The organism is Marinactinospora rubrisoli, from assembly GCF_042664915.1.
GTDB classification, from domain to species: Bacteria; Actinomycetota; Actinomycetes; order Streptosporangiales; family Streptosporangiaceae; genus Marinitenerispora; species Marinitenerispora rubrisoli.
Genome location: NZ_JBHTBH010000002.1, coordinates 342,468 through 399,976 on the forward strand (window position 1 = coordinate 342,468; position 57,509 = coordinate 399,976).

Below are 57,509 nucleotides of genomic sequence, written 5' to 3' on the forward strand. Positions count from 1 at the left end.
TTGGACCCGCCCCGCGATGGCCGCCGCGCTCGCCACATGTGACATGGCGGCGATCGTCGAGGCGGTCCGGTCGGCACGCGGCTGGTCCCAGGCCGGGCTCGCCCGCAACCTGGGCTACTCCCAGAGCTGGGTCTCGCGCGTGGTCAACGGGCAGCAGTCACTGACCCTCGACCAGGTGCGCGAGATCGCCCGGCGCCTGGACATCCCCGTGCACCGGCTCCGGTTCGCGGGCGGATTCCCCGCCCGCGAACCGCACGCGCCGGCGCGTCCCGCCGCGGTGCCAGCGACGGGCGGCGGGAAGGGGGATCCCACGCGACGCAGGGAGTTCGGCAAGGTCCTCGCGGTGGCCTCGCTGCCGCTGCCGATGGCTCCGGTGTCCAGCGACGTGGACGAGAACACGGCACCGACCTTGCGCGCCATCACCGGGGGGCAGCGCCGGCTGGACGCCTCCTCCCCCGCCCGCGACCTCATCTCCTCGGCGGTGGCGCACCTCGAACTTTCCGGACGGACCCTGGGGCGGGCCCGGCGCACCCCCTTCGCCGCCGACATCGCGGCGGCGGCCAGCGAGGCCGCCGGCTTCGCCGCGTGGCTGCACGCCGACATGGGGGACGTGGGTTCGGCGCGGTCCCACTACCGCGCCGCGGTGGAACGCGCCCGTCAGGCCGGGCACGAGTTGCTCGGGGTGTACATGCTGGGCAGCCTGGCGGCGTTCGAGATCGACGCCGACGAACCCGAACTCGGGCTGGCGCTCGCGGGCGAGGCCGCCCGCCGGCTCGGGGATGACGCCCACCCCACGGCCCGGGCCTGGCTGGCGTGCGTACGCGCCACCGGGCACGCCGCGATCGGCGACGGACCGGCCGCGCACCGGGAACTGGGCTCGGCCGACCGCGCGGTGGCGCACACGGCGAACCGCGAGCCGCCGTGGCCCTGGGTCTTCCCTTTCGACGAGACCAAGCTCGCGGGGTACCGGGCCCTCGTCGCGGTCCGCCTGCGCCGCCCGGGCGACGCGCTGGCCGCCTTCGGCGAGGCGGCCCGCGTCCCGGCGGGGGCCAAACAGCGGGCCGTGCTGCTGGTCGACCTCGCCGACGCGCACGCCGACGCCGGGGACGTCGACGAGGCGTGCCGGCTGGCCTCGGAGGCGCTGCGCATCGGCGCGGCCTTCCAGTCCGACCGCGTCATCAGCCGCGTGCGCCGATTCCGGCGGCGCTACCGCGGCCCGCGGGCGCGCTGCGTGAGCACGCTGGACGAGCAGATCAACTCGGTGCTCGCCGGGCCGCTACGGCTCTGACGGGCCCTGTACTGGGTAGAGAGATATCCACCTCGACGGACAGAGCGGTCAAGCCGGACGGCGGCCGGAGCGCCCGGTCCCGAGCGAACGAGGAGTCGGCATGGTGCGGCGTATCGCGATCACCGGACACCGGGGGCTGTCCCCCGACGTGGAGCGGAAGGTGGCGCACCTGCTGCGCGCGCACCTCGCCGCCGCCGGGCCAGGAATCGTCGGCCTGTCCTGCCTCGCGGACGGCGCCGACACGCTCTTCGCGCACGCCGTCCTGAACCTCGGCGGCACCCTGGAGGCCATCGTCCCGGCGGAGGAGTACCGCGCCGGACTACCGGCCTCCCATCACGTGACCTACGACGATCTCCTGGGCCGGGCCGCCCTCGTGCACCACCTGCCGTTCCTCATCTCGGCGCCGGAGGCGCACCTGGCCGCCGGCGAGTACATGGTTCGGCACTGCGACGAACTGACCGCCGTCTGGGACGGTGCGCCCGCCCGCGGGCCCGGCGGCACCGCCGACGTGGTGGCCTACGCCCGGCGGGAGGGCCGCCCGGTGACGGTGCTGTGGCCGGACGGCGCCCGGCGTTAGGCGCCGGAGGCCCCCACCGGCCCGGAGCCGGTCGTCCGGTCCCGGCCGCGCAGGCGGTCCGTCCGCTCCCGGCCACGGACGGCGATGGTGATCGGCCACGGATGGACCGGCAGCGGCGGCGGAGGAACAGCCGACCGCGGCGCCGCCGGTGTTCCGGTAGGACGGGGTGGGCGTTCACCGCATCTCCGGCCGCGCCAGCGACGTCCTCGGCCTCGGCTACCCCCGCACTCGGTCACGGTGCACTGCACCGTGCCGCTTCCGCGATTCGGGGGCATGCTCCGGCTCACCGACGGCACCACCGGGGTCACCGGGTACTCCCTGGCCGACCTGGTGCACTTCACGGACGGCTGCTCCACCCCGGGCCGCTAGCGGCGACGCGCCATCGGCTCGCCCCGATCACGCTTCGGCGAAGGCGGCGTTGACGTCGGCGGCGCGCAGCACGCCGTAGATGGAGCCGTCGGCCTCCACCAGCAGGTACTCCGGCACCGGATAGCGGCGGAGCGCGTCCAGCAGCTCCTCGCCGGACAGGTCCGCGGGGATCATGATGTCGGGGGTGATGGCGCGCGCCACGCTGGACACCGGAACCCAGGGGCGGCGCGGCTCCGGCACCGCCGAGGCCGCGGAGTCGCTGACGATCGAGGTGGGCGTGCCGGCCGCGTCCACCACGACGATGGCGCCCGCCTGGCCCTCGGCCATCCGGCGCTGGGCTTCGGCGAGCGAGGTGTCCGACGGCACCGCCACCGGCCGCCGGGCCAGCACCCGGCCGCGCAGCCGCGGCAGCCGCTCGCGGAACCGGGACGCCCGCAGCGAGGAACCGGCCCCCATCCAGATGAACGAGCCGAGCAGAACGGCCCACAGCACGGCGAACAGGCTGAGCGAGGTCGCGCCGAGCCACGCCGAGGCGAACGGCAGCGCGATAACGAGCACGGCGAGGCCGCGCCCCACCCAGGCGGCGACCAGGGTGCCGACACCGGGCCGGCGGGTGAGCGCCCAGACCAGCGCGCGCAGCAGCCGTCCGCCGTCGAGCGGCAGGCCGGGCAGCAGGTTGAACACGCCGACCAGCAGGTTGGCCACCCACAGTTGCCAGACGAGCACCCCGGCGATGCTGGCCGGTTCCACGAACTGGTATCCGGCGAAGCCGACGGCGGCCAGCACGAGCGACAGCAGCGGGCCGGCGAAGGCGACCCAGAACTCCCGGCCGGGGGTGGGGGCCTCGCGCTCGATCTCCGAGACCCCGCCGAGCATGTACAGCGTGATGCGGCGGACCGGCAGCCCGTACAGCCGCGCCACCACCGAGTGCGCCAGCTCGTGCACGAGCACCGACGCGTACAGCAGCACCGCGAAGACGAACGCGACGAGGTAGGAGAGCGGACCCAGCGCCAGCGCGCCCTCGACCACGGGCTCGTAGAGCACCGTGATGACCGCCGCGATGAGCAGCCAGGACGGGGAGACGTACACGGGGATCCCGAAGGGCCGCCCCATCAGGAGTCCGGACCGCCGCCCAGGCCGCGTCGAGGAGGTTCCGCTGTCGTGTTGGCTCACACCCGTCAGGCTACGTGGTCACGGACGGCGACCGGACCCGCCGTGCCGCTGGACGGCGCGGGGCTGTGGACGGCGCGATCTCCGCGCCGGACGGCGCGCGTAGGCTGTGGGGCCATGGACTCCCCGCTCCCCCTCGCCCGGGCGCTGTCACCGTCGCGGGCCAGCGACTTCCTCCAGTGCCCGTTGCTCTTCCGGTTCCGTGTCATCGACCGGCTGCCGGAACGCCCGAGTGCGGCCGCCGTCCGCGGCACCCTGGTGCACGCGGTGCTGGAGCGGCTGTTCGAGCTTCCCGCCGAGACCCGGACGGTGCGCTCGGCGCTGGCCCTGCTGGAGCCGCAGTGGCGGCGGCTGCGCGATGACCGCCCCGAGGTGGCCGGGCTGTTCGCCGACGAGGCCGAGGAGACCGGCTGGCTGGAGGCCGCCCGCGCGCTCATCCGGCGCTACTTCGAGATGGAGCGCCCGGCCCTGCTGGAACCGCGCGACCGGGAATTGCGGCTGGAGGTGACTCTGCGGTCCGGGCTGCGGCTGCGCGGCTACGTCGACCGGCTGGACGTCGCCCCCACCGGCCAGATCCGGGTCGTCGACTACAAGACCGGGAAGACGCCCGCCCCGCGGTTCGAGGACAAGGCGCGGTTCCAGATCTTCTGCTACGCCGTCATGATCTGGCGGGAGATGGGCGAGATCCCCACCCGCCTGCAGCTGATGTACCTGGGCGACGGCGGGGTGCGCTGGTACGAGCCCACCGAGCAGGAGCTGCTGGCCGCCGAGGCCGAGATCGACGCCATCTGGCGCGCCATCGAGGACACCGCCCGCTCCGGCGAGTGGCTGCCGCGGCGGAGCAGGCTGTGCGACTGGTGCGACCACCGCACGGTCTGCCCGGAGTTCGGCGGCACTCCCCCGCCGCTGCCGGCCGCGGCCGGGTGACGGGCGGGACGGCGGAGGGCACCCTCCGCCGTCGCGGGCGGGCGGTCATCCCGGCGAAGGAGAGGGGATCACCCCTGAGGAGGGCACGCGGGCGCCGGAACCGGCTCTAGCGTGGTGACGTGACGGATTCTGGACGCGGCTCGCGCACGGCCGGGCGTTGGACCGCCCGGATGCGGGCCGTGGCCACCCGCGCCGTGCTGACCGACGCGCTGATCGTCGTGGCGGTGGCCGGGATCAACGCCGCCATGATCTCGGGCCGGATCCACGGTCCCGAGTCGGAGTGGCCGTGGGGGGACGACCTGGCCGGGCAGCTCGCCGGGATCGGGCTGTCCCTGCTGCTGTTCGCCCGCCGCCGCTTTCCCACCACCGTGTTCGTGCTGCTCTCGCTGTGCGGACTGGCCGCGGATCACGCCGGGGTGTTCGTCCAGCCCGTGGCGTCGCTGGGTGCCGTGGCGGCCGTCCACGCCGCCGGCCGGCATCTCCCGCTCCGCCGCTCCCTGGTGGGCCTGGGGTGCGGCACCGTCGTCAACATCGCGGTCTCCCTGGCCTCACCGTTCTTCGAGATCCAGATGACCGTGTGGAACATCGCGTTCTACCTGAGCTGGATCTTCGGTGGCTGGTGGCTCGGCCGGCTCGCCCGGCTACGGGCGGCGCATCTGGCGGAGCTGCAGGCCCGGGCCGCCCGCCTGGAGCACGCCCGCGACGCGCACGCCCGCGCGGTGCTCGCGGAGGAGCGGTCCCGGATCGCCCGGGAACTGCACGACGTCGTGGCACACCACGTGAGCGTGATGACCGTGCAGGCCACGGCCGGCCGCCGGGTCATCGACCGGTCGCCGGAGCGGGCGCGGCAGGCGCTGGAGGACATCGAGGAGACCGGCCGGCAGGCGATGTCGGAGATGCGGCGGATCGTGGGCGTGCTCCGCACGTCGGGTTCCGGTGCCACCGGCCGCGGCCCGCAGCCCGGGCTGGCCGACCTCCCGGACCTGCTGGGCCAGGTGCGGGAGACCGGGGTGTCGGTCACGCTGCACACTCAGGGCGCGGCGCGCCCGCTGCCGCCCGGCCTCGAACTGACGGTGTACCGGGTGGTGCAGGAGTCGCTGACCAATGTCCTCAAGCACGCGGGGCCGGACGCGACCGCGGCGATCACCCTGCGCTTCGAGCCGGGCGCGGTGTCGGTAGGTGTCGAGGACGACGGGGCGGGTCCGGCCGCCACCGATCGCGGCGGCGACGAGCCGGGACACGGCCTGCTCGGCATGCGGGAGCGGGTGTCGCTCTTCGGCGGCGACCTGGAGGTCGGACCGCGACCCGGCGGAGGTTTCGCGGTACACGCCCGGATCCCGGAGAACAGGTCGGGCGGTCCCGACCGGTCCGCGGTGTCGGCGGTCGGTGCGGACGCCGTGGCGGGGCGCCCGGCTCACGGACGCGGCCCGGAGGACGAGCGGGCCTGACGCCGCCGCTCCGCGGTTCGCCGCATCCGCCGTGATCGGCCACAATTGCGGCATGTCCATCCGCGTCCTGCTGGTCGACGACCAGCCACTGCTGCGCACCGGCTTCCGGCTCATCCTGGAGTCCGAACCGGAGGTCTCGGTCGTGGGCGAGGCGGCCAACGGCCACGACGCCGTCGCCGCCACCAGACGGCTGCTCCCGGACGTGGTGCTCATGGACATCCGGATGCCGGGCAAGGACGGCATCGACGCCACCCGCGAGATCCTCTCCTGGGCCAGGTCCGCCGGTCAGCAGGTCCGGGTGCTGGTCCTCACCACCTTCGACCTGGACGAGTACGTTGTGGAGGCCCTGCGGGCCGGAGCGTCCGGCTTCCTCCTCAAGGACGTGCCACCGGACGACCTGGTGGCGGCGATCCGGGTCGTGGCCGACGGCGCGGCGATCGTGGCGCCGGCGGTGACCCGGCGGCTGCTCGACCGGTTCGCCGACAAGCTGCCCAGCACCCGCGAGGCACCGCCGCCGCGGCTGCACCACCTCACCGATCGCGAACGCGAGGTGCTCCGGCTCCTGGGGCGCGGACTGTCCAACGCCGAGATCGCCCGCGAGCTGGTGGTGAGCGAGACCACGGTCAAGACCCACGTGGGCAACGTCCTCACCAAGCTCGGGCTGCGCGACCGGGTGCAGGCGGTGGTCTACGCCTACGAGACCGGGGTCATCCGGCCGGGCGAGGGTGACTGAACCGACCGCGACGAAAGCCGGTCTCCCGGCTCGTTCCGGTGAGTGAGACGGGATGGTTCCGCCGGTCGAGGTCCGCGCCACCGGCGGCCCGCTACCTTCGTGCCGTCCGAAGTACCTCCTGCCCCTGAGGAACGTCGTGCCCGCCCTGCCCACCCTGCTCACGTTCGGCGACCGGCTGCACGCCCGCGCCAGGCGCGTCCCCGCCCTGCACCGGTTCACATGGGGGGTGCGTGCCCTGCTGGCGGTGGGGTTCGCCCTCCCCGGGTGGGTCAAGTTGCGGGGCGAGATGTTCGGCAACCTGCCCGATCACGGACCGACCGCGGAGTTCCTGCACGCGTTCGACCGCGTCGGCCATCTCGCCGAGTTCGTCGGCGTGTGCCAGATCACGGCGGCGATCCTGCTGCTCGTTCCGCGTACCGCGCTGCTGGGCGCGCTGATCTATCTGCCCGTCATCGCCGGCATCACGGTGATCACGCTCACCACCGAGTTCAGTCGGTCTTTCACCGGGCTGATCACCACGCTGATGCTGCTGGGCTGCGGCTACCTGATCTGCTGGGACTGGCACCGAATCAAATCCGTGCTCGACCCCGGCCTGGACGACCCACCGGTCCCTGACGAGCATCACCCCACACAGGAGGGACGATGACCTCGACTCCGCCGATCCTCGTCTATGACGGCGACTGCGGCTTCTGCACCCGAAGTGTGCGGCTCGCGGCACGACTGCCCGCCGGCCTCTCCTATCGCCCATGGCAGGCCACCGACCTGGCCGCCCTGGGAATCACCGAGGACCGCGCCCGCCGTGAGGTGATTCTGGTCGACGCGAAGCACCGCGTATACGGCGGTGCCGCGGCCGTCGCCGCGCTCCTGCGGCACTGCCGTGGCGCCTGGCCGGTGCTGGGCCTGCTGCTCGCCGCTCCCGGGGTGCGCGCGGTCGCCGCCCGGCTGTACCGCCGCATCGCCGACAACCGGTACCGGCTGCCCGGCGCCACGCCCGCCTGCCGGCTTCCGCCGGAACGCCGGCCCGGCTGACCGACCGTCTACAGTGTCCTCTGTGGGGTCCATCCACCCCGGCTGACCTGCCGCGGCCCATGGTCCGCCGCCAGGCTCACCGGCCGGGCGAACGCCCGCGCCCGACGTCGCACGACCACCGCCGAGAAGAGCATTTGGAGGCAGGCACGCCGGGAATCCACCCGACGGTCCCCGGTCCGGGGCTGCGCGGCGGCCCCGGACATCGGCCGCGGGTCACCGCCGCGCGGGGACCCGCGTCTTCCCGGCTGCGACGATGGCCCGGTGATGCAGTTCACCGGCCGCGCTTCGGGCGCTCCGCCAACCGCCACCACGACGCACGCGTCTCACCGTGTGGTCCCGGCCCCGTCCGGGGATGGACCCGGGCGGTGGGACCGCCCACCTGATCCCATGACCCTACCGCCGGGCGCGTCGTCGTCGCCCGTCCGAGCCGCGAGACTCTCGCGAGGAGGTATCGAAGACCGCCGATGGCGCAGCGACCGCAGCGGCCCGCCCCGCTGAACGACACCAACCTGCTGAGTCGCCTCCGGGACTGGCGCGCCGCCCGGGAGACCGAACTGGGCCCCGACGGGCTCGACGACGACGCCGTCGGGCTGCCCGACCCCCGGGCCATCGACCTGGTGCTCCGCGTCGGCGAGCTCCTGCTGGCCAGTGGTGAGGCCACCGAGATCGTCAGTGAGGCGATGCTCAGCCTCTCCGTGGCCTTCGAGCTGCCGCGCAGTGAGGTGTCGGTCACGTTCACGGCCCTCACCCTCTCCTGCCATCCCGGGGGCGACCATCCGCCCATCACCGGCGAGCGCGTGGTGCGGCGCCGCACGCTCGACTACTTCCGGGTGAACGAGCTGCACACGCTGGTGCAGGGCGCCGCCCTCGGGCAGGTGGAGCTGGAGGGCGCGATCGCGCGGCTGCGCATGATCAAGCGCGCCCGGCCGCCGTACCCGCGATGGCTGCTGGTGACGGCGTTCGGGCTGATCGCGTTCAGCGCCAGTCTCATGGTGGGCGGCCAGTTCATCGTCGCCGCGGCCGCCTTCGCCGCCACCGTGCTGGGCGACCGGATATCGGTGTTCCTGGCCAAGCGCGGGGTCGCGGAGTTCTACCAGATGACCGCGGCGGCGGTACTCGCCTCCAGCATGGGCGTGGCGCTGCTGTGGGCGAGCTCGGAGCTGCACCTGGGCCTGCAGGCCGGAGCGGTCATCACCGGTAACATCATGGCGCTGCTGCCCGGCCGGCCACTGGTGTCCAGCCTGCAGGACGGGATCAGCGGCAGCTACGTGTCGGCGTCGGCGCGGCTGCTGGAGGTGTTCTTCACCCTCGGCGCGATCGTGTCCGGGGTCGGGGCGGTCGCGTACACGGCGGTGCGTCTCGGCGTCGACATGAAGCTCGACGACCTCCCCTCGGCCGGCACCTCGCTGGAGCTGCCGGTGCTGCTCAGCGCCGCGGGGATCGCGGTGGCCTTCGCGATCTCGCTCACCGTCCCGCCGCGCATGCTGCCCGCCATCGGGGCGATGGGCATCCTCATCTGGGTCGTTTATGCGACCCTGGCCAGCACCGCGACACTGAACGTGCCGCCGGTCGTGGGAACCGCGGCGGGCGCGGTGGTGATCGGGGTCATCGCGCACTGGCTGGCACGCCGTACCCAGCGTCCGGTGCTGCCCTACATCATTCCCGCCATCGCCCCGCTGCTGCCCGGCAGCATCCTCTACCGCGGCCTGCTGGAGATCAGCCTGGGGGACCCGGTGGCGGGTCTGCTGAGCGTGTCGGAGGCGGTCGCGGTGGGGCTGGCGCTGGGCGCCGGCGCCAACCTGGGCGGCGAATTGGTGCGCGCCTTCCAGCGCGGCGGTCTGGCCGGCGCCGGCCGGCGCAGCCGCCCTGCCGCCCGGCGCACTCGCGGCGGGTACTGACCGGCGGCCGGGCGGTGAACGCCGCCCGGCCCGTTTCCGCTCCGCACGAGGGAACGCCCCCGTCCCCGCCCGGGATGCGGCGGCCGCTCCGGCGCCGCCGGACCGGTGCGGCGGCGCCACGGGCGGGATCGGGACCGGCCGGGGATCAGACCCCGGCGTTCTCCCCGGCGTCCTTGCGCAGCCGGGAGCGCTCGGCACGCAGGCGGCGGGCCTCGTCGGGGTCGAGGACCGGTGCCGCCGCCAGGAGCTGCTGGGTGTAGGCGTGCTCGGGACGCTCGTAGACGGAGTCGCCGTCGCTCATCTCCACGATGCGGCCCTTGCGCATCACCGCCACTCGGTCGCTGACCTGCCGGACGACGGCGAGGTCGTGGGCGACGAAGATGAGCGTGAGGTCGAAGTCGTCCTGCAGTTCGGCGAGCAGCCGCAGGACCTGGTCCTGGGTGGAGACGTCCAGCGCGGAGACCGGCTCGTCGCAGATGACCAGTTTGGGGCGCAGGATGAGCGCGCGGGCGATGGCGATGCGCTGCCGCTGACCGCCGGAGAACGCGTGCGGGAACCGGTTGTAGTGCTCCGGCTCCAGGCCCACGCGCTCCAGCAGCTCCTGGACCCGCCGGCGAATCGCCTTGGTGTCGCGCTCGCCCTGGACCCGCAGCGCGGTTCCGATGCTGTCGCCGATGGTGATCCGCGGGTTCAGCGACGAGTAGGGGTTCTGGAAGATCATCTGCATGTCGCGCCGCAGCGGGCGCAGCTGCCGGTCGGGCAGCCGGGTGATGTCGCGCCCCTCGAAGACGACGCGGCCCTCGGTCGGCTGCAGCAGCCGCATGATCATCCGGGACAGCGTGCTCTTGCCGGAACCCGACTCGCCCACGATGCCGAGCGTCTCGCCCCGGTGCAGCTCGAACGAGACGTCGTCGACCGCGTAGAAGTCGCTGGCGGCGCCGAACATCCCGCCGCGCACCCGGAAGCGCTGGCGGACGTTCTCGACCTTGAGCAGCGGCTCGCCGGTCCCGGCCGGCGCGGGCGCCGGCCGCGCGGGGGCGGGGGCCGGCTCGGCGGCCTTCTCCTTCCCGGCCTCGGCGCGCTCCGCCCGGATCTGCGCGCGCCGCTGGGCGCGGGAGACCTCCACCCGCGGCACGGCGGCGAGCAGCGCCTGGGTGTAGGGGTGCTCGGGCTCGGCCAGCACCTGCCGGACGTCGCCGTGCTCGACGGCCCGCCCCTTCTGCATCACCAGGACCTCGTCCACCGATCCGGCGACGACCGCGAGGTCGTGACTGACCAGGATGAGCGACATCCCCAGGTCGCGGCGCAGATCGTCGAGCAGGTCGAGGATCTGCGCCTGGACGGTGACGTCGAGCGCGGTCGTGGGCTCGTCGGCGAGCAGCACCCGCGGCTCGCACACCAGGCCCATGGCGATGAGCACGCGCTGGCGCATGCCGCCGGAGAACTCGTGCGGGTAGGAGTGGACGCGGCGCGCCGCGTCCGGGATGCCGACCCGCTCCAGCGCTTCGACGGCGCGGCGGCGCGCCTCGGCCGTGCTCGCGCCCGGGTGGTGCGTCCGGTACGCCTCGATGATCTGGTTGCCGATGGTGTACTGCGGATGCAGCGACGACATCGGGTCCTGGAACACCATGGCGATGTCGTTGCCGCGCAGCGCCCGGATCTCCTGATCGGTGGCGGTGACCACGTTGGTGCCCGCCACCAGGAGTTCACCGCTGATCCGCGCGCGCGTGCCGCGGTGCAGGCCCATCAGGGCCAGCGACGTGGCGCTCTTGCCGGACCCGGACTCGCCGACGATGCCCAGCGCGCCGCCGGCCGGCACGTCGAACGACAGCCCGTCGACCGCGTGGACGTCGCCGTCCATGGTCGGGAAGGTGATCTTCAGGTCACGGACGCTGACGACCGCCTCGGCGGTGTCGGGCCGCTGTCCGGTTCCTGGTGTGGTCATTGCCGTTTCCTTCTGCTCGGCCGCCTCCGGGACGGCCGGAGACTGCGGTGGGGTCGTGGTGGGTGGGGCCCGCCGACGGCTGCCGGCGACCGTGCGCTACCCCGCGACGCGGACCCGCGGGTCCACCCAGGCGTAGAGCAGATCGACGATGAGGTTGCAGACGACCACGAAGAACGCCCCGAACAGGGTGACGCCCAGGATGACGGGCAGGTCGCTCTGCACGATGGCCTGGACCGCGTAGCGCCCGATGCCGTTGAGCGAGTACACCTGCTCGGTCAGCACCGCGCCGCCGAGCACCAGCCCCAGGTCGAGGCCGAAGATGGTGAGGATCGGGGTCAGGGTGGGGCGGAGCCCGTGCTTGAACACCACGGTGCGCTCCCGCAGGCCCTTGGCCCGCGCGGTGCGGATGTAGTCCTCGCCCATGGTCTCCAGCATGCCCGCCCGGGTCTGGCGCGCGTACATCGCCGCGTGCAGGAAGGCCAGCGTGAACCACGGCAGGATCAGGCCGGTCGCCCACGCGATCGGGTTCTGCAGGAACGGCGTGTAGCCGGGCGTCGGGAAGATGCCCCAGGCGTGCACGAGGAAGGCGAGGGCGAGCAGACCGGTGAAGAACACCGGCAGCGAGACGCCCGCCAGGGCCACGCCCATGGCGACGCGGTCGAAGAGGCTGCCCTTCTTGATGGCGGAGATCATGCCGACCGTGACGCCGCCGACCAGCCACACCACGGCCGCCCCGATCCCCAGCGAGAAGGTGATCGGCAGCCGGCGCACGATCTCGGGGAAGACCTCCTGGTAGTTCTGGAAGGAGTAGCCGAAGCAGGGGGCGGAGCATTCCACGACGTTCGGGCCGAACTGGTACGTGGCGCCGACGAAGATGCCCCGGAGGAACTCCCAGAACTGCAGGGCGATGGGCTGGTCCAGGCCGAGCCGATCGATGGTGGCCTGGATGGCCTCGGGCGTGGGGGCCTTGCCCACGTACATGGTGGCGAGCTGTTCGGTCGTCTGCCCGGCCAGCCGCGGTACCACGTAGAAGATCGCGAACGTCACCAGCGTGACGATGGCGAGCAGCAGGGCACCGGCCCCGAGACGACGGAGGATGTATGCGATCAACGTGGCCGGCCGCGGCGGGCCGGCCGGGCCGTTGCCGGCCCGGCCGCCCCCGCGGACTTCACCTGCCTTCTCACTGCTCGAAGGGACGGGTCTGCTACTCGTTCGTGGTGCCGAGGGCCATGTAGTCGTACATGGCCCAGCCGGCGTGGAAGTACACGTTGGTGACGTTCTGCGGCCGGTACAGCACGGACTTCTCGAACACCGCCGGCAGGATCGCGGCGTTCTCCATGACCAGGCGGTCGATCTCGCCGTAGATCCGGGCCTGCTCCTCGGGGTCCTCGGTGCGGACGACCTCGTCGAACAGCTCGTTGACCTCGCGGTCGTCCAGCTCCGACAGGTTGGAGTTGCCGGCGTCGCGGATGTTGTCACCGTCCACGATGGAGCTCATGAAGCCGTAGCCGGTGGGCCAGTCGGGGATCCACCCGTAGATCATCAGGCCGAGGTCGTTGTCGTGCACGAAGGACGGCGAGCCGGCCTGGGTGTTGGTGTAGGTGTCCGACGGGTACTGCTTGATCTCGGCCTCGATGCCCACCCGGGCGAGGCTCTCCTGCAGCGACTCCGCGGCGTTGACCTCGGTCGGGCGGTCCGAGCGGACTCCGATGTTGGTGCTGAAGCCGTCGCCCTCGCCGCACTCCTCCAGCTTCTCGCGGGCGGCGTCGAGGTCGCCGGTGCGGCCCTCGGACGGGTACAGGTCGATCTCCGGGTCGGAGCCGTTGATGGCCGGCGGGATGATCTGGGTCGGGATCGATCCGCCGACCTCGCCGCCCCAGGCGCGCTGCAGGCCCTCCTGGCTCGCGGCGAACATGACCGCCTGGCGGCAGGCGACGTCGTCCAGCGGCTCGACCACGGTGTTGATGGCGACGTAGCGGAGCGCGCCGGTCTCGGGGTTGTCGATGTTGGCGCGGCGGGCCTCGTCGGTGACGACCTGGCCCTTCATCGCCGGGCCAAGGCCGGTGCCGGCGAGGTCGACGTCGAGCTGGCCGTTGACGAGCCGCTGGTCGATCTCGTTCTGCTCGATGCCCTCCTCGACCGTGATCCGGTCCGGCAGCGCGTCGCGGATCGGGTCGGTCTCGGGGTCCCACTCCTCGTTGCGCACCAGCGTGACGCCGTTGCCGGGGGCGTAGTCGTTCTCGAACCGGTAGGGGCCGGAGGACACGACCCGCTCCTGGTACTGCTCGCCGCGGTCGGCGTCGGCCGGGACCGGGGCGGTCTGCGGCTGCAGCAGGACGTAGTTGAGGTCGGCGAACGGCTCCTTGAGGTGGAAGACGAGGGTGCGCTCGTCCGGCGTCTCGATGCCGTCGAAGCCGGCCAGCGGATCGGCCTCGTTGGCGTAGGGCCCCTCGTAGTCCTCGCTGTCGGCCAGCAGCGCCGAGAAGTACTTCGGCCCGTTGGGCAGCGCCTGCTCGCCGAAGTTGCTGCGCGCGATGGCGTACTTGATGTCCTCGGCGACGATGGGCGAGCCGTCCTCGTACCGCAGTCCCTCGCGCAGCCGGACGGTCCAGGTCAGGCCGTCGTCGCTGACCTCGGGCATGTCCTCGGCGAGGTCGGGCACCGGCTCGGTGGAGTTCGCGCCGGGCTCGGGGCTGTAGGTGTAGAGGGTGCGGGCGTAGTAGCGGCTGAAGTTCCAGACGTAGCCGTAGTAGGTGTTGCCCGGGTCCAGCGACTCGATGTCGGAGGACATGGCGTAGCGCAGCGTGCCGCCGGCCTGGTCGGAGGCGTTGACGACCTCGGTGGCCCCCTGGTTGTAGCTGCCGGTGGCCTCGCCGCCACCGCCGCCGCCACCGCCGCAGGCGCTCAGCAGCAGGGTCGCCGCGGCGCCGGCGGCGAGTGCGCCGAGCGCCGGTTTCCTCAGTGTCCTCTGGGTCCTCACGTTGGTTCCTCGCCTTTCTCGCAGGCTGCGGGATGGGATCGGGTGCTGGGGAAGCCCGTACAGGGCCGGCGCGTGGGTGCGCCGTTCGTCCGCGTCGCGCTCCGGCTCAGTCGGTCGAGCGGGGATCGAAGGCGTCGCGGAGGCCGTCACCGAGCAGGTTGAACGCCAGCACGGTGATGAAGATGGCCAGTCCCGGAATGATCACGAAGTGCGGGGACGTCGTGTAGTACTGCAGCGAGTTGGACAGCATGCCGCCCCAGCTGGGGGTCGGCGGGTTGATGCCCACGCCGAGGAAGGAGAGCGACGCCTCGAAGATGATGTTCGTCGGGATGAGCAGCGTCGAGTAGACGAGGATGGGCGTCACCAGGTTGGGCAGCAGCTCGCGGAACAGGATGTAACCGTTGCTCGCTCCCAGGCTGCGGGCGGCCTCGACGAACTCCCGCTCCTTGAGTGTGAGCGTCTGGCCGCGCACGATGCGCCCGATGTAGGGCCAGTTGAAGAACCCGATGATGAAGATGATGACGGCCACGCGCAGGCCGTTGCCCTGCAGCCCGAAGGCGCCGTCGGGGATCACGCCGGCCAGCGCGATGGCGAAGAGCAGCAGCGGGAAGGCCAGGAAGATGTCCATGGCGCGGCTGATGACGGCGTCGATCCAGCCGCCGAAGTAGCCGGCGATGACGCCGAGGAGGGTGCCGATGACCACGCACAGGATCGTGGCGCCGAACGCGACCAGCAGCGAGATCTGCGCGCCGTAGACGATCCGGCTGAACAGGTCTCGTCCGTTGACCGGCTCCAGGCCGAGCAGGTGGTCGGCGCTGATCCCGCCGAGCGGGTCGAGTCCGCCCATGGGGTCGCTGGGGTCGCGCAGCACGCCGCCGGTCAGGGGGTCGATCAGGCTCTGGTGGAACTCGTTGGGCGGGTAGCCGAACCACCGGGTGAGCAGCGGCGCGAGCAGCGCGACGAGGATGAGGAACGCGACGACGATGCCGCCGCCGAGCGCCACCTTGTCACGGCGGAACCGCTGCCACGCGATCTGGCGCAGGGACCGGTTCGCCGTGTTGCGAACGCCGTGGGTGATCGCCTCTGGTCCGGCCTGGTCGGCCGAGTTCGGTGCGTCCAAAGGCGCGGTCATGGCACCACTTCTCCCCCACTACTCCGCTTGTGGCTGCGGTGTCGAGCTCCGGTGGATGTTCCGGGCGGCGGCACGGTCCGTGGTTCCGGGCGGGGCGGCCGGGGTGCGGCGGCCGTCACCGACAGTGAGTGGGTGACCCACCGCCGGGGGCGTGCGACCGTGTACGGCTCGGATTCCCGAGTGGATCCAGATGGACACTGCCGGTACACGCCGGTCATTCGACGTGCACGGCGATCAATGTACGCGCCAGTACCTTGCAGAACGTCCAATTTGTCTGCTTGTAGCCGAATCGTGATTCGAGCCTCATGTTTCCGTCACTTCTCGTAACATGGCGGCCGATAGTGTCGCGCCACCGAGTGTGCCGGAGAACCCGCCCCGCACCACAGAGGCGCGCCTCGGCCACGGTGATCCCTCCCCAGAAGAGCGCCCGCACAACCGTCACACGGGTGCGCGCCGCACACCGGGACACAGCGGAAACCCGCCGGAAACCGGCGGGTCTCAGCTGGTCGCGAGGGTTCTGCGGCGGGGCGCCGGGCCGGTTCCGGTCAGCCGATGCCGCGGCGGCGGAGCAGCTCCTCGATGTCGCTGAAGTCGTCGTCCGCGGAGTCCGCGCGCTTGCCGCCCGCGGCCGAGGCGCCGGCCGCCGGACCCGTGCCCGCGCCGCTCACCGCCGGCCGCCCGCCCGAACCCGTGGCGGGGGCCTTCGCGCCGCCGTCGGCCGCCCGGCGCCCGCGGGTGCCCACGCCCCGGGCCCGCATGACGCCCGAGACGACCCACAGCACCACGGCGAGCCCGGCCACCACGACTCCGGCCCACACCACGGGGTTGAACACCAGGCCGGCGAAGAACCCGGCGAGGTCGCTGACCAGCCGCCACAGGATGGTCATCAGGCCCATGAGCCCGGCGGCGAGCGGCAGCAGCGACCACGCCACACCGCGCAGCCCGGCCGCCGCACCGCGGCGGCGCCACACCACCCAGGAGACCAGCAGCCCCACGATGGTGAGGGCCGCCCCGAGCATCGGACCTTCGAACGGGATCTGCGTCGGCATACCACCAGTCTCGCACTTCAGGACCCGTCGCGACATCGGGTGAGTCCCCTAGGTAAACGGGGGACGTCGGCTACGCCGATCGGCCGGGATTCGCCTGGTTCGGACCGTTCCGCTCCTGCGCGCGGAAGGCCCGGCTCGACTCGGCGTTCCTTCGGGCGTTCGGATCGACGTCGGCGCCCGCGTGCCGGGTGAACTCCCGCAGGGGAAAGTCCATCGAGACGACCTCCCGCCCCGACGCGGGATAGGTGACGACCGTGGGTTCGTCTCCCAGATCGTCGGCCCCCCTGGAACCTCGCGCCTTCTCGGTCGCCATGCTCGTCACCGTCCTCATCGTCGTGAACCCGCGCGTGCCCCGGAGAGGGCCAACGCGTCATTGGGCCGGGTTCCGCCCGGGGCAGTCCGCCCACTCGTCGCAACCGCGAGAAACGCGGACACCCCGGCAAGCGCCGGGACGTCCCGGTGGGCCGCCCCGGCGTTCGGCAAGGGATCAGGAGCCGGTCTCCGTGGTGCCCAGCACCGCGTAGTCGAACATCTTCCAGCTCGGGTTGAAGAACGCGTTCGTCAGGTTGTCCGGCCGGTACAGCACCGACTTGTGGAACACCATCGGGACGATGACGGCGCGGTCCATCACCAGCTCGTCGATCTGGGCGTAGATCTCCGCCTGCTCGTCAGGGTCCTCCACCGTGATGACCTCGTCGAACAGCTCGTTGATCTCGGGGTCGTCCAGCTCCGACAGGTTGGAGTTGCCGGCGTCCTTGATCGCGTCACCGTCGAGGATCTGGCTCATGTAGCCGTAGCCGGTGGGCCAGTCGGGCATCCAGCCGTAGATCATCAGGCCCAGCTCGTTGTCGTGCACGAACGACGGCGAGCCGGCCTGGGTGTTGGTGTAGGTGTCCGACGGGTACTGCTGGATGCTGACCTCGATGTCGGCGCGGGCCAGCGACTCCTGGATCGCCTCGGCGGCGGCCACCTCGGCCGGCCGGTCCGAGCGCACGCCGAGGTTGGCGGAGATCCCGCCGTCCTCGCCGCACTCCGCCAGCTTCTCGCGGGCGGCGTCGGCGTCGCCGGCGTGGCCCTCGGAGGGGTAGGGGTCGAGGTCGGGGTTCGCGCCCGCGATCACCGGGGGCAGCACCTGGGTGGCGATGGTGCCGCCGACCTCGCCGCCCCAGGCACGCTGCACCGCCTCGCGGTTGACCGCGTACTGGATGGCCTGCCGGCACGCCTGGTCGTCGAACGGCTCGACCTGGGTGTTGACCGCGAGGAAGTAGTGCGCGCCGTTCTCGGGGTTGTCGAGGTTGGCCCGCGCCGCATCGTCGGTGACGACCTGGCCCTTCATCGCCGGGCCCAGCCCGGTGCCGCCGAGGTCGACGTCGAGCTGGCCGTTGGCCAGCCGCTGGTCGATCTCGTTCTGCTCGATGCCCTCCTCGACCGTGATCCGGTCCGGCAGCGCGGTGCGCACCGGGTCGGTCTCGGCGTCCCACTCCTCGTTGCGCACCAGGGTCAGGCCGTTGCCCGGCCGCCAGTCGTCCTCGAACCGGTAGGGGCCGGAGGACACGACGCGCGCCTGGTACTGCTCACCGGTGTCCGCCTCGGGCGGCACCGGCGCGCTCTGCGGCGGCACCATCACGTAGGTGAAGTCGTAGAACGGTTCCTTGAGGTGGAAGACCAGGGTGTGGTCGTCCGGGGTCTCGATGCCGCCGAAGCCCTCGAACGGGTCGTCGGGGTCGGCGTAGGGCCCCTCGTAGTCCTCGCTGTCGGCCAGCAGCTGCTGGTAGTACTTGGGGCCGTTCGGCAGTGCCTGGTCGCCGAAGTTGCTGCGCGCGATCGCGTAGCGGATGTCCTCGGCGACGATCTCCGAGCCGTCCTCGTAGCGCAGCCCCTCCTTCAGGCGCACCGTCCAGGTGAGACCGTCCTCGCTCACCTCGGGCAGCTCCTCGGCGAGGTCGGGGACGACCTCGCGGCCGGCCTCGCCCGGCGCCGCGGTGTAGGTGTAGAGGGTGCGGGCGTAGAAGCGGCTGAAGTTCCAGACGTAGCCGTAATAGGTGTTGCCCGGGTCGGTGCTCTCGATGTCGGCGCTGATCGCGAAGCGCAGGGTGCCGCCGGTCTGGTCGGAGGGGTTGACGACCTCCGTGAGTCCCTGGTTGTAGCTGCCGGTGGCCTCGCCGCCACCGCCGCCGTCGCCGCCGCAGGCGCTCAGCAGCAGCGCCGCGGCGGCCCCTGTCGCGGCCATCGTCAGTACCCGTTGACGCACTGGCTGTCCCTTCTCGTGGGGGATCGGGGTGTGGATGGGCACCCAGGATCACAACGACGCCGGCGCGCGATCCCCGCTCGTGACCTGCGGCGACCGCGCCGGAGGGCGGGGGCGCGACGGGATACGGGCTGGTGACGGAAGCGACCGACGTTGCTGGCACCCTAATGCAGAAAGCCACGCTTTTCGGGGTGTGGCCGAATTGTGGCTAAAAACCGATAAACCCGAAATTCTGGACATGGCGGCGCCGCCCTGCTCAGGAGCGGTCCGGCGGCGGGGACCGGCGGCGCCTCCTCCGCCGGTCCCGGTTCCGCGCCGGCCCGGGTCCTCCGGCGGCCGGGTCTCAGCCCGCGCCGTGCGCCACCGCGGTGGCGCGCAGCCACTCCACGTCCAGGCCGACCAGCGAGTCGACCACCACCCGCCGCTCCGCCGGCCCGATCGGCAGCAGGTGCGGAACGGCCACCGTGACGCACCCGGCCGCCTGCGCCGAGGCGACGCCGGTGGGCGAGTCCTCCAGGGCGACGCACCCGGCCGGGTCGACGCCGAGCAGCCGGGCGGCGGTCAGGTAGGGCTCCGGATGCGGCTTGTTGTGCGCGACCTCGTCGCCGGCGACGGTCACGTCGAAGTGCTCGGCGCCGATCGCGGTAATGGAGACCTCCAGCAGCGGCCGGTGCGTGGAGGTCACCAGCGCCGTGGGCAGCCCGGAACGGCGCACCTCCGTGAGCAGTTCCTTGGCGCCCGGACGCGGCTCCGGCCCGGCGGCGAGCCGCCGCCGCATCACCGTGGCGAGCATCCGCATGACCTCCGGCACCGGCACGTCCGTCCGGGTGACCCGCACCAGGTACTCGGCGGCCGCGCGCGCCGAACCGCCGACGTTGGCGTCGCGGTCGGCCGCCGTCCACCGGCCGCCGAGGGACTCCGCCACCTCGGCCTCGGTGGCCATCCACATGTCCTCGGTGTCGATGAGCGTGCCGTCGAGATCGAACAGCACCGCCTGCGGGCCGCGGGGCGCCGCGGCCGTGGAGCCACCGGTTGCGGTCATGCGTTGAAGTATTTCGCCTCCGGGTGATGGATGATGATCGCGTCGGTGGCCTGTTCGGGAACGAGTTGGAACTCTTCGGACAACGTGACGCCGACGCGCTCGGGAGCCAGCAGGTCCACGATCTTGGCGCGGTCCTCCAGGTTCGGGCAGGCACCGTAGCCGAGCGAGAAACGCGCTCCCCGGTAACCGAGCTTGAAGAACGCGTCGAGGTCCGCGGGGTCCTCTCCGGCGAAGCCCAGCTCCGCCCGGACCCGGGTGTGCCAGTACTCGGCCAGCGCCTCGGTGAGCTGGACCGACAGGCCGTGCAGCTCCAGGTAGTCGCGGTAGGCGTTGCGCTCGAACAGCTCCTGGGTCGCGCGGCTGATCGCGCCGCCGACCGTCACCACCTGCAGGCCCACGACGTCGAGCTCCCCCGACTCCTTCGGGCGGAAGAAGTCGGCCAGGCACAGGTGCCGGTCGCGGCGCTGCCGCGGGAAGGTGAACCGGGTGCGCTCCGCGCCCCGCTCGTCCAGGACGACGAGGTCGTCGCCATCGCTGTAGCACGGGAAGTAGCCGTACACCACGGCCGCCTCCAGCAGGCCGTCGGTCTGGATGCGGTCCAGCCACATCCGCAGCCGCGGCCGCCCCTCGGTCTCGACCAGCTCCTCGTAGCCGGGGCCACCGCCGCGCGACGCCTTCAGGCCCCACTGCCCCATGAACGTGGCGCGCTCGTCGAGGAAGGCGGCGTAGTCGGCGAGCGGGATGCCCTTGCTGATCCGGTCGCCCCAGAACGGCGGGACCGGCACCGGGTTGTCGACGGCGACGTCGCTGCGCGCCGGCATGTCCTCCGGCTCGGTGACGGTCAGCTTCGCCCCCGTGCGCACCCGGCGCTGCCGCAGCGGCGGAAGCTCGGCGCCCTCGACGCCGCGCTTGACCGCCATGAACGCGTCCATCAGCCGCAGCCCCTCGAAGGCGTCGCGCGCATAGCGCACCTGACCGTCGAACACCTCGGCGAGGTCCTGCTCCACGTAAGAGCGGGTGAGCGCCGCGCCGCCGAGCAGCACCGGGTAGCGGCCGGCGATCCCCCGGGAGTTCATCTCCTGGAGGTTCTCCTTCATCACCACCGTGGACTTGACCAGCAGGCCGGACATCCCGATGACGTCGGCGTGCCGCTCCTCCGCCGCCTCCAGGATCGCCGTCACCGGCTGCTTGATCCCGAGGTTGACGACCTCGTAGCCGTTGTTGGACAGGATGATGTCGACCAGGTTCTTGCCGATGTCGTGCACGTCGCCCTTGACGGTGGCGAGCACGATGCGGCCCTTGCCCTCGTCGTCGCTCTTCTCCATGTGCGGTTCGAGGTGCGCGACGGCGGACTTCATGACCTCGGCGGACTTCAGCACGAACGGCAACTGCATCTCGCCGGAGCCGAACAGGTCGCCGACGACCTTCATCCCGGCCAGCAGGGTGTCGTTGACGATCTCCAGGGCCGGGCGCTCGGTCAGCGCCTCGTCCAGATCGGCCTCCAGGCCCACGCGCTCACCGTCGATGATGCGGCGCTCCAGCCGCTCCCACAGCGGCAGCGCGGCCAGTTCCTCGGCGCGGCTCGCCTTCAGCTGCTGGGCGTCCACGCCCTCGAACAGTTCGAGGAACCGCTTCAGCGGGTCGTACTCGCCGTCCCGCCGGTCGTACACCATGTCGAGGGCGACCCGGCGCTGCTCCTCCGGGATGCGGGTCATCGGCAGGATCTTGGACGCGTGCACGATCGCGGAGTCCAGCCCGGCCTCCACGCACTCGTGCAGGAAGACGGAGTTCAGCACGATGCGGGCGGCGGGGTTGAGCCCGAAGGAGACGTTGGAGACGCCGAGGGTGGTCTGTACGTCCGGGTACCGGCTCTTCAGGCCGCGGATGGCCTCGATGGTCTCCAGGGCGTCGCGCCGTGACTCCTCCAGCCCGGTGCCGATGGTGAAGGTCAGGCAGTCGACGATGATGTCCTCGACGCGCATGTCCCACCGGTCGACCAGCGCCTCGATGGTGCGGGTGGCGATGGCGATCTTGCGCTCCGCGGTGCGGGCCTGGCCCTCCTCGTCGATGGCCATGACGACGACCGCGGCGCCGTGCTCCTTGACCAGCGGCATGATCCGGTTGAACCGCGAGTCGGGGCCGTCGCCGTCCTCGAAGTTCACGGAGTTGATGACGGCCCGGCCGCCGACCGCCTCCAGGCCGGCCCGCAGCACGTCGGGCTCGGTGGAGTCCAGCACCAGGGGCAGGGTGGAGGCGGTGGCCAGCCGCGAGGCGAGTTCGGTCATGTCGCGGGTGCCGTCGCGGCCGACGTAGTCGACGCACAGGTCGAGCAGGTGCGCGCCGTCGCGGATCTGGTCCCGGGCGATCTCCACGCAGTCGTCGTAGCGTTCCTCGATCATCGCCTCGCGGAACGCCTTGGACCCGTTGGCGTTGGTGCGCTCGCCGATGGCCAGGTAGCTGGCGTCCTGGCGGAACGGCACGCTCTGGTACAGCGAGGCGGCGGCGGCCTCGCCGCGCGGCCGCCGGTCACGGACGCCGCGTCCGGCGACCCGCTCCACGACCTGGCGCAGATGCTCGGGCGTGGTGCCACAGCAGCCGCCGGCCAGCGAGATGCCGAACTCGGTGGTGAAGGAGTCGTGCGCGTCGGCGAGCTCGCCCGGGCTGAGCGGGTAGACCGCGCCGTCGGCGCCCAGCTCGGGCAGGCCCGCGTTGGGCATGCAGGAGATGGGCACCCGCGCGTGCTGCGACAGGTAGCGCAGGTGCTCGCTCATCTCGGCCGGGCCGGTGGCGCAGTTCAGGCCGATCATGTCGATGCCGAGCGGCTCCAGGGCGGTCAGCGCCGCGCCGATCTCGGAGCCGAGCAGCATGGTGCCGGTCGTCTCGATGGTCACCTGGGCGATCACCGGAACGTCCACGCCGGCGGCCTCGCGGGCGCGCCGGGCGGCGATGACGGCCGCCTTGGTCTGCAGCAGGTCCTGGCAGGTCTCGATGAGGATCGCGTCGGCACCACCGGCGATCAGGCCCTCCGCGCAGCGCTGGTAGTAGTCGCGCAGCGTGGCGAACGGCGCGTGCCCGAGGGTGGGGAGCTTGGTGCCGGGGCCGACCGAACCGAGCACGTAGCGGGGGTGGCCGGCGGTGCTGTACTCGTCGGCCGCCTCCCGGGCCAGCCGGGCGCCCGCCTCGGCGAGCTCGTGGGTGCGCTCGGGGATCCCGTACTCCCCGAGCGCGCTGAAGTTGGCGCCGAAGGTGTTGGTCTCGACACAGTCGACCCCGACGTCGAGGAAGGCGGCGTGCGTCGCGCGCACGACGTCGGGCCGGGTCACGTTGAGGATCTCGTTACAGCCCTCGTGCCCTTCGAAGTCGTCCAGGCCGAGGTCGTGGGCCTGGAGCATCGTGCCCATGGCGCCGTCGGCGACGATGACGCGCTGGGCTAGGGCTTCCCGGAAGGAGAGTCGAGAACTCATGACCCTTAACTGTAGTAATGGCACACCGGTGCCTTGCTCAAGGACCGGTAGCAACGCGGGACGGGAGCGGGCGCCGCCGTGCGGCGGTGAACACCGTATCCCCGCGCACGGCGCCGGCGCCGAACAGCGCGACCGCGGGGCGGTGAACGCCACATGAACGGTGCGGACCCGGCCGCACGCCGGCGATAGGCCGGACGGCGCCGCCGCGCGGGGCCTGGGACCGGAGGTCCCGGACGTGGGCGGAACAACCGGACGGGCCGGGGTGTTGCATCGTTCGTGACACGCTCCGGCAGCGCCCCCACCAGTCATGGCAGTGGAGTGCCCGACACTTGGGCATCGCCCCCTGCACCGCGCAGTGCGGACGGCATAGGGTGGTGCCAGTCCGGCCGAGCCCGGTTCGGTCCCGGCGGCGGCGGATCCCAACGGATCCCGACAAGTATCTGTCGCCCCGGGCCCCGAACGTGGTAGGGCTGGAGTTCGCGTCAGTTGTTGGTGATGTCGACCGGATGGCCGCGGCGCCGGAGTCCGGAATGTGAGGAGGCGGCCTGTGCGAGAGCTCGACAGCGTTCCGGAGCTGGTCGAGCCCGTCATGGTGGCCGCGTTCGAGGGCTGGAATGACGCTGGCGAGGCGGCCAGTTCGGTCATCGAACACCTGGCCACGGTCTGGGACACCGACGAACTGCTGGCGCTGGAACCCGACGACTACTACGACTTCCAGGTGTCGCGCCCGCGCGTGGAGATGGTGGACGGCGAGAACCGCGGTATCACCTGGCCCACCACGCGGGTGTCCGTGGCGCGCCCGCCGGGCGCCCGTGGCGACGTCGTCCTGGTGCGCGGCACCGAGCCGAACATGCGGTGGCGCGGTTTCTGCGCCGACCTGCTGGCCGTGGCCCGCGAACTCGGCGTGCGCAGGGTGATCCTGCTGGGTGCGCTGCTGGCCGACTCCCCGCACACCCGTCCGGTGCCGGTCGCCAGCGTGGTGTCGCCGCCCGAACTGCGCCGCACGCTCGGCCTGGAGCCGACCAACTACGAGGGGCCCACCGGCATCGTCGGCGTGCTGCAGGACGTGTTCGGCGCGGCCGGCCTGGAGACCATCTCGCTGTGGGCGGCCGTTCCGCACTACGTGGCGCAGCCGCCGTGCCCCAAGGGCACGCTGTCGCTGCTGCGCCGGGTGGAGGACATCCTCGACCTGACGATCCCGTTCGGCGACCTGCCCGAGGAGGCCCGCGCCTGGGAGCGCGGGGTGGACGAACTCGCCTCGGAGGACTCCGACATCGCCAGCTACGTCCGTAGTCTGGAGGAGGCCAAGGACGCCACCGAACTCCCGGAGGCGAGCGGCGAGGCCATCGCCCGCGAGTTCGAGCGGTACCTGAAGCGGCGCGGGCACGGTTAGCGGGCCGCCGGTCCCCGGTCGGCCGGTACCGGCCGCACCCGGGCGCGTGGCCCCGGCGCCCGTCCCACGCGGGCCGGCCACCGCGCCGTCCCCCGTGTGCGGGCCGATGCGGGTGGAGCGGGCACCCGTCACCTGAATCACGGACGCACGGGCCGGGGCCTGCGCCGCGACCGGCGGCGTCGGCCGGCCCACCGATCACACCGTGATGCCGCGCCACTCTCCCGTGGCCAGGACCACCGCCCAGGCGGCGGCGATGCGGGCGAGCCCACGGCGGACCTCGTCGACGACCGCGGGCTGCAACGGCGACGGCGCGGAGTCGCCGGGCGCGAGGCGGACCGTCATGCGCAGACCGTCGAGCACCCGCTGGCCGCGCGCCAGGACGTCGGGGTCGGCGGTGGCCCCCGCGGCGGAGGCGAGTTGGGCGCGTACGGCGTCGCGCAACGCGACCGCCTCGTCGAAGTCGGCCAGGGTGATCGGGATCGCCCCTTCGGTGACGAGCCGGTGCTCGCGAAGGAAGCGGGCGAGGTCGGCACGGTCGCCGAGCGTGTCTCCGGTGCGCGCGAAGGCGTGGATCAACGCGGCCGCGCCGCTCTGAGTCGTGGGGGTTGTCATGCCCCTATCTCACCACGCTCCGCGGCGCCGCATGACACTTCGTGGTGGCCGGCCCCGGCGCGGCGCGCCGGGGCCGGGCGCGTCACGGACGGCCGAGGTCGACGCCCAGCAGGGTGTCCACGAGGTCGCGCATGAGCGCGGGCGCGGCGGCGTCTCCGGCTCCTTCGGGCCCGGCGAGCGCCCGGGCCGCCCAGTCGTCCACGGCCGCCAGCGCGGCCGGGCTGTCCAGATCGGCGGCGAGCGCGCCGCGTACGCGCTCCAGCAGCGGCATGGCGTCGGGACCGGCGGGCAGCGCCGCCGCGGCCCGCCAGCGGGCCAGCCGCTCGCTCGCGGCGGGCAGTTCGCCGGCGGTCCAGTCCCAGGCGGTGCGGTAGTGGTGGTCCAGCAGCGCGAGGCGGATCGCCATCGGGTCGGCGCCCTCGGCGCGCAGCCCGGAGACGAAGACCAGGTTGCCGAGCGACTTCGACATCTTCTCGCCGTCGAGGCCGACCATGGCGACGTGCGCGTAGCCGAGCGCCTGGGGCCCGTCGGTGCCGCTGGCGCAGCGCGCCTCGCACGCCCCCATCTCGTGGTGCGGGAAGACGAGGTCGTCCCCGCCGCCGTTGAGGTCGAACCCCATGCCGAGCTCGCGCAGCGAGATGGCGCTGCACTCGACGTGCCAGCCGGGGCGGCCGCGCCCGAGCGAGCTGTCCCAGGCGGGCTCTCCCGGCCGCTCGGCCCGCCACAGCAGCCAGTCCAGGGGGTCCTTCTTGCCCGGCCGCTGGGGGTCGCCGCCGCGCTCACCGAAGAGCCGCAGCATCTCCTCGCGGTCCAGCCCGCTCACCGAGCCGAATCCGGGCGCGTCGGCGGCGGAGAAGTACACGTCGCCGTCCAGGTCGTAGCAGGAGCCGCGCGCCCGGATGCGCTCGATGAACTCCACGATCAGGTCGATGGACTCCACGACGCCCACGTAGGCGCGCGGCGGGAGGACCCGCAGCGCCGTCATGTCGTCGCGGAACACCTGGATCTCGCGCTCGGCGAGCTCGCGCCAGTCGACGCGGTCGCGGGCGGCGCGCTCCAGCAGCGGGTCGTCGATGTCGGTGGTGTTCTGCACGTAGTCGACCTGGTGGCCGGCGTCCCGCCAGACCCGGTTGACCAGGTCGAACGCCAGGTAGGTGAAGGCGTGCCCGAGGTGGGCGGCGTCGTAGGGGGTGATGCCGCAGACGTACATCCGCGCGGTCGGCCCGGGCGACGTGGGGCGCAGGGTTCCGGAGACGGTGTCGTGGAGGCGGAGCCGCTGCCCGTTTCCGGGCAGGCGGACGATGTCGGGCGCAGGCCAAGAACGCATACCTCAGAGCCTATCCGCCGGGCCTCGCCGCTCCCCCGCGCCCCGGGGCGTGACCAGGCAGGTCCGCGCCCGGCCGGCGGCCCTGGGCGCTCACGGAGCGCCGCGGCCGGCCGGCCGGGTGATCATGCGCACGCTGAACAGCACGGCCACCCCGCAGAGCACCGCGAGGGCGTGGTTCCCCGACCGCCAGTGCAGCGGCACGGCGGCGAGCGCGACCACGTACAGCAGCCAGTACGACGCCGCCGCCCAGTTTCCGGGGCCGCGGGCGCGCCCGCCGGCCGCCGCCTCGGCCGCCGCGTCCCGGCCGGCGCGGCGGGATCGCCATCGTCGTCGCAGCGGCACGCCCAACTCGCCCCTCTTCCGTCTCCTGCGGCACTTAGGTGGACGGTCCACCCGGCAGCATCCGCCGTCCCTGTTCCGGTCGCTCCATAGACGTTCTCCATGCTCACCGGGTTTACCTGGCGCCGCGCCACCGGCCGGGCGGGCCGGTGCGGAAGGCCCACCGTGGCGCGGTGGTGCCGGCCCCCGGACGACGCGGGCGCCCGCCCCACCGCGCGCGGCGCGCGGTTTCTCATAGGCTCGTGCTGCGCGCCGAATTCCCTCGTGACCTCTTGGGGGCGTCCCGCCCACCCGCCGGACGGTGGACGACCGGGGCCGCGGCGACCCGCTGGACCGCCCGACGACACAGGAGACGGAGAGCCCCGATGGCCCAGGAGCGCGGAGAGGGATCACGCGGCACGCTCACCGCGGACGTGCGCGGCCTGACCGCCGAGGAGGTGGCCGAGCGCGTCGCCGCCGGCCGCACGAACGACGTTCCGGTCCGGGCCGCCCGCACGGTCGGCCAGATCGTCCGCGCCAACCTCTTCACCCGCATCAACGCGATGATCGCCGTGCTGTTCGGGATCATCGCCGTCATCGGCCCCCTTCAGGACGGCCTGTTCGCGCTGGTCATCGTGTTCAACACGCTGATCGGCATCGTGCAGGAGCTGCGCGCCAAGCGCACGCTGGACCGGCTCGCGATCGTCAACGCCGCGCGCCCGCGCGTGGTGCGCGACGGCACGGTGGCCCCGATCGCCACCCAGGAGGTGGTGCTGGACGACGTCCTGGAGTTCGCCCAGGGCGACCAGGCGGTGGTGGACGGCGTGGTGATCGACTCGTCCGGGCTGGAGGTGGACGAGTCGCTGCTCACCGGAGAGGCCGACCCGGTGGTGAAGCGGCCGGGCGACCGCATCATGTCCGGCAGCTTCGCGGTGGCCGGCAGCGGCCGGTTCCGCGCCACGCGCGTGGGGCGGGAGGCGTACGCGGCGCGGCTCGCGGAGGAGGCGAGCCGCTTCACCCTGGTCGACTCCGAACTCCGCTCCGGGATGAACCGCGTCCTGCGGTTCATCACCTGGATGCTGTTCCCGACGGGCGCGCTGCTCATCTACAGCCAGCTCTACCTCGGCGGGCACGTCACCGACTCGGTGTCCCTGGGCGGCAACGTCTCGGGACCGCTCGCCGACGCGCTGCGCGGCACGGTGGCCGCCCTGGTGTCGATGGTGCCCGAGGGGCTGGTGCTGCTCATCAGCATCGCCTACGCGGTCGGCGTCGTGCGGCTGGGCCGGCGCGGCTGCCTCGTGCAGGAGCTGCCGGCGATCGAGGGGCTGGCCCGGGTGGACGTGGTGTGCACCGACAAGACCGGCACGCTCACGGAGAACGGCATGCGGGTGGCCGAGGTGCGCGAGCTGCCGCGTGCCGGAGGGCGGCGCGGCCCGGTGGGCGCCGGCCGTGAGCCCGCGGCGGCCGAAGTGCTGGCGGCGCTGGCCGCCGCCGATCCGCGGCCGAACGCGAGCATGGCGGCGATCGGCGAGCGGTTCCCCGAACCACCGTCCTGGCCGGTCACGGCGGTCGCACCGTTCTCCTCCGCCCGCAAGTGGAGCGGAGCCGGTTTCGCGACGCCGGACGGGCCGGTGTACTGGGTGCTGGGCGCGCCCGACGTGCTGGGCGGCCCGGGCGACCCCGTGACCGCCGAGGCCACGCGGATCGGCGAGCGCGGCCTGCGCGTGCTGCTGCTCGGCCGCGCGGCCGGTCCGCTGACCGGTCCGGACGCCCCCCAAGAGCCGGGTGCTGTCGAGCCGGTGGCGCTGGTGGTGCTCGACCAGCGTGTCCGCGCCGACGCCGCGGACACGCTGCGCTACTTCGCCGGTCAGGACGTCGAGGTGAAGGTAGTCTCCGGCGACAACGCCGCCTCGGTGGGCGCCGTGGCCCGCGACCTCGGCCTGCCAGAGGCGCACGCCCCCGTGGACGCCCGCGACCTGCCGGACGCCCCCGACGCGCTCGCCGACCGGGTGCGGCGGGCCACCGTGTTCGGCCGGGTCTCCCCCGAGCGCAAACGCGAGATGGTCCGCGGGCTGCGCTCGCGCGGGCACACGGTCGCGATGACCGGCGACGGCGTGAACGACGTCCTGGCGCTGAAGGAGGCCGATATCGGCGTCGCCATGGGCTCGGGCAGCCCGGCGGCGCGCGCGGTGGCCCAGATCGTGCTGCTGGACAACCGGTTCGCCACCCTGCCGCACGTGGTCGCGGAAGGCCGCCGGGTGATCGGCAACATCGAGCGGGTCGCCAACCTGTTCCTCACCAAGACCGTGTACTCGATGACGATGGTCACCATCGTCGGGCTGCTCGGGGTCGCCTACCCCTTCTTCCCCCGGCACGCCACCCTGATCAACGCGCTCACCTTCGGCATCCCCTCGTTCTTCCTGGCACTGGCGCCCAACGGCGAGCGGGCCCGGCCGGGGTTCGTCCGGCGGACGCTGCGGCTCGCGATCCCGGCCGGCATCATCAGCGGGCTGGCGGCCGTGACGAGCTACCTGCTGGCCCTGGACGGCGCGGCCGCTCCGGACCTGGTCGACCGGACGGCTCCCGTCATCACGCTGTGCGCGACGACGCTGTGGGTGCTGCTGCTGGTCGCCCGCCCCTACGTGTGGTGGAAGGTGGTCCTGGTCGCCGGCATGGCGGGCACCCTGCTGACCGTCCTGCTCACCCCGGCCGGCCGCTCGTTCTTCGCCCTGGACGTCAGCGACCCGGCCACGGTGACCACCGCGCTGGTGGTGGCGGCGGGTGCCGCCGTGCTCATCACCGTGGTACGGGCCGTGGAGGACAGGTGGTCCCGGCGGGCGGTGCGGCGACCCGCCCGCCCCGGCCGGGGAGCGCGGGACGGGCGGAGGATCCGCGACGCTCAGAACCCGCCGGCGACCCCCACCGAGGAGTGGACCTCGGGGTAGCCGCTGCGCAGCAGGAGCTGCAGCATCACGATCGGTGCGACGAACTTGGCCACGAACACGGCCAGGAGCACCAGCGCTCAGATCGGCGGCCACGGCAGTGCCGGCCAGTCCGGGGAGGGAAAGGGGTGCACGCCGTGCGTGCGGAGCAGCTCCACACGGCGGCGGGTGGCGTAACGCTCGGGAGCGGTGAGGTGGCGGGCCAGGGTCCGGGAGAGTTCGCTGTCCGGGCGGGCCAGCTGGTCGAGCAGCGCGTCCAGGCGGGTGACGGCATCGGACGGCAGCGGCTCGCCCTGCCACTGCCACAGCACCGTGCGCAGCTTGTACTCCTCGCCGAACGAGACGCCGTGGTCGCAGCCGTAGACGTGCCCGCCGACGACCGGCAGCAGGTGGCCGATCTTGCGGTCGGAGTTGTTGATGATCGCGTCGAAGACCGCCATGCGCCGCAGGCCGGCGTGCTCCCGTTCCCGGGACAGCGCGACCAGGTCCACGGTGGGGTCGCCGTCGATCCAGAGCTGGCACATGCCCTCGCCGAACGGGCCGTCGCGGTGCACCGTCGGCGGGACGACGTCCCAGCCCAGGGCGTCGGAGACCGCGAAGGCCGCGACCTCCCGGCCGGCCAGCGTGCCGTCCGGGAAGTCCCACAGCGGGCGCTCGCCCGCGACCGGCTTGTACACGCACGCGGCGCTGTCGGCCCCGGTCTCCACCGTGCAGTACAACGTGGCGTTCGACGCGTCCGCCAGCCGCCCGACGACCGTGAGTTCTCCGGTGCGCAGCAGCTCCAGGGCGTCGGTCACGGTGCGACCGTCGAACGACGCGGTCATCACACCCCCTCGCATCCGCCGGCGGCCGGACGCCGGCCGCCGCGGTGACTCCCTGTCCATGGTGGCCCATGCCGCCCGGGCCGCCATCCCCGCGGCGTGGCCGACCCGGGACAGTCTGTCCGTTCCCCGCCGGGCTGTACAGGGCGGGCCGCCGCCCCCGGCGGCCGGACGTCAGAAAACGTGCGGTTTGTAGCCGTTCTGGCGCGGGCACACGTGACCGCCCGGGTCCAGGGGCTGCCCGCACAGCGGACAGTTCGGGCGGCCGGCGGCGACCACGCGCATGGCGCGGTTGGCGAAGGCGCGGGCGGCGCCCGGCGTGAGATGCACGCGCAGCACGTCGCGGGTGGCGGGCGCCTCCTCGGCGAAGACCTCGATCTCCTCCTCCTGCGGCTCCTCCTCGCCGCCCGGCTCCTCCACCTGCTGGGCCTCGATGATGACCCGGGCGGCCTCGGCGTCCCAGGCGAGCGCCAGGGTCCCGACCCGGAAGTCCTCCTCGATCGGCTGCTCCAGCGGCGCGTCATCGACGGCGTCGGACGTGATCACGTCGCCCGCCAGCTCTCCGAAGCGCTGCCGGACTTCGTCGAGCAGCTCCTCGACCCGTTCGGCGAGCGCGGCGACCTGGGCCTTCTCCAGGACGACGCTGGTGATCCGGCCGCCGCCGGAGGCCTGCAGGAAGAAGGTGCGCTCCCCCGGCTGGCCGACGGTGCCGGCCACGAACCGCTCGGGAGGATCGTATTGGAACACGGGCATGGCTAGCACCCTAGAGGATCAAGGAACAACGTGCGATTCACCGGCGGGAACGGCCCCCGCTCCCCCGCCGACGACGGCGTCACCGGAGGTCTCGGCCGAGGGCGCGAGGCCGTCGATCGAGCCGCCGACGTCGTTGCTGCGCAGCACGAAGGGCCGCGTTTCGGTGTAGCGGATGGCGGTCACCGAACACGGGTCGGCGGTCACGCGCTGGAACTGGTCCAGGTGCAGCCCGAGGGCGTCGGCGACGATCGCCTTGATCACGTCGCCGTGGCTGCACACGAGGTAGACGGGCTGCGCGTGGCCGGCGAGCAGCCGGGTGTTCCAGTCGCGGACCGCGCCGACCGCCCGGTGCGCGGTCTCGGCCAGGCCCTCACCGCCGGGGAAGCGCGCGGCGCTGGGGTGCTGCTGCACCACGCGCCACATCGGCTCCTCGGCGAGTTCCTTGAGCGTGCGGCCGGTCCACTCACCGTAGTCGCACTCGCTGAAGCGGTCGTCGATGACCGGGGCGGGCGCGTCGGGGTTCGCCCCGGCGATGGCCTCGGCGGTCTCCCGGCACCGTTCGAGCGGGCTGGTGACGATGGCGGCGAGGTCGAGGGGGGCCAGCCGCCTGGCGACCGCGGCGGCCTGTGCCCGGCCGCGGTCGTCCAGGTGCACGCCGGGCGTCCGGCCGGCCAGCGAGCCACCGGTGAGCGGGGTGAGCCCGTGCCGGACCAGGAGGAGGGTGACGGTGCCGCTCATCGTTTCCTGCCTTTGTGGACGAGACCGTTCCAGAGGTACGAGTGGTCTCCGTTCCGCTCCAGACGCACGCGGAACTCCTCGATCCTGGCTCGCGTGGGCAACGCCAGGAGCGGCATGGCCACCAGGCTGATGGCCGCGCCGAGCAGGACGGGCGCGAGGCTGGGTTCGAACGCGAACGAGGAGATCATGCCGAAGAGGGTGGCGACCTGGCACAAGGCGAGCCGGACCATCGTGGCCGACTCGAACCGCGCCACGGCCTTGCGGGCCGTGCCCTGCGGCGTACGGGCCGGCTCGATCGGGGCGACTCGCGGCAGCCACACCGCCGCCGTGACGGCGAGCAGCCCCGCGACCGCCGGCACCGCCAGTCCGGCCGGGCTCCAGTCGAAGACCGGGCCGTGCACGGCGCCGAGGACCGCGACGAGGAAGAGCACACTGAACAGCATCGACAGGCTGATGCCGCGCAGCGTCCCGAGCGGGCGGCCGTTACCGAGTTCGCGCAGGAAGCCGGGGTCCGCTTCTGGACCGAGCGGAACACCGGAGGGCGGCTGCGCCGCGTGGGTGTCCATGGTGGCTCACCCTACAAGCGCGCGCCGCCGCCCTCCAGCGTTCGCGGTTCCGGCTACTGGCCGGGGATGGCCTGCCCGGTACCCGGCTCGCCGACGCCCTGCTGGGCGGGGTCCTGTTCGGCCGTGGCGGGCTGGAGCGGCTGCCCGGTGGCGGGGTCGAGGTACTGCCCCGTGACGGGGTCCTGTTCCAGCGGCAGCCCGGTGGCGGGGTCCAGGTACTGGCCGGTGTTCGGATCCTGCTGCAGCGGCAGGCCGGTCGCCGGATCGACCGGCTGGCCGGTGACCGGGTCCACGGCGATGGCCGGCGACGGGCTCGGCGAGGGCTCCGGGCTGGGCTCGGCCGACGGCGTGGGCTCGGGCTCCTCCTGCTGCGAGCTGGACACCTCGCTGGACTGCTCGATCTGGGCGCCGGACTCCGGCTGCAGCACGCCGAAGCTCACCAGGGCGAGGATCACGATGCCGAGCGCGACGCGGTAGTACACGAACGGCATGAAGCTGTTAGTGGAGATGAAGCGCATGAACCAGGCGATGACGGCATATCCCACGGCGAAGGCCACGAGCGTCCCGACCAGGGTGGCGCCCCAGCCCGCGTACTCGTTGCCGCCGATGTCCTTGAGCTTGTAGACGCCGGAGGCGAAGACCGCGGGCATGGCCAGCAGGAAGGCGTAACGGGCCGCCGCCTCGCGCTTGAAGCCGAGCAGCATGCCGCCGGTGACGGTGGCGCCGGAGCGGGACACGCCGGGGATGAGCGCGAGCATCTGGAAGAGGCCGTAGATGAGGCCGCGCTGCGTGTTGAGGTCGGTCAGTTCCCGGTGCTTGCGCGTCGCGCGGTCCACGATGCCCAGCAGCACGCCGAAGACGATCAGGGTGAGGGCGATCAGCCGCAGGTCACGGAACGGTTCGGCGATCTGCTCCTCGAAGAGCAGGCCGGCCACGCCGATGGGGATGCTGCCCACGATGATGTACCAGCCGAGCCGGGCGTCGGTCTGCCGGCGCAGCTCCTTTTTCACCAGGGAGCGGCACCAGGTGCTGATGATGTTCCAGACGTCCTTGCGGAAGTAGATGAGGACGGCCAGCTCGGTGCCGATCTGGCTGACGGCGGTGAACGCGGCGCCGGGGTCCGGCCAGCCGGAGAAGGCGGCGACGATCCGGAGATGGCCGCTGGAGGAGATCGGCAGAAACTCGGTCAGTCCCTGGACAAGTCCAAGGATGATGGCCTCGAAGATGGACACGGCGGAATCGGCTCCTGGTCGGGTTCCGTATCGACGTACGCGGGCGGACGCGCGAGGGCGGGCGGGCACCGCACACTCCGGGGCCGGAGCGGGGCGCACGGGGGTGGCCGCGGCCGGCCGGGGGTCTGCGCCGTCGGCGAACCGCCGCCGGGCGCCACGGCCGAGCCGGCTCCCGCACGGATTCTCCCCCACGGCCACGGGTGCCCGAAGCCTACTGCCCGCTCGCGCCACCCGGCAGCCGCACCCGTGTTTCCCGCTCCACGTGGACGGGGGGCGCCCGCCGTTCGTCGCCGTCGTGTTCACGCGGCGGCCGCCCGGCGGTCACCGGCGATTCCCACCTCGTCCCCGCCGTCCCGGCACCGCGAGACGGTACTCTCCGCGCCATGGAACAGCGACAGCTGGGTGGGTCGGGTCTGTGGGTGTCCCGCACGGCCCTGGGCACCATGACCTGGGGCAAGGACATCGAGGAAGAGGAGGCCGCGGACCAGCTCGCGGCGTTCGTGGACGCCGGCGGCACGCTCCTCGACACGGCGGACATCTACACGGGCGGACACAGCGAGCGCATCGTCGGGCGGCTGCTGCGGAGCGTCGTCCGCCGCGATGATGTGATCATCGCCACCAAGGTCGGCCACACTCCGGAGGGACACCGGCGCGGTGACACCTCGCGCCGGCACCTCCTGGCCTCGCTGGACGCGTCCCTGCGGCGGATGCAGGTCGACCACATCGACCTGTGGCAGCTGCACCTGTACGACCCCGACACCCCGGCCGAGGAGACGCTCGCCGCGCTGGACACGGCGGTGTCGTCCGGACGGGTGCGCTACGTGGGGGTGGGCGACTTCGCGGGCTGGCAGCTGGCGAAGTACGCGACCTGGCAGCGGGCCGGAGTGTCGCTCGGGCGGGTGCCCATCGTCTCGGTGGGCCGCGAGTACTCACTGCTGAACCGGCACGTGGAACGCGAGCTGCTTCCGGCCGCGGCCGACTGCGGTGCCGGTCTGCTCGCCTGGTCGCCGCTGGGCCGGGGCGTGCTGACCGGCAAGTACCGCAACGGCGTGCCCGGCGACTCCCGCGGGGCGCTGCCGCACATGGCCTCCTACGTGGAGCCGTACTTCGACGAGCGCAGCCGCCGTGTGGTGGAGTCGGTGTGCACGGCCGCGGAGGGCCTGGGGGTGTCCCCGCTGGCGGTGGCGTTCAGCTGGGTGCGCGACCAGCCGCACGTCGCGGCGGCCACGGTCGGTCCCCGCACCTCCGCGCAGCTCGGCGAGATCCTGGCGACCGAGGGCGTCGTGCTGCCCCGGGAGATCCGGGACGCGCTGACCGACGCGTCGGCGCCGACGGCGCGCTAGGGCCTGTTCGCCGCCGCCGGCGCGGGACGGTCTCGGTCGGCTCGGGGGACGCCCGGTGCCCGGGCCGCCATAGCGCGGCATCTCCCCCGGCCATCGGCACGCCCGCGCGGGGTCGCGCTCGCGTGGTTTCCCCAGGCCCGCGGAGAGTGCGGGCGGCCGCCGGATGATCCTCGCTAAGCTCACCCACGGGCGGGGCGCGCCGGCACGCCGCCGCCCCCATGTGCCACCGAGCAGGCCGGCTCCGGAGAGGTCCTCTCGTGTCTGAAGCGTCGCCGTCCCCGTCCTCCGCCCCCGGGGCGCAGCCGGAAGGTGACGCCGGGCCCGCCGGCCGGCTGCGCGCCGTGCTCGCGCGGATGGGCGCCCCGGAACGGCTCGTGGAGCCGCTGCTCGCCGCGCTGGGTCCGCGCGCGGCCGAAGAACTCGCCGACGATCCCTGGCGGCTGCTCACGCTTCCGGGCGCCACCCTCCAGCAGGCCGATCACTGCGCGCGGCGGTTGCTCGGCGACGCCGCTTCGCCCGGCGACCCGCGGCGGGGCCGGGCGGTGGTGGGGCACCTGCTGCGCCGCGCCGCGCGTGACGGCCACACCGCCATCGAGGAGACGCGGCTCGCCGGGGTGCTGCGTTCCATGGGCGTGCGCTCGCCCGAGGACGCCATGACGGCCGCGCTGGACGACGGCGACGTGCTCGCCTTCGAGGTGTTCCCCGACTCCGGGGCGGAGGACTTCACCGGCGACGAGGCGCCCGAGATGCCGGAACCGGACCGCCACTACGGGCTGGCCCGGGTCGGGCTGGCCGAGCAGGACCTCGGCGAGGGGCTGGTCCGGCTGCTCGCCACCAGCGAGCCGATCATGGACTCCGCGACGGCGCGCGAGACCGTGGAGGCGCTCGGCGCACGCCTGGGGGTGGAGATCGCGCCGGAGACCGCCGCCGCGCTCGTGACGCTGGCGCTGCGCGGGGTCTGCGTGCTCACGCACGGCCCGGCGGCCACGGCCGCGGTCGGCCAGGTGGTCGCCGGGGCCGCGGCGATCGCGGCGGACAGCGAGGTCGGTGTCGCGGTGACCGCCCCCACGGCGCGGGCCGCCGAGGCGGTCCGCGCGATGGTGCCCGGCGACGGCGTGCCGGTGCGGTCGCTGGCACGGCTGCTGGAGACGGGCGCGGGCGGCGGGCACGGACGCGGCGCGGAGCGGCCGATCGAGGCGGGCCTGGTGGTGGTCGTCGGCGCCATGGCGCTGGACGTCGAGCAGGCGGCGGCGCTGGTGGACGCCTGCGCCGACGGCACCCACCTCGTGCTGCTCGCCGACCCGGCTCTGGCGCCGTCGGCGCTGCCCGGGCAGGTGGCCGCGGACCTGGCCGCCTCGGGCACCGCGGCGGTGGCCGCGCTCCCGGACGACCCCGATCCCGGCCCGGTCGCGCGGCTGGCCGCCGCGGTGGCCGGCGGCGAACTGGCCCAGGTGGCCGCTCCCGGCCGCGAGGTCGTGGTGGTCCCGGCGGAATCGGCGGGCGAGGCGGTCCACCGCGCGGTCCAGCTGATCGCCGACTCCATTCCGCGCGCGCTGGGCATCGCCGCCGACGAGGTGCAGATCGTCACCGCCACCCGCGGCGGCGAGGCGGGAGCCGACGCGCTGAACGCCGCATGCAAGGCGCGGCTCAACCCCGGTCCGGGCGCGTGGCACGGCTTCGATCCGGGCGACCGCGTCCTGTTCGCCACCGTCGGCCCCGGCCACCTGGCGGGCGAGGCCGGCCGGCTCCAGGAGACGGGCGAGGACGGCGCGGTGGTGGAGCTGGCCGACGGAACGACGGTGCCGGTACCCGCGCCGGGCACCCTCCGGCACGGCTGGGCGATGACGATCGCCGCGGCCAACGGAACCACCTGGCCGGCCGTGGTGGCGGTGCTTCCCCCCGAGGTGCGCTGGTCGCGGCCGCAGGTCTACACGGCGGTGACCCGCGCCGAGCGCCACCTGTCGATCGTGCACGCGGCCGGACCCGCGCTGGCGCAGGGAGTCCGGGAGGTCGCCACCGTCACGCGGTACACCCGGCTGGTGGACGTGCTGCGGGAGGGGTGACGGCTCGACTTCATGTCATTGCTGTGCCATTATAAATCCGTGCGCGGCAGTAGCCGCGTAAAGTGAACCCGGCAGCCTTCCGGACGGTTGGTGAGCCGGGTTTCGCGTTGGATATCGGACTTTATTCGGCTGCGATTCGGTCAGCGACCGGCAGCGTCCAATTGCTGAACGCGCTGAAATGAGATTCCCAGGAGCCAGGCGGCGTCCCGCACGGACACTCCAGCATGACGAAGGCTGATGACCACGGCCGACTGGACTCGTTCGTAATCGGCGCGTGCAGCCTCCAAACGATCGCGCATTTCCGCAAATCGGTCCATAGCCTCGGTGTTATCGCTGCCGATAGCCTCGCCCCAGTGCCAAACAATGCCGAACGAGTCCGGATCCGTATCGGTCAGACAAGAGATGACGTCTCGCACCTCCACGTCGAGCTTGGCCAGAGTTCGAGTCGCGGTCGCGCCGCCCCGCAACCCTTCAACGATGGCAACCCATTGCCGGTCCTCGCGTATGACCTTCACGTCATAGGTCATCACTTGTCGAGCCACCCCGTTCCGAAGATCGGTTCCAGAGCCTCATCAATTGCCCGATACGTCTATCAATTTAAGCGAGCAACCGGCTAATCGGCTGAACGAAACGGAAATCCGTATCCCCGCCGGTCACGGCACTAAACCCGGTCCAGGAACCCCCCGTCCACGACCAGGTTCGCCCCCGTGATGAAGCTCGCCGCCGGGCTGGCGAGGAAGACCACCGCGCGCGCCACCTCCTCCGGCCGGCCGAGGCGGCCGGAGGGGATACGGGACCGGATGGCCTGGTAGAAGTCCGGCTGCCGCTCCCGGCGGCGGGCCCAGCCGCCGCCCTCGAACTCGATGGGGCCCGGCGACACCGTGTTGACCCGGATGCCCTTCTCCGGCAGCGTGCGCGCGAGCGCGGCCACGTGGTGGTTCACGGCCGCCTTGATCGCGCCGTAGGCGCCCGGGCCGGACGGCGCGGTGACGTGCAGGGCGGAGGTGGTGGAGATCGCCACGATCGCACCGCCGCGGGAGGAGGCCGCCAGGTGCGGCTCGGCCTGTTCGGTCAGCCGGACCAGCGGCAGCAGGTCCGTGGCGAAGTTGCGCTCCCACTGGTCCGGCGTGGTGCTGCTGCCGCCGGAGACATTGGAGACCACCACGTCCAGCCCGCCCAGTTCGCGCGCGGCACGGTCGACGAAACCGCGCAGCCCGGCTTCGTCGGCGACGTCCACCGGTTCGGCCAGCACCCGGCGTCCGGTGGCCCGCAGCTCCTCGGCGGCGCGTTCCAGCGGTTCGGCGGTGCGCGCACAGACGGCGAGGTCCGCCCCCTCCTCGGCGAAGGTCTGCGCGATCGCCCGGCCGATGCCGCGGCTCGCCCCGGTGACGATGACCCTGGCTCCGTCGAGTCCGAGGTCCATGTGCGGTCCCTGCCTCTCTCTGTTCACAGTCAAAGCCCGGCGGCGCGGCGCCGGGCGAGCAAAGGGCGCCCACGTCGTCACGACGGGGCGCCCAAGGGCCGGCTCCGGGTCAGGCGCCCATTGCGTGGAAGCCGCCGTCGACGTGCACGAGCTCCCCCGTGGTGGCCGGGAACCAGTCGGAGAGCAGCGCCACGACGGCGCGCGCCGCCGGCTCGGGGTCGCTCATGTCCCAGCCGAGCGGCGCCCGCTGCGGCCACTCCTTGGCCAGCTCGCCGAAGCCGGGGATGCTGCGCGCGGCCATCGTGCTCAGCGGCCCGGCGGAGACCAGGTTCACCCGGACCCGCTGCTCGCCCAGGTAGCGGGCGAGGTAGCGGGAGGTCGCCTCCAGGCCGGCCTTGGCGACGCCCATCCAGTCGTAGACCGGGTAGGCGACGGTGGCGTCGAAGTCCATGGCCACGACCGAGCCGCCGTCCTTCATGAGCGGCAGCACAGCCATGGTGAGGGCCTTGAGCGAGTAGGCCGAGGTGTGCATGGCGGTGGCGACGTCCTCCCACTTGGTGTTGAGGAAGTTGCCGCCGAGCGCGTCCTGCGGGGTGAACCCGATCGAGTGCACGATGCCGTCGATGCCGTCGACGTGCTCACGGATCCGGTCGGCCAGGCTGTCCAGGTGCCCGGTGTCGGTCACGTCCAGCTCCAGCACCGGCGGCGCCTCCGGCAGCCGCTTGGCGATCCGCTCGACCAGGCTGAGCCGGCCGTAGCCGGTGAGCACGACCGTGGCGCCCTGCTCCTGGCAGAGCCGGGCGACGTGGTAGGCGATCGAGCTGTCGGTGATCACCCCGGTGACGAGGATGCGCTTGCCGTCGAGAATTCCCATGGAGTCTTTCGTCCTTGTTGCTAGAGGAGTGGCCGGTGCCGGAGCTGCCCGCGATGGGGAGCGCGGTGACTAGTGCCCCATGCCCAGTCCGCCGTCGACGGGGATCACCGCGCCGGTGATGTAGGCGGCGGAGTCGCTGGCGAGGAAGCCGACCGTCTTGGCGATCTCGTCCACCGAGCCGTACCGGCCCAGCGGCACGTTCTTCTTGATCTCGGCCTGCCGCTCCTCCGGCAGCACCGCCGTCATGTCGGTCTCGATGAAGCCGGGGGCGACCACGTTGACGGTGATGTTGCGGGAGCCGAGCTCCCGGGCGAGCGAACGAGCGAAGCCGACCAGGCCGGCCTTGGAGGCGGCGTAGTTGGCCTGGCCGCCGGAGCCGAGCAGGCCGACCACCGAGGAGATGAGGATGATGCGGCCGTTGCGCTTGCGCATCATGCCGCGCACCGCGCGCTTGGCCACCCGGAAGGAGCCGGTGAGGTTGGTGTCGAGGACGGAGGTGAAGTCGTCCTCGCTCATCAGGGCGAGCAGCTGGTCCTTGGTGATGCCGGCGTTGGCGACCAGCACCTCGACGGGGCCGTGCTCCTCCTCGACCTGCTTGAAGGCGACGTCGACCTGGGCGGAGTCGGTGATGTCGCAGTGCACGCCGAGCAGCCCCTCCGGCGGCTCCCCGGACCGGTACGTGACGGCGACGGCGTCGCCGCCCCGCTGGAGTTCACGGGCGATGGCCAGACCGATCCCCCGGCTGCCGCCGGTGACCAGTGCCGAGCGGGACATAAGGGCACCTCCGAAGTCGCTGCGGCGCAGCGAAGATCATGTGGACCATGTGGACCGCTCAGCAGGGTATCGAGCTACCAGCGGGTACCTCGAACCGAGGCGGTGCCCGGCGCGGCCGGCGGCACGTCGCGGCCACGGCTGACGGCGGTTTTGCGGCCGCTTTGCCATGCCGTCGCCGGGCGGCGGGGACACCAGGGCGCGCGGACCGGACACACCGGTGCCCGCGCACAACGTCCCGACGGCCGGACCCGTCCCACCGGGAGGCAGCCGTGTCAGCGCACAGCCGAGTCGCATCACCGAGCCGCGCGGGCCGGAACCACCGGCCGGGCGCGGATGGCACAGTGCACACCTCGGCCCGCGGGCTGGAGGTCATCCGCGACCCGCTCCTCAACAAGGGCAGCGCGTTCACCGCCGAGGAGCGCGCCGAGCTGGATCTGGCGGGGCTGCTGCCGCCGGCGGTCACCAGCCTCGACGTGCAGGCGGGCCGCGCCTACGAGCAGTACCTTCAGCAGCCCGGCGACCTGCTCCGCAATGTCTATCTGACCGGGCTGCGGGACCGCAACGAGGTGCTCTTCCACCGCCTGCTGGCCGATCACCTGCCCGAGATGCTGCCGGTGGTCTACGACCCCACCATCGGCGAGGCGATCAAGCGGTACAGCCACGAGTACCGGCGGCCGCGCGGGCTCTACCTGTCGGTCGACGATCCGGAGGGCGTGGAACCGGCGTTCCGGCATCTCGGGCCGGGCGCCGACGATGTGGACCTGGTGGTGGCGTCCGATGGCGAGATGATCCTCGGCATCGGCGATTGGGGGGTCGGCGGCGGCAGCGACATCGCGGTGGGCAAACTCGCCGTCTACACCGCGGCGGCCGGGATCGACCCCGCCCGGGTGATCCCCGTCGCACTGGACGTGGGAACGGACAACCGCGACCTGCTCGACGACCCGCGCTATCTCGGTCTGCGGCACCCGCGGGTCCGGGGCCGGCGCTATGACGACTTCGTCGACCGCTTCGTCGCGACGGTGAGCGGTAGGTTCCCCCACGCCGTGCTGCACTGGGAGGACTTCGGGCCGTCGAACGGCCGGCGCCTCCTGGAGCGCTACGCCGATCGGCTCCCGACCTTCAACGACGATCTCCAGGGCACCGGCGCGATCGTGCTCGCGGCCGTGCTGAGCGCCGTCCGGATCTCGGGCACGCCACTGCGCGAACAGCGCGTCGTCGTCTTCGGCGCCGGCACGGCCGGGGTCGGGATCGCCGACCAGCTCCGGGACGCGATGGTCCGCGATGGTCTGGACCGCGCGGCCGCGACCCGCCGGATCTGGGCGGTCGACCGGCAGGGACTGCTGAGCGACGACATGCCGGACCTGCGGGACTATCAGGAGTGCTATGCCCGGCCGGCGTCGGAGGTGCGCGAGGAGTTCGGGGACGGCGCCGCCGAGGGCGTCGGTCTCGCCGGGGTCGTCGCCCGGGTGCGCCCGACGGTCCTCGTCGGCACCTCCACCGCCACCGGCGCGTTCACCGAGGAGATCGTGCGGGAGATGGCGTCGCACGTCGACCGGCCGGTGATCCTGCCGCTCTCCAACCCGACGGAGCGCATCGAGGCGATGCCGGCCGATCTGGTGCGCTGGACCGGCGGGCGTGCCCTGGTCGCCGCCGGTATCCCGGTGGACCCGGTCGAGCACGGCGGCGTCACCTACACGATCGGCCAGGCGAACAACGCCCTGCTGTACCCGGGCCTCGGCCTGGGCGCGGTGGTGGCCCGCGCGCGGCGGATCGACGCCGCCATGCTGCGCGCCGCCGCCGAGGCGGTCGCGGGTCTGACGGACGTGGGCCGTCCCGGCGCCGCGCTACTGCCGGCGGTCCGGGATCTGCGCGCGACGTCCGCGGCGGTGGCCGCCCGGGTCGCCGAGCGGGCCGTCCGGGAGGGTGTGGCGCGGGCCGGCCTCGGCGACCCGGCCCGCCGGGTGCGCGAGGCGATGTGGGAGCCGGAGTATCCCCGGGTGCGGGCGGTCTGACGGAACCCGTGGTCTCCTCCATCGCCGGTGTGGCGGTCCGCGGTCCGCTGCGCCGGACTCGTGCCGTCGTGTCGGGCGCGGGGTGCGGAAGGGCGCGGTGGATCGGTGGAGATCGCGGAGCTCGTCCTGGAGTACGTCCGTGTACTGGTGTGGCCGGTGGTCGTGCTGGTGCTCGCCTTCCTGCTCCGGGACCGGTTGCGGGAACTCCTGACTCGCCTGACGTCCGCGGAGGCGCTGGGAGCGCGCGCGGAGTTCGCGGTGAGCGCGGCCCTGGCGGACGAGGCGATCGAGGGGCTGGCGCGGGCGGAGGCCGACGAGACGGATCTGTGGGACCTGATCGACGCGGTCTCCGGAGATGACGCCGGGGCGGCCGGCACCGGCACCGCGACGGCGCTGGGCGGGCCGAAGCCGGAGCCGGTCCGGCGGCGCCGGACGCCACCGCCGCCGGTTCCGGTTCCGCCTCCGCCCTTCGTGGCCGCTCCACCCAGCCGGGAGGCGCCCGGCGCGGACGGCGGGGGCGATGGCCCGGCCGCCGCACCACCGGACGGGGAGCCGGTCGGTGCCGGCCCGGTCCCGCCGCCTCCCCGGCCGGTTCCGGAGGCCCGGTGGACGCGGTCCCGGGTCACCGCGGCGCTGAACGTCCTCGACAAGACGGACGCCGAGTTGCGGCGGATCGCGGCGACAGGGACGGACGACCCCACCCGGAGGATTCTGGCCGCATGCGGGGTCCTGGAGGGCGGAGCGGCGTTGATCACCGACGCACTGGTGGGGAGCCGTTTCGCTTTCGCGTCCGCGGAAACCGAGCCGCTCACCGAAACGGCGAAACTGCTGGCCCTGCTCCCCGGACCGTCGGCGGCGCACCGCGGTGCGCTGAGTGAGTTCCGCCGTCAGCTCGCTCGGCAGGCGGCGACGGCTCTGACCGGTTCCTTCACGCCGAGCGTGTCCGACGCCGCCTCCTTCGTCCGGCGGCTGCGGCAGCTCCTCGGCTACGTGCGTTCCGAAATCCCGTCGTTCGGGTCCCCCGGAAGCGACGTCGGCCGGTCACCCGGCTCATCCGCGGCCCCACCGGCGGCGCCGGGCGGTGGTGCCGTACCGCCGGGCGCCGAAGGCCCGAGGGCGGGCGACACACGACCCAGTGTCGCCCGCCCTCGGTTGCGGCGTCGTCGCGGTGGGAGCCGCCTGCGGCGATGACCTCCCCTTGTCAGCTCTCCCCGGACCGTTCCGGACGGCTCGGCGGATGGGTGGTCGCGCAGTCGCCGAAGCCCGATTCACGGAGGGTCCGCCTCGCCGTCACCTCTCCAACCGCACTCGCCGACCGACCGTTCGGTATTGCGGAACGGCCGTAGCGCAATATACCGCAGCGGATCAGCAACAAAAAGGCATTCGCCGAAAGTACCTATCAATCGGTCGGTATCGACCGGTCGCCCGCCCGGCCGGCGGCACCGAGCGCGGGACCGTGCACGGACGGTGAGCGTGGAGGAGCCCCCGCACCGCCCCCAGGGGATCGCCGGGCGGTGCGGGGGCGCGTGGTCACGGCGCCTGCTCGACGGTGAGGGTCTCGTCGGGGCAGCCGGCCGCGAGGGAGGTCAGCGCCTCGCGCTCACGGGTGTCGACGGTGAGCCCCCAGCGCAGCTTGACGGCCGTCCACTCGGTGACGTAGCGGCAGTGCGCGTCGGACAGCGCCGGCAGCCACTCGGCCGGGTCCTTGTCGGCCTTGGACCTGTTCTGCCGCGCGGTCACCGCGACGAGCGCGCGGGCGTCGCCGAGGTCGTTCGCGTAACGCATCCGGCGCTCGGCCCGCCACTCCGACGCGCCGCTGTCCCACGCCTCGGCCAGTGGCACGACGTGGTCGATGTCCAGCCCGGACGCGTTGCCGACGCGCTGGCCGTCGTAGTAGGAGTCCCACTCGCCGCCGGAGATCCGGCAGCCGTCACCGACGTCCGGGGGCGTGACGGCCTCCTCGACCAGCACCTCCGCGCGGGTGTTGCAGCCGTCGCCGTCCTCGTCCACCCAGTGCCGGAACGCCGAGCGGGAGTAACCGGTGCGGTCCTCGTCGGCGACCGGAAGATCCGCCACCGCCTGCCGCAGCGGGACGGAGACGGTCGCGGCCGTCTCCCCGGGCACGGCCTCCGCTTGCGCCGGCGCCGCCAGCAGCGCGCCCCAGGCCACCATCGCTCCGAGCCCCGCGATCAGACGCACGCCACGGGCCGGTCCGCTCTTCCGTCCCACGGTCGGCTTGACCGTTGTCGACTTCATGCCACTCCAGGCACTCGCAGTTATGAAACGTGACGGTTCGTGTCCTGACATGGCCGACGGCAAACGCGACCGAAATCCGAAACGGCGGCCGGGGGCACCCCGAAACGCGCCGGGCGCACGGCGGGCATTGCGCAGCGAATCGACATTTCGCTGACCTCGCCACAGAATGCACCGGCACAAATCCGGAACTGCCGGATTCCAACCGACGTCGCAATTTCCCGGGGATACGGTCGGCGCCCGGCGACGGCGTTGCGGGAAAGCGGTATTCCGCCGCACGGATACCGGCGGCGTGGACGGCCGGCGTCGCCCCTGGCCGGCACCGCGCCCGTGGGCGAGCGCCACACGGCCGGGCCACCGGCCGTGTGGCGCTCGCCCATATGAACGAGGTCACATCGCGGCTATGTTCGGCGCACTCCGTACCGCTCGCTTCCCGGAGGCCGCACATGTCCTCGTGCACGGAACGAATCCCGCCCCGCCCACCCGCCCGCGCCCGAGCCCTGCTCGGCATGATCCTGCTGCTGCTCGTGTCCGCGACGGCGCTCGCACCGCCGGCGCGTGCCGCGGCGCTCACCGAGGTCACCGGCTTCGGCGACAACCCCGGCGGACTGGCCATGTACGCCTACGTGCCCGCATCCGCGGAGGCCGGCGCCCCGCTGGTGGTCCTGCTGCACGGGTGCACCCAGAACGCCGCCGCCTACCACGCCGGCTCGGGCTGGCAGAAGTACGCCGATTCCGCCGGGATCGTCCTCGTCTACGCCGAACAGCGCACCACCAACAACATCTCGCGCTGCTTCAACTGGTTCCAGCCCGGCGACGTCGCGCGGGACCGCGGAGAGGCACGGTCCATCCGGCAGATGGTGGCCCACGCGCACGCCGCGTTCGGTGCCGATCCGGACCGGACCTACGTCTCGGGGCTCTCCGCCGGGGGCGCCATGGCCGCGGAGATGCTGTCGGCCTATCCGGAGACGTTCGCCGGCGGCGCCGTCATCGCCGGCCTGCCCGCCGGTTGCGCCACCGACCTGCTGTCCGCTCTCGGCTGCCAGAATCCGGGCAGGGACCGCACTCCGGCGCAGTGGGGCGACGCGGTCCGGGCCAAGAACCCCGGTTACACGGGTCCGTGGCCGCGCGTGGCGATCTGGCACGGAACCGCCGACACCACCGTGGTGCCCGCCAACGCACGGGAGTCGCGCGACCAGTGGACCGACGTCTGGGGGATCGGCCAGACGCCCACCACGACGACCCGGTTGCCCGGCGGCACCACCCTGGAGGAGTACGCGGCGCCTGCCGGCGGCACCGCCGTCGCCGGTTACCTCGTGGAGGGCATGGGACACGGCACGCCCGTCGACCCCGGTCCGGGCGCCGAGGAGTGCGGCACGGCCGCCGCCCACTTCCTGGACACCATCTGCTCCAGTTACCACACCGCACGGTTCTGGGGGATCGTCGGCTGACCGGCCGGGCCGCGCCGATCAGGCGGCCGGCCGCGCCGCGCGCAGGGCGTCGAGTAACTGGTCGGCGTAGACGGAGCCGACGTCGGAGACCGAGCGCCCGTCGGCCGGACGGTACCACGTGCTCAGGTGGTGGACCGAGCCGAGGAAGAAGTCCACGACGATGTCGGCGGGCACCTGCGTGGTGAAAGCGCCGGAGCGCTGCCCCTCGGCGATCAGGGCGCGGAACAGCACCCGGTAGCGGTGGCGGGCCGCGCGCACGGCGCGGCACCGTTCGGCGACGGCCGGGCGGTACGCGCGGAAGACCACGGTGGTGTCGTCCGGCTCGGAGACGGCCGCCGCCACGGCGTCGGCCGCGGCCGCCCGCACCCGCTCCACGACCGGGACCGGACGGGCGGCGATGCGTTCGAGGCGGTCGGCGTCCCGGCGCGCGGCCCGGGCGCAGACGGCGTCGAGAAGCGCGGCCTTGCCGGCGTAGTGGCGGTGCAACAGCCGTTCGGTCACGTGGGCGGCGTCGGCGACGTCGCGCAGCGAGGTGCGGTCGATCCCGCGCTCGGCGAACAGCCGGGTGGCGACGGCCAGCAACCGGCGCCGCACAGCCGCATCCTGTTCCGGGAACGGACGGGAGGCACGGTCGGCGGCCGGGAGGGTGGCGACCGCCGTCTCCGGCACGCCACGGGTTCGGACAGCCACGGGGAAGCCTTTCTGCGGCGGCGAAACCTGTGGTGATAGGTCCTTTGCGGCCCCGGCGAGCGGAACCATCTTCACCTTAGACGCACGGACGGTCGCTCAAGGTCCGCTCGCCCGCGATTCACAGGGGGTTTACACCGCGGTCACACGGCGACGCCGAACCCCGTGGGGAATCGGCACGGCAGGGCCGGGATGCCGTCCCGGCGACCGCGCGCTCGCGGCGGGTCGCCGGGGACACGACCGCCCTCCTGGCCTGTCGCGCGACCGCCGCGCCGCCCTGACCGGCACGGAGCCCACCGGTGGCATGGTCCGCCCCGCATCGGCACCGGCCCGGGCGGTTCCGTTGACGCCGCGGTGCCGGTCCTCGAACGTTCCGGCCGCGTCCGCTCCGTCCCGGCGGGAGGCCGCCGGGCGTCGTAGTGTCGAAGGGGAGGGTCGACGTCCATCCGCCTTTCGGGCGGGGGCCGGCTCCCGCCGAAGACGACGACGCGCAAGGAGAGTCTCGTGTCGGCTGGCATCGCTACCACCGGGCAGCGCCGCTCGGCAGGGTCGGGCGGTGCGGGCGCGCCGCCGCCCGTGGCCGGATCCGGTGCCGCTCCGGCCGTTCGGTCCGGCGGCGTCCGGCGGGGAGGGCGGCCGGCGTGAGCGGCCGTGGTGGTTTCCGCCGAACCGGGGACGCGCCCGAGGCCGGGGCGATCGCCTGGGGGACGCCGGCCGCACGGTGGCTGCTGACCGCGACCGTGCTCGGGTCCGGGATGGCGTTCCTCGACTCGACGGTGGTGAACGTGGCGCTGCCCGCCATCGGTGCCGAGCTCGGCACCGGCGTGGCCGGGTTGCAGTGGATCTCCAACAGCTACCTGCTCACGCTGTCCGCGCTGATCCTGCTGAGCGGCGCGCTCGGCGACCGGTTCGGCCGGGTCCGGGTGTTCGCGGTGGGGGTGGCGTGGTTCGCGCTGGCCTCCCTGCTGTGCGTGGCGGCCACCAGCACCGAGGCGCTGATCGCCGGCCGGATCGCCCAGGGCGTCGGCGGGGCGCTGCTGACTCCGGGCAGCCTGGCGATCCTGCAGACCGGGTTCCGCAAGGAGGACCGCGGCCGGGCCATCGGCGCGTGGTCCGGGCTGACCGGGGTCGCGTCGGCCGTGGGCCCGTTCGTCGGAGGGTGGCTGGTGGACGCCGGATCGTGGCGGCTGATCTTCCTGCTGAACCTGCCGCTCGCCGCCGCGGTGCTGCTGATCGCCTGGCGGCTGCCGGAGTCCCGGGATCCGGCGGCGCACGCCCGGCTCGACTACGCCGGGGCCGGGGCCGCCGTCATCGGGCTGGCCGGGGTGACCTACGCGCTGATCGCGGCGGGCGAGCAGCCCTTCCACCCGGTGCGGGTGCTGGCCAGCGGCGCTCTGGGACTGGCCGCTCTGGCGGTCTTCCTCCTGGTCGAGCGGCGCGGCGACCACCCGATGCTGCCGCTGAGCGTGTTCCGCTCGGTACGGTTCAGCGCGGTGAACGTGATGACGGTGCTGCTGTACGGGGCGCTGGGGCCGCTGTTCTTCCTGCTGGTGATCTTCCTGCAGGAGGCCATGGACTATTCCGCCCTGGCGGCGGGCGCGGCGGCGCTGCCGATCACGCTCCTCATGCTGGCCCTGTCCGGCCGTTCCGGGCGGCTGGCCGAACGGATCGGCCCGTGGACGCAGCTCACCCTGGGGCCGCTCGTCGTCGCGGCCGGCCTGGTCCTGCTGGCCCTGGACAATGGCCGCAGCGGTTACCTGACCGGGGTGCTGCCCGGCGTGCTCGTGGTGGGTGCGGGACTGGCTGCGACGGTGGCGCCGCTCACCGCGACCGTCCTGGCGTCCGCCCCGCTGCGGCACGCTGGCGTGGCGTCGGGCGTGAACAACGCGGTGGCCCGCGGCGCACAGCTCATCGGGGTGGCGGCCGTCCCGGTACTGGCGGGCGTGACCGGACCGCGTGGGGTCGCGGGCGGCTTCGCCCCGGCCATGCTCATCCTCGCCGCGCTCAGCGCGGCGGCCGGGCTGCTCGCCCTCGTCCTGCTCGGCCGCGAGCGGCGCGCGGCCGCGGTCCCGGCGGAGACCCGGCGGGCGCTGTTCTGCGGCGCGGAATCGCCGCCGCTGCGGACTCCTCCGCCGCGGGCGGAACCGGGCTCCGGCGACGGCTGACCCGCCGCCTCGCCCCTCCCGCCCGGCCGTCCGGCGCGGGCCGGCGTAGTCGGTGTCGGCGTCGAACTCGCCGACGATGATCAGTGGCTCGGAGTAGCCGTCGCGCTCCAGCTCCACTTGGGGCTCGGGACGGTCGAGGGTGCTGAACCCCGCGCATCAGCGTCCGACAGCCCCGGCCCGTCCGGTACCGGACCCGGTACGCAGGGCAAAGCCCCGATCACCCGGCCACGGGCCGCACCTCCCTACGCCCACGTGCCGGGGCCCAACGCCGCGATCGGTGGCGAACCGTTCGGCTCCGGGCCCCACGAGGAACGCGGGCGGGCGTCCGGGGCCGTCCCTGCCCGCGACCGCGGGCGGAAACCGGCGCCGGCGCGCATGCCGGTCACGTTCCCGTGTGCCGGAGCCGGTCCGGGCGGGGCATTCGACGACCGGGACACCAGAACGTGACGCACGCCACAAGGCGATCGCGGCGCCGTCCGGAACCATCGCGGACCACCGTCCGACTTGCTGTCCGGAACCGGTCATACCGGTCGGCTCCATGACGAACGGGTGGAACGGAGGGCGACGGATGGTGGCCACACGCGGGCCCGGGCGGTCCGGGACGGCGGTGCGGGCCGCGGCTCTGGCGGGGCTGGTGCTGCTGGCCGGATGCGCCGGCGGCGGCGAGGAAACCGCACAGGAGCGGCCCGACTTCTTCCTGGAGGTCCCGGACGGCGCCATGCGCGCCCCGGCGCAGGAGTTCCGCACGGTCGAGGGCGAGGAGTGGAGCTTCCGCGGGGTCGCGGACGACCGGCTGACCCTGTTGTTCTTCGGCTACACCAGTTGCCCCGACGTCTGCCCGACCACCATGGCCGACGTGGCACAGGCGATGGCCGGCATCGGCGCCGACGCCGAGCGGATCGATGTCGTCATGGTCAGCACCGATCCCGAGCGTGACACCGACGAGCACTTCCGGGCGTGGCTGGACGGCTTCGACCCCGACTTCGAAGGCGTGCGCGGGCCGATCGACCAGGTCGTGCGGGCCGCCGAGGAATACGGTATCCCGATCGACGCGCCCGTGGTCACCGACGGGGAGTACCTTGTCACGCACGGCGGGCGCCTGGCCGTGCTCCGGCCCGGCGGCGACCCGATCGGGTTCTTCGACGAAGGGACGGCCGCGGACGAGCTGAGCCTGCTACTGCCCGAACTCGTCGAGGACACGCTGTGAACTCGCCGCCCGTGAACGAGAGGAGAGATCCCCCGGGCGCACGCCCGCCCGGCCGCCTCCGGGACGGCCGGGACCCCCGCGACCGACACCGACCGGGACGGGTACCGGCCCGCCCCGCCCGAAAGCGATCGGAGGTTGCTGTGCTGGCCCTGTTCCCGCTCTGCGCACCCCACCCCCACTCCCCTTCCGGTGAACGGCGTACCGGCCCGGCGGATCCACGATCCCGGATCCGTGCGCTGCTGGGCGCCTGCGCCGTACTGCCGCTGCTCGCGCTGCCCGGCTGCGCGGGCGCCCCGGAGTCCGCCCCCACCCCCACACCCGCCCAGGAGCCGGAGACGGGATCGGCCGCCTCCGGTGAGGTCCGCGTGGACGGCGCCTGGATCCCCGAACCGGCGACGCCGGACTCCACCACGGCCTACTTCACCGTCACGAACGCGGCCGAGGCCGACGACGCCCTGGTCGCCGTGGAGAGCCCGGTCTCGGGCGAGGTCGAGCTGGGATCCACCACGGAGACCCCCAGCGGCGCCTCGCAGATGGGCGTGGTCGAGGAGATCCCCGTCCCCGGTGGCGGCTCGACCGAGCTGCGGTCCGGTGGCTTCCACCTCATGGTGAACGACCTCTCCGAGCCGCTCGCCGCCGGGGACGCCGTCACGTTGACGCTCACCTTCGAGAGCGGCAGCGTCCTCGACGTCGAGGCCCCCGTCCTGGAGCGTTCGGCCGGTCCCTCGTCGGAGGACGGCGGCGCCGAAGACCACTCCGGCCACTGAGCACCCGCAGTGGCGGGAGCCGGGCCGCAGGACGGACCACCATGACACGACACGACGCGCCGGCCCCGATGTCCCGGCGCGGCCTTCTCGCGACCGCCGGGGCGGCCGGACTGACCGGCCTCGGCTCCGGGCTCGGGGCCGGCGAGATCCTGCGCCCGCTGGTGGGTGGGGACACGGCCGGCCGCGCCGCCACCGAGCGGCTGGCCATGGCCTCGGGGACGGCCGCGACCGGATCGCGGCTGCAGCCGGGCGTCGCCGGAGCCGCTCCGGCGTTCGTCCACGTCATCGCGCTCGACCTCGTGGCGCCGGCGCGCGAGGCCGCCGAGCCCGCCCGCGCGGCCGCGGCCGCCGTGCTGCGGACCTGGTCCACCGAGGCGGACCGGCTGATGGCGGACGGACCCGCCGCGGCGGTGGCCGGCGCCGCATCCGCCGGTCTGCTGCCCGCCTCGCTGGCGGTCACCGTCGGGCTGGGCGGCGCGCTGCTGGACGCCATCGGGCGCGCCGCGCGCCGCCCGGAGCAGCTGGCCGATCTGCCCGCCTTCGCCACCGACGAGTTGCGCGAAGAGTGGTGCGGCGGCGATCTGCTGCTCCAGGTCGGCGCGGAGGATCCCATGGTCCTCGCGGCGGCCGTGCAGCACCTGGTGTCCGCCGTGACGGCGCACACCCGGATCCGCTGGTCGCTGCGCGGCTTCCAGCGCACGGCCGCGGCGGCACGGGACCCGGCGGCCACGCCCCGGAATCTGATGGGCCAGCTCGACGGCACCGGCAACCCGCCCCGCGACGAGGCGCTGTTCGCCGCCACGGTCCGGGCGCGCCCAGCCGATGGCCCGGCCGGATGGATGGCGGGCGGCAGCTACCTCGTGGTGCGGCGGATCCGGATGCTGCTCGACGACTGGTACGCGCTGGACGCCGGGCACCGCGAGCGGGTCGTCGGCCGGCACCTCGACACCGGAGCGCCGCTGGGCGGGCGCGGCGAGGGCGACGACGTTCCGCTGCACGCCCGCGACTCCGCCGGCCGGCCGCGGATCCCCGCCGACGCCCACGTGCGGCTGGCCAGCCCGGAGAGCAACCTGGGCGCCCGGATGTTCCGGCGCGGCTACAGCTTCGACGAGGGCTGGCGCGCCGACGGCACCCGGGACGCGGGGCTGCTGTTCATGGCCTGGCAGGCCGACCCGTCGCGCGCCTTCGTCCCCGTCCAGCAGCGGCTCGCCGACGGCGGCGACGCCCTCAACGCCTACATCCGGCACGAGGGGAGCGCCCTGTTCGCCGTGCCGCCCGTACCGGACGCCGGCCGCCACATCGCCCAGGACCTCGTCGAGGACTGAGCCCCCTTCCCCCACTCCGCGCTCTCTCCCCCCGACCCCAGGAAGCGAAGGGACTTTCAATGATTGAGTCGAGCCGCCCGGACGCCCGGCGTCGAGGGGGTGAACGCGCGGTCGTCGCGCGGCGCCCACAACGCGTCCCCCGTCTGCGGGCCAGAGCCATCAGTGCTTCTCGAAAGTTCCTTCCCCTGGAGCGTTCGGGCGCGTGCCACTCCCGGTTCGGCCCGTTCCCGTCAGGGACGACGGCGCGGACAGGCGGCGAACCCGCCCGAGGCCGCGGTGGCGGCGCCCGGGCCGGTGCGGCTCGCCGGTGATACGCCCCGAGTCGCGCGGGACCGGCGCGAGCCCGGCGCGGGAGGCCAGGCGTCCCGCGTCCCGGTAGATGGCCACATCCCCGGCCACGATGGCGAACCCGCACCCACCCGGGTACCCATCCCCGGCAGGGACAGGGCGACCCCACCCAGCCCGCGGCACGCCGGAAACCCGGTACCAACACCGACGACACTAAGGATCCCCCATGCCCGACATCCCCGCCGACGCCCCGAACCCCCCTCCGGCGCCCCCGGACGATGGCACCACCCGCCATGGCGTCCCGCGCCCGTCGACGTGGTCGCTGCTCCGCCCGCTCGTGTTGCGCCTGCACTTCTACGCCGGGCTGTTCGTGGCGCCCTTCATCCTCGTCGCCGCGGTGACCGGCCTGCTGTACGTGTGGACGCCGCAACTGGAACAGGCCGTCTACGCGCACGAGCTGCGCGTGCCCGTGGGCGCGGAGCCGCTCCCGCTGCACCAACAGATCGCCGCGGCGCGCGCCGCGGCCCCGGACGCCGTCGCGCACGCCGTCCGGCCGGGCGGGAGCCCCGAGGAGACCACACGGGTGCTCTTCGACACCGGCGAGCTGGCCGAGAGCACCCGTCTCGCCGTCTTCGTCGACCCCTACACGGGCGAGGTGCGCGGCACCTTGGACAGCTACGGCAGCAGCGGAGCGCTCCCCGTGCGCGGCTGGATCGACCTGCTGCACCGCGAGCTGCACCTGGGCGACGCCGGGCGGCTGTACAGCGAACTCGCCGCGAGCTGGCTGTGGCTGGTCGCCGCCGGCGGGGTCGCGATGTGGGTGACGCGGCGGCGCCGGCGGCGGGTGCGCGGCCTGCTGGTCCCTGAACCGCGGGCGCGCGGATCGCGCCGCACGCTCTCCTTCCACGGGACGATCGGACTCTGGGCCTTCGTGGGGCTGCTCCTGGTGTCCGCGACCGGCCTGACCTGGTCGCAGTACGCCGGGGAGAACGTCACGTCGATCCGCTCGGCGCTGAGCTGGCAGACTCCGGCCGTCTCCGCGGAGATCCCGGCGGACTCGCCCGGCCCGGTGGGCGTCGACGTCGGCGTGGACCGCGCCCTGGCGGCGGCCCGTGCGGCCGGTCTGGAGGGACCGGTGGAGGTGATCCTGCCCGCGGGCGGCGACACCGGTTACACGATCAGCGAGCTGGACCGGAGCTGGCCGACCCGGTTCGACTCGGTGGCGGTCGACCCCTCGACCGGCCAGATCACGGACACGGTACGGTTCGCCGACTTCCCGCTCATGGCCAAGCTCGCCCGCTGGGGCATCGACGCCCACATGGGGCTGCTGTTCGGGGTGCCCAACCAGCTGGTGCTCACCGCGCTCGCCCTGGGCCTGGCGACGGTGATCGCGCTGGGGTACCGGATGTGGTGGCGGCGACGCCCGGCCGCCCGCCCGGGGATCGCGCCCGTCTGGCGGGCGCTGCCATGGCACCTGAGGGGCGCGGTCGTGGTGGTGTTCGCCGGTCTCGGCCTCCTGATGCCGCTGCTGGGCGCCTCCCTGCTGCTGTTCGTGGCCGGTGACCTGCTGCTCACGCGCCGCGGCGGCGGCCAGGCCGCATCCACAGGGGTGCCACGCGCGTGACCGGGTGACGTGACGGCGTCGTTTCCGTCGCCCCATGGCACACGTCCCGGCGGCCGAATGCCGCCCGCAGGCGATCAGAGCGGCCATCGAGCTCATCCCACGGGAGGGCACCGCCGCCGGGACGGTCCGCGCCATCGCGCTCCGCACGCCCGGCCACGCGGCCCGTCGGCGGGCCCCGGCCCGGCGGTCCGGGTCCGCCGCCCCGCTGGCACCGTCCGGGCGTGACCGGCCATAGGCTGCCCGGGTGGGGAACGTCATCCGCGGCGGAGCCGAGGAGCTGCACCTGTCCAACGGCGGCACCGAGGTGCTGGTGGAGGTGCTGATGCTCGCGGCGTCCACGCTGGCGGCCCGCGAGTGGGAGTTCCGGTTCGCCGCACTGCTCGCCCTGCAGGACCAGCACGTCATGGGACGGGGAGCCGTGGGCTTCGACCTCGCCGACATCGACTGGGGCGGCCACCCGGCGGAGCGCACCGGTAACCGCGACGCCGTGCTGCGGGTCGCCGATCTGGCGCTCGCCCGGCACCGCTGGGACGAGCTGGGCTACGATCCGCCCCGCACTCCGGAGTACCTGCGCCGGTTCCGCTCGATGGTGGCCAAGTTCGACCTGGCCACCCCCGTCAACGACCCGCCCGAGTTCCCGCGGCCCGGCGACGTGCTCCTGGCCGGCTGCCCGCGGCACCGCCTCCTCACCCCGCTGCCGTGGTACCCGGCGTGCGTCCGGTGCGGCGCCGAGCCGCGGGACGGTCGCCACTGACGGATCTCCGCCGCGCCAGGACGGCCGCACGCGACCCGGGCGCGGAAAACCGGTGGCCCACGGCGCTCCCCCGGCCTAGGGTCGGGCGGTGGTGGCCTGCATCGGGCCGGAAGGGAACGTCAATGAGAGTCCTCGTCTGCGGCGCGGGGATCGCGGGGCTGGCGCTGACGTGGTGGCTCGGCCGCGACGGTCACGAGGTCGTCCTCGTCGAGCGGGCGCCGGCCGGGCGCCGGGCCGGTTACCTGATCGACTGCCAGGGCCCTGGCTACGACGCCGTCGAGCGCATGGGGCTGCTCCCACGGTTGCGAGAACGCGCCTCGGCCCTGTCCGAACTCGTCTACCACCGTGACGACGGGAGCGTCCGGGATCGTTTCACCGACGAGGGGCCCGCCGCCGACCGGATCGTCTCCCTCATGCGGGGCGACCTCGCGGAGATCCTGTACGACGCCCTGCCTCCCGGCTCCGACGTGCGGTTCGGGATCACGGTCACGGGGGTCACCGACCACGGCGACGGCGTCACGGTGCGGCTGAGCGACGGTACCGCCGAACGCGCGGACCTGCTCGTGGGCGCCGACGGGATCCACTCGCGGGTCCGGGCCCTGGCCTTCGGCGCCGAGGACCGCTTCGTCCGCGACCTGGGGTTCCACACCGCCGCCTACGTGCTGGACGACCCCGACACCGCACGCGGCCTGGGCGCGGCGCTGCACATGCTGGAGGCGCCCGGCCGGCAGGTCGGTGCCTACCCGGCCGGGGGCGGCCGGGTGGCCACCCTGTTCACGCACCGCACGCCGCCGGGCGGCCCGCTGCCCGCCGATCCCCGGGCCGAGCTGCGCCGGATGTACGGCGGTCTCGGCTGGCTCGTCCCGCACCTGCTCGATCGCTGCCCCGACCCGGCGGAGGTGTACTACGACCGGGTGGCCCAGGTCGAGATGCCGTCGTGGAGCAGCGGGCGCGTGACGCTCGCCGGGGACGCGTGTCAGGCGATGTCCCTGCTCACCGGCCAGGGCGCCGGCATGGCGCTGGCCGGCGCGGAGGCGCTCGCCGCCGAGCTGCGGCGCGGCGCAGACGCGCCGGTGCCCGACGCCCTCGCCCGCTACCAGGAGCGCCTGCGCCCGGTGGTGCTCCGGTTGCAGGCCGAGGGACGCGCCGCCGCGCAGGAGTTCGTGCCCGCGGCCGGCCCCTCCTGAGTCCCGCGGGGACGCGCACCTGGTGGCGGCGCACCGGGCGCGAGATCGGGTGTCCGGGAGGTGATCGGCGTTCCCTCCTGCGCGGCGGCGGCGAGGCGGGTAGGTTCGTACCGCACGGGTCGTGGCGGTACGACCGCCGGATTTCTTCCACTCCCCAATTCCGACCGCTAGAGTAGGTTTTATGGCAGACCAGGCGCCGGACCCCGGCTGTCGCCCGATCATCGCGTTCGTCGGGGGTGGGGCGAGCGCGACACTGACGGCGATCGCGCTGCTGCGTGCCACCACCTGGCTGCGGCTCTCCTACCGTGTGGTCCTCGTCGACGAGCACGGCCGGCACGCCCGGGGCGTGGCCTACTCCACCGAGGACGTGCGCCACCTGCTCAACTCGCCCGCCAAGGGCATGTCGGCGCTCCCGGACCAGCCCGGCCACCTGGTGGAGTGGGCGGTGCGGCGCGGGCTGCGCTGCGGCCCGGAGACGTTCCTGCCACGCCGGGTCTTCGGCGACTACCTGGCCGAGACGCTGGCCGAGACCGCGCGGTGGGCCGAGCCGCACGCCACGGTGGAGCGCCGCACCGCGCGGGTGGTCCGTGCCGAGACCGCCGCCGAAGGAGTGGTGCTGCACCTGGCCGGCGGCGAACGGCTGACCGCCGCGGCCGCGGTCGTGGCCACCGGCAACGCGCCCCCCGATCCGCTCGCGGGAACCGGCGGCCTCCCGGGCGTCGTCGCGGACCCCTGGCACCCGGTGTCCGGGGTCGCCCGCGCGCGGCCGGGCAAGGACGTGCTCGCGGTGGGCAGCGGCCTCACCATGGTGGACGTCGCGCTCACGCTGACGGCCGCGGCGCCCGGCGTGGTGGTGCACGCGGTCTCGCGGCACGGGCTGCTGGCGCACCGGCACCGCCCGCCGGTGGTCGCACCGCCCGGCCTGGTCGACCTCTCCTCGGCGGACGGACCGCTCCCCCTGCGGACGCTGGTCCGCCGGGTACGCGCGGCGATCAGCGGCCACCCCGGCGACTGGCGGCACGTGGTCGACTCGCTGCGCCCGCATGTCCCGGAACTCTGGCAGGGCCTGTCCGCCGCGGAGCAGCGGACGTTCCTCGCACGGCTGGCCCGCTACTGGGAGTCGGCCCGGCACCGGATGGCGCCCGAGGTGGCCGACCGCGTGGACGCGCTGCTCGCCGCGGGCCGGCTGCGGCTGCACACCGGACGGCTGAGCGAGCTGCAGGCCGGGCCGGACGGTCTGCGCGCGACCCTGAGCGGTGGGGAACGGCTGCGGGTCGGGACGGTCGTCAACTGCACCGGCGCCAACCCGGG

Annotated in this window: 48 protein-coding genes (2 of these 48 cut by a window edge); 23 read left to right on the top strand and 25 right to left on the bottom strand. The window is 73.5% G+C overall.

Features of this window, described 5'->3' with window-relative positions; genetic code table 11:
- On the top strand, window positions 1-1,288 hold the 3' portion of the coding sequence (locus tag ACFQRF_RS05640) for a helix-turn-helix domain-containing protein (RefSeq protein ID WP_379869419.1). Its footprint begins 35 nt before the window's first position; only the last 1,288 of its 1,323 coding nucleotides appear in the window; its start codon lies off the left edge, out of view; it ends in the stop codon at window positions 1,286-1,288.
- Window positions 1,289-1,391: 103 nt separating this feature from the next.
- Entirely contained in the window at window positions 1,392-1,865 is a 474-nt protein-coding gene (locus ACFQRF_RS05645) for a hypothetical protein (RefSeq protein WP_379869767.1), read from the top strand.
- Window positions 1,866-2,261: 396 nt separating this feature from the next.
- Here ACFQRF_RS05645 and ACFQRF_RS05650 read toward each other — a convergent pair whose 3' ends face one another.
- On the bottom strand, window positions 2,262-3,347 hold the full coding sequence (locus ACFQRF_RS05650) for a site-2 protease family protein (RefSeq protein WP_379869769.1): 1,086 nt from the start codon (window positions 3,345-3,347) through the stop codon (window positions 2,262-2,264).
- 174 nt (window positions 3,348-3,521) lie between these two features.
- Here ACFQRF_RS05650 and ACFQRF_RS05655 point away from each other — a divergent pair, with 174 nt between their 5' ends.
- From ACFQRF_RS05655 to ACFQRF_RS05680, 6 genes are all read left to right on the top strand, one after another.
- Window positions 3,522-4,331: a RecB family exonuclease gene (locus ACFQRF_RS05655; RefSeq protein ID WP_379869420.1), complete on the top strand. Its 810-nt coding sequence runs from the start codon at window positions 3,522-3,524 to the stop codon at window positions 4,329-4,331.
- A gap of 119 nt (window positions 4,332-4,450) precedes the next feature.
- A complete protein-coding gene (locus tag ACFQRF_RS05660) occupies window positions 4,451-5,779 on the top strand; it encodes a sensor histidine kinase (RefSeq protein ID WP_379869422.1) in 1,329 nt (442 codons plus the stop codon).
- 52 nt (window positions 5,780-5,831) lie between these two features.
- The gene (locus ACFQRF_RS05665) at window positions 5,832-6,512 is read left to right on the top strand and encodes a response regulator (protein WP_379869423.1); all 681 of its coding nucleotides are present in this window, start codon (window positions 5,832-5,834) and stop codon (window positions 6,510-6,512) included.
- A 136-nt stretch (window positions 6,513-6,648) separates the two neighbouring features.
- Complete coding sequence (locus ACFQRF_RS05670) at window positions 6,649-7,158, top strand: hypothetical protein (RefSeq protein ID WP_379869425.1); 510 nt, start codon at window positions 6,649-6,651, stop codon at window positions 7,156-7,158.
- Window positions 7,155-7,541 (top strand): thiol-disulfide oxidoreductase DCC family protein, encoded by a 387-nt coding sequence (locus ACFQRF_RS05675; RefSeq protein ID WP_379869426.1) that lies wholly within the window; start codon window positions 7,155-7,157, stop codon window positions 7,539-7,541. The genes ACFQRF_RS05670 and ACFQRF_RS05675 overlap by 4 nt, the downstream gene beginning before the upstream one ends.
- Before the next feature lie 464 nt (window positions 7,542-8,005).
- Window positions 8,006-9,439, top strand: coding sequence for a threonine/serine exporter family protein (locus ACFQRF_RS05680; RefSeq protein WP_379869428.1), 1,434 nt, complete (start codon window positions 8,006-8,008; stop codon window positions 9,437-9,439).
- Between the two features lie 145 nt (window positions 9,440-9,584).
- On the opposite strand, the gene ACFQRF_RS05685 is transcribed toward ACFQRF_RS05680, so the two are convergent.
- From ACFQRF_RS05685 to metH, 9 genes are all read right to left on the bottom strand, one after another.
- Window positions 9,585-11,384, bottom strand: coding sequence for an ABC transporter ATP-binding protein (locus ACFQRF_RS05685; RefSeq protein WP_379869429.1), 1,800 nt, complete (start codon window positions 11,382-11,384; stop codon window positions 9,585-9,587).
- Between the two features lie 96 nt (window positions 11,385-11,480).
- The gene (locus ACFQRF_RS05690) at window positions 11,481-12,494 is read right to left on the bottom strand and encodes an ABC transporter permease (protein WP_379869430.1); all 1,014 of its coding nucleotides are present in this window, start codon (window positions 12,492-12,494) and stop codon (window positions 11,481-11,483) included.
- Between the two features lie 94 nt (window positions 12,495-12,588).
- On the bottom strand, window positions 12,589-14,364 hold the full coding sequence (locus tag ACFQRF_RS05695) for an ABC transporter substrate-binding protein (RefSeq protein ID WP_379869431.1): 1,776 nt from the start codon (window positions 14,362-14,364) through the stop codon (window positions 12,589-12,591).
- Window positions 14,365-14,470: 106 nt separating this feature from the next.
- On the bottom strand, window positions 14,471-15,496 hold the full coding sequence (locus ACFQRF_RS05700; protein ID WP_379869432.1) for an ABC transporter permease: 1,026 nt from the start codon (window positions 15,494-15,496) through the stop codon (window positions 14,471-14,473).
- Window positions 15,497-16,041: 545 nt separating this feature from the next.
- A complete protein-coding gene (locus ACFQRF_RS05705; protein WP_379869434.1) occupies window positions 16,042-16,545 on the bottom strand; it encodes a cellulose synthase in 504 nt (167 codons plus the stop codon).
- A gap of 70 nt (window positions 16,546-16,615) precedes the next feature.
- Complete coding sequence (locus ACFQRF_RS05710) at window positions 16,616-16,858, bottom strand: hypothetical protein (protein ID WP_379869436.1); 243 nt, start codon at window positions 16,856-16,858, stop codon at window positions 16,616-16,618.
- A gap of 174 nt (window positions 16,859-17,032) precedes the next feature.
- On the bottom strand, window positions 17,033-18,796 hold the full coding sequence (locus ACFQRF_RS05715) for an ABC transporter substrate-binding protein (protein WP_465262329.1): 1,764 nt from the start codon (window positions 18,794-18,796) through the stop codon (window positions 17,033-17,035).
- 340 nt (window positions 18,797-19,136) lie between these two features.
- Window positions 19,137-19,835, bottom strand: a complete 699-nt coding sequence (locus ACFQRF_RS05720; RefSeq protein WP_379869437.1) for an HAD family hydrolase — start codon at window positions 19,833-19,835, stop codon at window positions 19,137-19,139.
- Window positions 19,832-23,299: a methionine synthase gene (gene metH, locus ACFQRF_RS05725; protein WP_379869439.1), complete on the bottom strand. Its 3,468-nt coding sequence runs from the start codon at window positions 23,297-23,299 to the stop codon at window positions 19,832-19,834. Before metH ends, ACFQRF_RS05720 begins: the two co-directional genes overlap by 4 nt.
- Window positions 23,300-23,846: 547 nt before the next feature.
- Here metH and ACFQRF_RS05730 point away from each other — a divergent pair.
- Window positions 23,847-24,692 carry a PAC2 family protein gene (locus tag ACFQRF_RS05730; protein WP_379869440.1) on the top strand — a complete coding sequence of 282 codons (846 nt, stop codon included), beginning with the start codon at window positions 23,847-23,849 and terminating at the stop codon, window positions 24,690-24,692.
- A 195-nt stretch (window positions 24,693-24,887) separates the two neighbouring features.
- On the opposite strand, the gene ACFQRF_RS05735 is transcribed toward ACFQRF_RS05730, so the two are convergent.
- From ACFQRF_RS05735 to ACFQRF_RS05745, 3 genes are all read right to left on the bottom strand, one after another.
- The gene (locus ACFQRF_RS05735) at window positions 24,888-25,304 is read right to left on the bottom strand and encodes an ABATE domain-containing protein (RefSeq protein ID WP_379869442.1); all 417 of its coding nucleotides are present in this window, start codon (window positions 25,302-25,304) and stop codon (window positions 24,888-24,890) included.
- 82 nt (window positions 25,305-25,386) lie between these two features.
- Entirely contained in the window at window positions 25,387-26,631 is a 1,245-nt protein-coding gene (gene mshC, locus ACFQRF_RS05740; protein ID WP_379869443.1) for a cysteine--1-D-myo-inosityl 2-amino-2-deoxy-alpha-D-glucopyranoside ligase, read from the bottom strand.
- 90 nt (window positions 26,632-26,721) lie between these two features.
- Window positions 26,722-26,973, bottom strand: a complete 252-nt coding sequence (locus ACFQRF_RS05745; protein WP_379869444.1) for a hypothetical protein — start codon at window positions 26,971-26,973, stop codon at window positions 26,722-26,724.
- A 362-nt stretch (window positions 26,974-27,335) separates the two neighbouring features.
- Here ACFQRF_RS05745 and ACFQRF_RS05750 point away from each other — a divergent pair, with 362 nt between their 5' ends.
- Complete coding sequence (locus tag ACFQRF_RS05750) at window positions 27,336-29,894, top strand: HAD-IC family P-type ATPase (protein ID WP_379869445.1); 2,559 nt, start codon at window positions 27,336-27,338, stop codon at window positions 29,892-29,894.
- Between the two features lie 77 nt (window positions 29,895-29,971).
- Here the strand turns inward: ACFQRF_RS05750 and ACFQRF_RS05755 are convergent, their stop codons facing one another.
- The 5 genes from ACFQRF_RS05755 to ACFQRF_RS05775 all read right to left on the bottom strand — a co-directional run bounded on the left by ACFQRF_RS05755 (window position 29,972) and on the right by ACFQRF_RS05775 (window position 34,001).
- Window positions 29,972-30,715 (bottom strand): SCO1664 family protein, encoded by a 744-nt coding sequence (locus ACFQRF_RS05755; protein WP_379869447.1) that lies wholly within the window; start codon window positions 30,713-30,715, stop codon window positions 29,972-29,974.
- Between the two features lie 171 nt (window positions 30,716-30,886).
- Window positions 30,887-31,465, bottom strand: a complete 579-nt coding sequence (locus ACFQRF_RS05760; protein ID WP_379869449.1) for a DUF3090 domain-containing protein — start codon at window positions 31,463-31,465, stop codon at window positions 30,887-30,889.
- 18 nt (window positions 31,466-31,483) lie between these two features.
- Window positions 31,484-32,203: an MSMEG_4193 family putative phosphomutase gene (locus ACFQRF_RS05765; protein ID WP_379869450.1), complete on the bottom strand. Its 720-nt coding sequence runs from the start codon at window positions 32,201-32,203 to the stop codon at window positions 31,484-31,486.
- On the bottom strand, window positions 32,200-32,769 hold the full coding sequence (locus ACFQRF_RS05770) for a hypothetical protein (RefSeq protein WP_379869451.1): 570 nt from the start codon (window positions 32,767-32,769) through the stop codon (window positions 32,200-32,202). The genes ACFQRF_RS05765 and ACFQRF_RS05770 overlap by 4 nt, the downstream gene beginning before the upstream one ends.
- 53 nt (window positions 32,770-32,822) lie before the next feature.
- Window positions 32,823-34,001: an undecaprenyl-diphosphate phosphatase gene (locus tag ACFQRF_RS05775; RefSeq protein WP_379869453.1), complete on the bottom strand. Its 1,179-nt coding sequence runs from the start codon at window positions 33,999-34,001 to the stop codon at window positions 32,823-32,825.
- A 383-nt stretch (window positions 34,002-34,384) separates the two neighbouring features.
- Between ACFQRF_RS05775 and ACFQRF_RS05780 the strand changes: the two genes are divergently transcribed.
- On the top strand, window positions 34,385-35,344 hold the full coding sequence (locus ACFQRF_RS05780) for an aldo/keto reductase (RefSeq protein WP_379869454.1): 960 nt from the start codon (window positions 34,385-34,387) through the stop codon (window positions 35,342-35,344).
- Between the two features lie 257 nt (window positions 35,345-35,601).
- On the top strand, window positions 35,602-37,407 hold the full coding sequence (locus tag ACFQRF_RS05785; RefSeq protein WP_379869455.1) for a helix-hairpin-helix domain-containing protein: 1,806 nt from the start codon (window positions 35,602-35,604) through the stop codon (window positions 37,405-37,407).
- Window positions 37,408-37,547: 140 nt separating this feature from the next.
- Here the strand turns inward: ACFQRF_RS05785 and ACFQRF_RS05790 are convergent, their stop codons facing one another.
- The 4 genes from ACFQRF_RS05790 to fabG form a co-directional block, all read right to left on the bottom strand.
- The gene (locus ACFQRF_RS05790) at window positions 37,548-37,937 is read right to left on the bottom strand and encodes a hypothetical protein (protein WP_379869456.1); all 390 of its coding nucleotides are present in this window, start codon (window positions 37,935-37,937) and stop codon (window positions 37,548-37,550) included.
- Window positions 37,938-38,068: 131 nt separating this feature from the next.
- The gene (locus tag ACFQRF_RS05795) at window positions 38,069-38,830 is read right to left on the bottom strand and encodes an SDR family NAD(P)-dependent oxidoreductase (protein WP_379869457.1); all 762 of its coding nucleotides are present in this window, start codon (window positions 38,828-38,830) and stop codon (window positions 38,069-38,071) included.
- Window positions 38,831-38,939: 109 nt separating this feature from the next.
- Complete coding sequence (gene fabI, locus ACFQRF_RS05800) at window positions 38,940-39,704, bottom strand: enoyl-ACP reductase FabI (protein ID WP_379869459.1); 765 nt, start codon at window positions 39,702-39,704, stop codon at window positions 38,940-38,942.
- A 69-nt stretch (window positions 39,705-39,773) separates the two neighbouring features.
- Window positions 39,774-40,478, bottom strand: a complete 705-nt coding sequence (fabG, locus tag ACFQRF_RS05805; RefSeq protein WP_379869461.1) for a 3-oxoacyl-[acyl-carrier-protein] reductase — start codon at window positions 40,476-40,478, stop codon at window positions 39,774-39,776.
- Window positions 40,479-40,819: 341 nt separating this feature from the next.
- Between fabG and ACFQRF_RS05810 the strand changes: the two genes are divergently transcribed.
- Both ACFQRF_RS05810 and ACFQRF_RS05815 read left to right on the top strand, forming a co-directional pair.
- The gene (locus ACFQRF_RS05810; protein WP_379869462.1) at window positions 40,820-42,490 is read left to right on the top strand and encodes an NAD-dependent malic enzyme; all 1,671 of its coding nucleotides are present in this window, start codon (window positions 40,820-40,822) and stop codon (window positions 42,488-42,490) included.
- Between the two features lie 105 nt (window positions 42,491-42,595).
- Window positions 42,596-43,681, top strand: coding sequence for a hypothetical protein (locus ACFQRF_RS05815; protein ID WP_379869464.1), 1,086 nt, complete (start codon window positions 42,596-42,598; stop codon window positions 43,679-43,681).
- Between the two features lie 339 nt (window positions 43,682-44,020).
- Here ACFQRF_RS05815 and ACFQRF_RS05820 read toward each other — a convergent pair whose 3' ends face one another.
- Entirely contained in the window at window positions 44,021-44,746 is a 726-nt protein-coding gene (locus tag ACFQRF_RS05820) for an HNH endonuclease family protein (protein WP_379869466.1), read from the bottom strand.
- A gap of 443 nt (window positions 44,747-45,189) precedes the next feature.
- On the opposite strand from ACFQRF_RS05820, the gene ACFQRF_RS05825 reads away from it, so the two are divergent.
- Window positions 45,190-46,194, top strand: coding sequence for an extracellular catalytic domain type 1 short-chain-length polyhydroxyalkanoate depolymerase (locus tag ACFQRF_RS05825; RefSeq protein ID WP_379869468.1), 1,005 nt, complete (start codon window positions 45,190-45,192; stop codon window positions 46,192-46,194).
- Window positions 46,195-46,212: 18 nt separating this feature from the next.
- Here ACFQRF_RS05825 and ACFQRF_RS05830 read toward each other — a convergent pair whose 3' ends face one another.
- Window positions 46,213-46,788, bottom strand: a complete 576-nt coding sequence (locus ACFQRF_RS05830; protein WP_379869469.1) for a TetR/AcrR family transcriptional regulator — start codon at window positions 46,786-46,788, stop codon at window positions 46,213-46,215.
- 734 nt (window positions 46,789-47,522) lie between these two features.
- On the opposite strand from ACFQRF_RS05830, the gene ACFQRF_RS05835 reads away from it, so the two are divergent.
- The 4 genes from ACFQRF_RS05835 (at window position 47,523) to ACFQRF_RS05850 (ending at window position 52,345) form a co-directional block, all read left to right on the top strand.
- Complete coding sequence (locus ACFQRF_RS05835; RefSeq protein WP_379869471.1) at window positions 47,523-49,046, top strand: DHA2 family efflux MFS transporter permease subunit; 1,524 nt, start codon at window positions 47,523-47,525, stop codon at window positions 49,044-49,046.
- A 568-nt stretch (window positions 49,047-49,614) separates the two neighbouring features.
- Window positions 49,615-50,253, top strand: a complete 639-nt coding sequence (locus ACFQRF_RS05840; RefSeq protein ID WP_379869473.1) for an SCO family protein — start codon at window positions 49,615-49,617, stop codon at window positions 50,251-50,253.
- Between the two features lie 140 nt (window positions 50,254-50,393).
- A complete protein-coding gene (locus ACFQRF_RS05845) occupies window positions 50,394-51,020 on the top strand; it encodes a copper chaperone PCu(A)C (protein ID WP_379869474.1) in 627 nt (208 codons plus the stop codon).
- A gap of 41 nt (window positions 51,021-51,061) precedes the next feature.
- The gene (locus ACFQRF_RS05850) at window positions 51,062-52,345 is read left to right on the top strand and encodes a Dyp-type peroxidase (RefSeq protein WP_379869476.1); all 1,284 of its coding nucleotides are present in this window, start codon (window positions 51,062-51,064) and stop codon (window positions 52,343-52,345) included.
- A gap of 159 nt (window positions 52,346-52,504) precedes the next feature.
- On the opposite strand, the gene ACFQRF_RS05855 is transcribed toward ACFQRF_RS05850, so the two are convergent.
- Entirely contained in the window at window positions 52,505-52,816 is a 312-nt protein-coding gene (locus tag ACFQRF_RS05855) for a transposase (RefSeq protein WP_379869477.1), read from the bottom strand.
- Window positions 52,817-52,859: 43 nt separating this feature from the next.
- Here ACFQRF_RS05855 and ACFQRF_RS05860 point away from each other — a divergent pair, with 43 nt between their 5' ends.
- The 4 genes from ACFQRF_RS05860 to ACFQRF_RS05875 all read left to right on the top strand — a co-directional run.
- Entirely contained in the window at window positions 52,860-54,257 is a 1,398-nt protein-coding gene (locus ACFQRF_RS05860; protein WP_379869479.1) for a PepSY-associated TM helix domain-containing protein, read from the top strand.
- 244 nt (window positions 54,258-54,501) lie between these two features.
- Window positions 54,502-55,011 (top strand): hypothetical protein, encoded by a 510-nt coding sequence (locus ACFQRF_RS05865; RefSeq protein WP_379869480.1) that lies wholly within the window; start codon window positions 54,502-54,504, stop codon window positions 55,009-55,011.
- A 122-nt stretch (window positions 55,012-55,133) separates the two neighbouring features.
- A complete protein-coding gene (locus ACFQRF_RS05870) occupies window positions 55,134-56,198 on the top strand; it encodes an FAD-dependent monooxygenase (protein ID WP_379869482.1) in 1,065 nt (354 codons plus the stop codon).
- Between the two features lie 181 nt (window positions 56,199-56,379).
- Window positions 56,380-57,509, top strand: the 5' portion of a protein-coding gene (locus tag ACFQRF_RS05875; RefSeq protein ID WP_379869483.1) for an FAD/NAD(P)-binding protein. 271 nt of this gene lie beyond the right edge of the window; 1,130 of the gene's 1,401 nt are visible here — the first part of the coding sequence; the start codon lies at window positions 56,380-56,382; its stop codon lies off the right edge, out of view.

Bases quoted from the DNA above. Each gene is read 5' to 3' on its own strand.
- ACFQRF_RS05650 (WP_379869769.1), bottom strand. From the start codon at position 3,347: ATGGGGCGGCCCTTCGGGATCCCCGTGTACGTCTCCCCGTCCTGGCTG.
- ACFQRF_RS05655 (WP_379869420.1), top strand. From the start codon at position 3,522: ATGGACTCCCCGCTCCCCCTCGCCCGGGCGCTGTCACCGTCGCGGGCC.
- ACFQRF_RS05665 (WP_379869423.1), top strand. From the start codon at position 5,832: ATGTCCATCCGCGTCCTGCTGGTCGACGACCAGCCACTGCTGCGCACC.
- ACFQRF_RS05675 (WP_379869426.1), top strand. From the start codon at position 7,155: ATGACCTCGACTCCGCCGATCCTCGTCTATGACGGCGACTGCGGCTTC.
- ACFQRF_RS05680 (WP_379869428.1), top strand. From the start codon at position 8,006: ATGGCGCAGCGACCGCAGCGGCCCGCCCCGCTGAACGACACCAACCTG.
- ACFQRF_RS05685 (WP_379869429.1), bottom strand. From the start codon at position 11,384: ATGACCACACCAGGAACCGGACAGCGGCCCGACACCGCCGAGGCGGTC.
- ACFQRF_RS05700 (WP_379869432.1), bottom strand. From the start codon at position 15,496: ATGACCGCGCCTTTGGACGCACCGAACTCGGCCGACCAGGCCGGACCA.
- ACFQRF_RS05705 (WP_379869434.1), bottom strand. From the start codon at position 16,545: ATGCCGACGCAGATCCCGTTCGAAGGTCCGATGCTCGGGGCGGCCCTC.
- ACFQRF_RS05710 (WP_379869436.1), bottom strand. From the start codon at position 16,858: ATGGCGACCGAGAAGGCGCGAGGTTCCAGGGGGGCCGACGATCTGGGA.
- ACFQRF_RS05720 (WP_379869437.1), bottom strand. From the start codon at position 19,835: ATGACCGCAACCGGTGGCTCCACGGCCGCGGCGCCCCGCGGCCCGCAG.
- metH (WP_379869439.1), bottom strand. From the start codon at position 23,299: ATGAGTTCTCGACTCTCCTTCCGGGAAGCCCTAGCCCAGCGCGTCATC.
- ACFQRF_RS05735 (WP_379869442.1), bottom strand. From the start codon at position 25,304: ATGACAACCCCCACGACTCAGAGCGGCGCGGCCGCGTTGATCCACGCC.
- mshC (WP_379869443.1), bottom strand. From the start codon at position 26,631: ATGCGTTCTTGGCCTGCGCCCGACATCGTCCGCCTGCCCGGAAACGGG.
- ACFQRF_RS05750 (WP_379869445.1), top strand. From the start codon at position 27,336: ATGGCCCAGGAGCGCGGAGAGGGATCACGCGGCACGCTCACCGCGGAC.
- ACFQRF_RS05755 (WP_379869447.1), bottom strand. From the start codon at position 30,715: ATGACCGCGTCGTTCGACGGTCGCACCGTGACCGACGCCCTGGAGCTG.
- ACFQRF_RS05760 (WP_379869449.1), bottom strand. From the start codon at position 31,465: ATGCCCGTGTTCCAATACGATCCTCCCGAGCGGTTCGTGGCCGGCACC.
- ACFQRF_RS05765 (WP_379869450.1), bottom strand. From the start codon at position 32,203: ATGAGCGGCACCGTCACCCTCCTCCTGGTCCGGCACGGGCTCACCCCG.
- ACFQRF_RS05770 (WP_379869451.1), bottom strand. From the start codon at position 32,769: ATGGACACCCACGCGGCGCAGCCGCCCTCCGGTGTTCCGCTCGGTCCA.
- ACFQRF_RS05780 (WP_379869454.1), top strand. From the start codon at position 34,385: ATGGAACAGCGACAGCTGGGTGGGTCGGGTCTGTGGGTGTCCCGCACG.
- ACFQRF_RS05795 (WP_379869457.1), bottom strand. From the start codon at position 38,830: ATGGACCTCGGACTCGACGGAGCCAGGGTCATCGTCACCGGGGCGAGC.
- fabI (WP_379869459.1), bottom strand. From the start codon at position 39,704: ATGGGAATTCTCGACGGCAAGCGCATCCTCGTCACCGGGGTGATCACC.
- fabG (WP_379869461.1), bottom strand. From the start codon at position 40,478: ATGTCCCGCTCGGCACTGGTCACCGGCGGCAGCCGGGGGATCGGTCTG.
- ACFQRF_RS05820 (WP_379869466.1), bottom strand. From the start codon at position 44,746: ATGAAGTCGACAACGGTCAAGCCGACCGTGGGACGGAAGAGCGGACCG.
- ACFQRF_RS05825 (WP_379869468.1), top strand. From the start codon at position 45,190: ATGTCCTCGTGCACGGAACGAATCCCGCCCCGCCCACCCGCCCGCGCC.
- ACFQRF_RS05840 (WP_379869473.1), top strand. From the start codon at position 49,615: ATGGTGGCCACACGCGGGCCCGGGCGGTCCGGGACGGCGGTGCGGGCC.
- ACFQRF_RS05850 (WP_379869476.1), top strand. From the start codon at position 51,062: ATGACACGACACGACGCGCCGGCCCCGATGTCCCGGCGCGGCCTTCTC.
- ACFQRF_RS05860 (WP_379869479.1), top strand. From the start codon at position 52,860: ATGCCCGACATCCCCGCCGACGCCCCGAACCCCCCTCCGGCGCCCCCG.
- ACFQRF_RS05870 (WP_379869482.1), top strand. From the start codon at position 55,134: ATGAGAGTCCTCGTCTGCGGCGCGGGGATCGCGGGGCTGGCGCTGACG.